Source organism: Stenotrophomonas sp. SMYL41, from assembly GCF_036319965.1.
Taxonomy (GTDB): Bacteria; Pseudomonadota; Gammaproteobacteria; order Xanthomonadales; family Xanthomonadaceae; genus Stenotrophomonas; species Stenotrophomonas maltophilia_R.
In genome coordinates, this window is sequence record NZ_JAWIRX010000027.1 from 1 (window position 1) to 51,104 (window position 51,104).

Annotated in this window: 45 protein-coding genes and 1 tRNA gene; 30 read left to right on the forward strand and 16 right to left on the reverse strand. The window is 67.2% G+C overall.

The window, feature by feature from the left end; genetic code table 11:
- Positions 1-725: 725 nt before the first annotated feature.
- Positions 726-2,336, forward strand: a complete 1,611-nt coding sequence (locus V3B30_RS21535; protein ID WP_100473707.1) for a hypothetical protein — start codon at positions 726-728, stop codon at positions 2,334-2,336.
- 54 nt (positions 2,337-2,390) lie between these two features.
- Here the strand turns inward: V3B30_RS21535 and V3B30_RS21540 are convergent, their stop codons facing one another.
- Entirely contained in the window at positions 2,391-3,101 is a 711-nt protein-coding gene (locus V3B30_RS21540; protein WP_262082905.1) for a glutathione S-transferase, read from the reverse strand.
- Positions 3,102-3,269: 168 nt separating this feature from the next.
- Between V3B30_RS21540 and V3B30_RS21545 the strand changes: the two genes are divergently transcribed.
- The gene (locus V3B30_RS21545) at positions 3,270-4,091 is read left to right on the forward strand and encodes a DUF3014 domain-containing protein (RefSeq protein ID WP_262082904.1); all 822 of its coding nucleotides are present in this window, start codon (positions 3,270-3,272) and stop codon (positions 4,089-4,091) included.
- 181 nt (positions 4,092-4,272) lie between these two features.
- Positions 4,273-6,858 carry an ATP-dependent chaperone ClpB gene (gene clpB, locus V3B30_RS21550; RefSeq protein WP_262082903.1) on the forward strand — a complete coding sequence of 862 codons (2,586 nt, stop codon included), beginning with the start codon at positions 4,273-4,275 and terminating at the stop codon, positions 6,856-6,858.
- A gap of 72 nt (positions 6,859-6,930) precedes the next feature.
- On the opposite strand, the gene V3B30_RS21555 is transcribed toward clpB, so the two are convergent.
- The 3 genes from V3B30_RS21555 to V3B30_RS21565 all read right to left on the reverse strand — a co-directional run bounded on the left by V3B30_RS21555 (position 6,931) and on the right by V3B30_RS21565 (position 9,901).
- Positions 6,931-7,731 (reverse strand): MipA/OmpV family protein, encoded by an 801-nt coding sequence (locus tag V3B30_RS21555; RefSeq protein WP_262082902.1) that lies wholly within the window; start codon positions 7,729-7,731, stop codon positions 6,931-6,933.
- 140 nt (positions 7,732-7,871) lie between these two features.
- Positions 7,872-9,167 carry an ATP-binding protein gene (locus V3B30_RS21560; RefSeq protein WP_262082901.1) on the reverse strand — a complete coding sequence of 432 codons (1,296 nt, stop codon included), beginning with the start codon at positions 9,165-9,167 and terminating at the stop codon, positions 7,872-7,874.
- Positions 9,164-9,901 (reverse strand): response regulator transcription factor, encoded by a 738-nt coding sequence (locus V3B30_RS21565; protein WP_262082900.1) that lies wholly within the window; start codon positions 9,899-9,901, stop codon positions 9,164-9,166. The genes V3B30_RS21560 and V3B30_RS21565 overlap by 4 nt, the downstream gene beginning before the upstream one ends.
- A 180-nt stretch (positions 9,902-10,081) precedes the next feature.
- Between V3B30_RS21565 and V3B30_RS21570 the strand changes: the two genes are divergently transcribed.
- Positions 10,082-11,368 (forward strand): aminotransferase class V-fold PLP-dependent enzyme, encoded by a 1,287-nt coding sequence (locus V3B30_RS21570; RefSeq protein ID WP_262082899.1) that lies wholly within the window; start codon positions 10,082-10,084, stop codon positions 11,366-11,368.
- Positions 11,369-11,753: 385 nt separating this feature from the next.
- Here V3B30_RS21570 and ybaL read toward each other — a convergent pair whose 3' ends face one another.
- Together ybaL and V3B30_RS21580 are read right to left on the reverse strand one after the other, a co-directional pair.
- Entirely contained in the window at positions 11,754-13,451 is a 1,698-nt protein-coding gene (ybaL, locus tag V3B30_RS21575; protein ID WP_262082898.1) for a YbaL family putative K(+) efflux transporter, read from the reverse strand.
- 152 nt (positions 13,452-13,603) lie between these two features.
- Positions 13,604-15,991, reverse strand: coding sequence for a TonB-dependent receptor (locus tag V3B30_RS21580; RefSeq protein WP_262082897.1), 2,388 nt, complete (start codon positions 15,989-15,991; stop codon positions 13,604-13,606).
- 335 nt (positions 15,992-16,326) lie between these two features.
- Here V3B30_RS21580 and V3B30_RS21585 point away from each other — a divergent pair, with 335 nt between their 5' ends.
- Complete coding sequence (locus V3B30_RS21585; protein ID WP_043400521.1) at positions 16,327-18,192, forward strand: ABC-F family ATP-binding cassette domain-containing protein; 1,866 nt, start codon at positions 16,327-16,329, stop codon at positions 18,190-18,192.
- Positions 18,193-18,265: 73 nt separating this feature from the next.
- Here V3B30_RS21585 and ampR read toward each other — a convergent pair whose 3' ends face one another.
- A complete protein-coding gene (gene ampR, locus V3B30_RS21590; protein ID WP_100473694.1) occupies positions 18,266-19,129 on the reverse strand; it encodes a LysR family transcriptional regulator AmpR in 864 nt (287 codons plus the stop codon).
- 177 nt (positions 19,130-19,306) lie between these two features.
- Between ampR and blaL2 the strand changes: the two genes are divergently transcribed.
- From blaL2 to V3B30_RS21605, 3 genes are all read left to right on the forward strand, one after another.
- The gene (gene blaL2 / locus V3B30_RS21595) at positions 19,307-20,221 is read left to right on the forward strand and encodes a L2 family extended-spectrum class A beta-lactamase (protein ID WP_262082896.1); all 915 of its coding nucleotides are present in this window, start codon (positions 19,307-19,309) and stop codon (positions 20,219-20,221) included.
- A gap of 86 nt (positions 20,222-20,307) precedes the next feature.
- Positions 20,308-21,522 (forward strand): cation:proton antiporter, encoded by a 1,215-nt coding sequence (locus V3B30_RS21600; RefSeq protein WP_262082895.1) that lies wholly within the window; start codon positions 20,308-20,310, stop codon positions 21,520-21,522.
- Positions 21,523-21,575: 53 nt separating this feature from the next.
- Positions 21,576-22,217: a hypothetical protein gene (locus tag V3B30_RS21605; RefSeq protein WP_262082894.1), complete on the forward strand. Its 642-nt coding sequence runs from the start codon at positions 21,576-21,578 to the stop codon at positions 22,215-22,217.
- Between the two features lie 18 nt (positions 22,218-22,235).
- Here the strand turns inward: V3B30_RS21605 and V3B30_RS21610 are convergent, their stop codons facing one another.
- Positions 22,236-22,985 carry a DUF3011 domain-containing protein gene (locus tag V3B30_RS21610; RefSeq protein WP_262082893.1) on the reverse strand — a complete coding sequence of 250 codons (750 nt, stop codon included), beginning with the start codon at positions 22,983-22,985 and terminating at the stop codon, positions 22,236-22,238.
- A gap of 159 nt (positions 22,986-23,144) precedes the next feature.
- On the opposite strand from V3B30_RS21610, the gene aspS reads away from it, so the two are divergent.
- From aspS to queC, 18 genes are all read left to right on the forward strand, one after another.
- The gene (gene aspS / locus V3B30_RS21615; RefSeq protein WP_100473689.1) at positions 23,145-24,896 is read left to right on the forward strand and encodes an aspartate--tRNA ligase; all 1,752 of its coding nucleotides are present in this window, start codon (positions 23,145-23,147) and stop codon (positions 24,894-24,896) included.
- Positions 24,897-24,912: 16 nt separating this feature from the next.
- A complete protein-coding gene (locus tag V3B30_RS21620; RefSeq protein WP_262082892.1) occupies positions 24,913-25,236 on the forward strand; it encodes a DNA primase in 324 nt (107 codons plus the stop codon).
- Positions 25,237-25,267: 31 nt separating this feature from the next.
- Positions 25,268-25,789, forward strand: a complete 522-nt coding sequence (locus V3B30_RS21625) for a GNAT family N-acetyltransferase (protein WP_262082891.1) — start codon at positions 25,268-25,270, stop codon at positions 25,787-25,789.
- Positions 25,790-25,864: 75 nt separating this feature from the next.
- A complete protein-coding gene (locus V3B30_RS21630) occupies positions 25,865-26,497 on the forward strand; it encodes an alpha/beta fold hydrolase (RefSeq protein WP_100473686.1) in 633 nt (210 codons plus the stop codon).
- A gap of 163 nt (positions 26,498-26,660) precedes the next feature.
- Complete coding sequence (locus tag V3B30_RS21635; RefSeq protein WP_100473685.1) at positions 26,661-27,392, forward strand: YebC/PmpR family DNA-binding transcriptional regulator; 732 nt, start codon at positions 26,661-26,663, stop codon at positions 27,390-27,392.
- A gap of 105 nt (positions 27,393-27,497) precedes the next feature.
- Positions 27,498-28,019 carry a crossover junction endodeoxyribonuclease RuvC gene (ruvC, locus tag V3B30_RS21640; RefSeq protein ID WP_008268142.1) on the forward strand — a complete coding sequence of 174 codons (522 nt, stop codon included), beginning with the start codon at positions 27,498-27,500 and terminating at the stop codon, positions 28,017-28,019.
- Between the two features lie 13 nt (positions 28,020-28,032).
- Positions 28,033-28,626 carry a Holliday junction branch migration protein RuvA gene (gene ruvA, locus V3B30_RS21645; protein ID WP_014648163.1) on the forward strand — a complete coding sequence of 198 codons (594 nt, stop codon included), beginning with the start codon at positions 28,033-28,035 and terminating at the stop codon, positions 28,624-28,626.
- A 117-nt stretch (positions 28,627-28,743) separates the two neighbouring features.
- On the forward strand, positions 28,744-30,594 hold the full coding sequence (locus V3B30_RS21650; RefSeq protein WP_168356094.1) for a potassium transporter Kup: 1,851 nt from the start codon (positions 28,744-28,746) through the stop codon (positions 30,592-30,594).
- Positions 30,595-30,980: 386 nt separating this feature from the next.
- The gene (gene ruvB, locus V3B30_RS21655) at positions 30,981-32,021 is read left to right on the forward strand and encodes a Holliday junction branch migration DNA helicase RuvB (RefSeq protein ID WP_262082890.1); all 1,041 of its coding nucleotides are present in this window, start codon (positions 30,981-30,983) and stop codon (positions 32,019-32,021) included.
- Positions 32,011-32,442 (forward strand): tol-pal system-associated acyl-CoA thioesterase, encoded by a 432-nt coding sequence (gene ybgC / locus V3B30_RS21660; RefSeq protein WP_262082889.1) that lies wholly within the window; start codon positions 32,011-32,013, stop codon positions 32,440-32,442. Before ruvB ends, ybgC begins: the two co-directional genes overlap by 11 nt.
- A gap of 10 nt (positions 32,443-32,452) precedes the next feature.
- Complete coding sequence (tolQ, locus tag V3B30_RS21665; protein ID WP_006438802.1) at positions 32,453-33,232, forward strand: protein TolQ; 780 nt, start codon at positions 32,453-32,455, stop codon at positions 33,230-33,232.
- A gap of 24 nt (positions 33,233-33,256) precedes the next feature.
- Complete coding sequence (gene tolR, locus V3B30_RS21670) at positions 33,257-33,685, forward strand: protein TolR (protein WP_262082888.1); 429 nt, start codon at positions 33,257-33,259, stop codon at positions 33,683-33,685.
- A complete protein-coding gene (tolA, locus tag V3B30_RS21675) occupies positions 33,675-34,730 on the forward strand; it encodes a cell envelope integrity protein TolA (protein WP_262082887.1) in 1,056 nt (351 codons plus the stop codon). Before tolR ends, tolA begins: the two co-directional genes overlap by 11 nt.
- A gap of 284 nt (positions 34,731-35,014) precedes the next feature.
- Positions 35,015-36,334 (forward strand): Tol-Pal system beta propeller repeat protein TolB, encoded by a 1,320-nt coding sequence (gene tolB / locus V3B30_RS21680; protein WP_262082886.1) that lies wholly within the window; start codon positions 35,015-35,017, stop codon positions 36,332-36,334.
- A 64-nt stretch (positions 36,335-36,398) separates the two neighbouring features.
- Entirely contained in the window at positions 36,399-36,917 is a 519-nt protein-coding gene (gene pal, locus V3B30_RS21685; RefSeq protein WP_005410748.1) for a peptidoglycan-associated lipoprotein Pal, read from the forward strand.
- A 3-nt stretch (positions 36,918-36,920) separates the two neighbouring features.
- Complete coding sequence (ybgF, locus tag V3B30_RS21690; protein ID WP_262082885.1) at positions 36,921-37,739, forward strand: tol-pal system protein YbgF; 819 nt, start codon at positions 36,921-36,923, stop codon at positions 37,737-37,739.
- Positions 37,740-37,946: 207 nt separating this feature from the next.
- Positions 37,947-38,648 (forward strand): 7-carboxy-7-deazaguanine synthase QueE, encoded by a 702-nt coding sequence (gene queE / locus V3B30_RS21695; protein WP_100473677.1) that lies wholly within the window; start codon positions 37,947-37,949, stop codon positions 38,646-38,648.
- Between the two features lie 77 nt (positions 38,649-38,725).
- Positions 38,726-39,391, forward strand: a complete 666-nt coding sequence (queC, locus tag V3B30_RS21700; protein WP_100473676.1) for a 7-cyano-7-deazaguanine synthase QueC — start codon at positions 38,726-38,728, stop codon at positions 39,389-39,391.
- Positions 39,392-39,532: 141 nt separating this feature from the next.
- On the opposite strand, the gene V3B30_RS21705 is transcribed toward queC, so the two are convergent.
- On the reverse strand, positions 39,533-40,486 hold the full coding sequence (locus V3B30_RS21705; RefSeq protein ID WP_262082884.1) for a DUF2268 domain-containing protein: 954 nt from the start codon (positions 40,484-40,486) through the stop codon (positions 39,533-39,535).
- A 179-nt stretch (positions 40,487-40,665) separates the two neighbouring features.
- Here V3B30_RS21705 and V3B30_RS21710 point away from each other — a divergent pair.
- The 3 genes from V3B30_RS21710 to V3B30_RS21720 all read left to right on the forward strand — a co-directional run bounded on the left by V3B30_RS21710 (position 40,666) and on the right by V3B30_RS21720 (position 43,015).
- Positions 40,666-40,741: transfer RNA gene (locus tag V3B30_RS21710), tRNA-Lys, on the forward strand.
- 397 nt (positions 40,742-41,138) lie between these two features.
- On the forward strand, positions 41,139-41,990 hold the full coding sequence (locus V3B30_RS21715) for an alpha/beta hydrolase-fold protein (RefSeq protein ID WP_262082883.1): 852 nt from the start codon (positions 41,139-41,141) through the stop codon (positions 41,988-41,990).
- Between the two features lie 86 nt (positions 41,991-42,076).
- Positions 42,077-43,015 carry an alpha/beta hydrolase-fold protein gene (locus V3B30_RS21720; RefSeq protein WP_262082882.1) on the forward strand — a complete coding sequence of 313 codons (939 nt, stop codon included), beginning with the start codon at positions 42,077-42,079 and terminating at the stop codon, positions 43,013-43,015.
- A gap of 76 nt (positions 43,016-43,091) precedes the next feature.
- Here V3B30_RS21720 and V3B30_RS21725 read toward each other — a convergent pair whose 3' ends face one another.
- A complete protein-coding gene (locus V3B30_RS21725; protein ID WP_057496965.1) occupies positions 43,092-43,514 on the reverse strand; it encodes a response regulator in 423 nt (140 codons plus the stop codon).
- A 92-nt stretch (positions 43,515-43,606) separates the two neighbouring features.
- A complete protein-coding gene (locus V3B30_RS21730; protein WP_262082881.1) occupies positions 43,607-44,374 on the reverse strand; it encodes a CPBP family glutamic-type intramembrane protease in 768 nt (255 codons plus the stop codon).
- Positions 44,375-44,524: 150 nt separating this feature from the next.
- Between V3B30_RS21730 and V3B30_RS21735 the strand changes: the two genes are divergently transcribed.
- Positions 44,525-44,845: a zf-TFIIB domain-containing protein gene (locus V3B30_RS21735; protein ID WP_100473670.1), complete on the forward strand. Its 321-nt coding sequence runs from the start codon at positions 44,525-44,527 to the stop codon at positions 44,843-44,845.
- Positions 44,846-44,889: 44 nt separating this feature from the next.
- Here the strand turns inward: V3B30_RS21735 and V3B30_RS21740 are convergent, their stop codons facing one another.
- The 5 genes from V3B30_RS21740 to recQ form a co-directional block, all read right to left on the reverse strand.
- A complete protein-coding gene (locus V3B30_RS21740; RefSeq protein ID WP_262082880.1) occupies positions 44,890-45,402 on the reverse strand; it encodes a GNAT family N-acetyltransferase in 513 nt (170 codons plus the stop codon).
- A gap of 81 nt (positions 45,403-45,483) precedes the next feature.
- Positions 45,484-46,464 (reverse strand): copper resistance protein B, encoded by a 981-nt coding sequence (locus V3B30_RS21745; RefSeq protein WP_262082879.1) that lies wholly within the window; start codon positions 46,462-46,464, stop codon positions 45,484-45,486.
- Positions 46,461-48,272 carry a copper resistance system multicopper oxidase gene (locus tag V3B30_RS21750; protein ID WP_262082878.1) on the reverse strand — a complete coding sequence of 604 codons (1,812 nt, stop codon included), beginning with the start codon at positions 48,270-48,272 and terminating at the stop codon, positions 46,461-46,463. Before V3B30_RS21750 ends, V3B30_RS21745 begins: the two co-directional genes overlap by 4 nt.
- 75 nt (positions 48,273-48,347) lie before the next feature.
- Complete coding sequence (locus tag V3B30_RS21755; protein ID WP_262082877.1) at positions 48,348-48,731, reverse strand: CopL family metal-binding regulatory protein; 384 nt, start codon at positions 48,729-48,731, stop codon at positions 48,348-48,350.
- A 94-nt stretch (positions 48,732-48,825) separates the two neighbouring features.
- A complete protein-coding gene (gene recQ / locus V3B30_RS21760; RefSeq protein WP_262082876.1) occupies positions 48,826-50,631 on the reverse strand; it encodes a DNA helicase RecQ in 1,806 nt (601 codons plus the stop codon).
- Positions 50,632-51,104: the final 473 nt, after the last annotated feature.

The following is a 51,104-nucleotide window of genomic DNA, read 5'->3' on the forward strand; positions in this document are numbered from 1 at the left end:
GACGACGTGAAGCATCTGCTGGTGGACAACTTCCTGAAGAAGTAGTGGGTTGGTCGATGCAGGGCTGCGCCCGGCACCCGCCGAGGCCCGCGCAACGTCAAGGGCAAAAGCAGGGGATTGGTGGAATGGCGGGGGGGGGGGGGGGGGGGGGGGCGGGGGGGGCCCCCCCCCCCCGCCCCCCCCCCCCCCCCCCCCCCCCCCCCCCCCCCCCCCCCCCCCCCCCCCCCCCCCCCCCCACCCCGCCTTCGACAGTCTCCTGCGATCTGTCGGAACGGCACATTGCGCTGGTGGGTGTCGACCTTGGTCGACACGGTAGATCCACGCCATGCGTGGATAACGGAAAAATGATCGAAATGATCTTCTGTAGGGCCGAGCCATGCTCGGCTCAGAGCGAAGCGACCCGCTTTTGCTTTTGAACTTTTGAACTTTTGAACTTTTGATTCTCTTCCGTGGCCGCCGCGCGCAGGAAACTGTCAGAAGCCGGGCGGGGTGGGCTGTGCAGGACCGTTGGCGCCATGGATGGCGCCATCGAGCCCCCATGGACGGGTTTACGGCGTGTCCTGCGCAGCCCCCCCCGCACGGCCTACTCCAATAACCCCGCTGTCCGCGACCACCCCGCCACGAGGGGCCCCGCCGTTGGCTGGAACCCATCATTCCACGACGGAATTGGCGCGCTGGCCCCGCTGGGCCTACCATCGGCGGTCCCCACCCCCACCGCCCCTTCCATGTCCGCTCCCGCTTCCGCCGCATCGCGTCGCTGGTTCGTCGCCGGCGACGTCAATGGCTTCTTCGGCCTGGTCGTCGACAACCTTTCCATCCTTGGCTTCATCGCCATGGCCCTGGTCGGGATCTTCCAGTTCCCCGCCGACGTGGTGTTCGGCCGCATGTTCCCCGGCACCGCATTCGGCGTGCTGGTCGGCAACCTGCTGTACACCCTGATGGCGCGCCGGCTGGCCGCGCGTACCGGCCGCGACGATGTCACCGCCATGCCGCTGGGCCTGGACGCACCCACCAGCATCGGCATGGCGCTGCTGGTGCTCGGCCCGGCCTTCGTGGCCTTCAAGCAGCAGGGCATGGATCCGCATGCCGCGGGCATCGCCACCTGGCAGCTGGGCATGGCCGCGCTGGTGATCATGGGCGTGCTCAAGCTGGTGCTTTCGTTCTTCGGCGAGGCGGTCACCCGCGCGCTGCCGCGTGCTGCGCTGCTGGGTTCCATCGCCGGCATCGCCTTGGTGCTGATGGGGCTGCTGCCATTGCTGGAGACGCTGCGCTCGCCGCTGGTCGGCTTCACCACGCTGGGCCTGCTGCTGTATGTGCTGATCGCCAAGGGCAAGCTGCCGGTGCGTGGCCCCGGCGTGCTGCTGGCCTTCGTGTTCGGCACCGTGCTGTATTACGGCCTTGGCCTGGCCGGGCTTGGCGCACCGGGCTTCCACGTGCCGGAGTGGGTGCCGCCGCAGGTGGTGCTGCCGCTGCCGACGCTGGGCTTCCTCGATGGCCTGCCCACCGCGATGACCTACCTGCCGTTGCTGCTGCCGTTCGGCCTGCTGATGGTGGTCGGCGGCATCAACGTGTCCGAGAGCGCACGCGCGGCCGGTGATGACTACCGCACCCGCGACATCCTGCTGGTGGAAGCGGTGGCCACGCTGGTGGCCGGTGTCTGCGGTGGCGTGGCGCAGACCACGCCGTACATCGGCCAGCCGGCGTACAAGCACATGGGCGCGCGCAGCGGCTACACCCTGCTGACCGGCCTGTTCGTCGGCATCGGCGGCATGCTGGGCATCATCTCAGGGCTGGTGCAGTGGCTGCCGCTGGCGGTGCTGGCACCGATCATCGTGTACGTGGCCATCGACATCACCACCCAGGCGTTCCAGGCTACGCCGCGCCACCACGCCGGCGCGATGGTGTTCGGTTTCCTGCCGTCGGTGGCGTACCTGCTGGCGATCAAGGCCCCGGGCTGGATCGCGCCGGACCAGCTGCCGCAGTTGCTGACCAAACTGGATGGCCACGGACTGCCTGAGCTGGCGGTGATCTTCACCCTCGGCAACGGCTTCATCATCACCTCGATGCTGTGGATCTCGGCGGTAGCGGCGATGGTCGATGGCCGCCTGCGGCGTGCCTGCGGCTTCCTGCTGGTGGCCGCCGGTCTGACCCTGTTCGGCCTGATCCACTCGGTGGATCCGCGCGGTGGCATCTACCTGCCGTGGGACCTGGATGGGCTGGCACGCATCATCAGCTGGCAGTTCGCCGGCGCCTACGTGGCATTGGCGCTGCTGCTGGGCCTGCTGTCGCTGCAGAAGCAGGCGGTGGAGCCGCTGGGTGATCGCACCGACCATTGACCGGTGACGCCGGGCATCGCCCGGCTCTGCAGGGGGAAGCTGCAGGCGGCGGAATTACCGTTCGGCGTCCAGCTCCGGGTAGTGGCGGAAGATGCCATTGGTGTTGAATGCCAAGCGCCGTTCCGAGCCCAGATAGGTAGCGATGTTCGGCCGCTTCGCCACCCGCTCCTGCAGCGCACGCAGCAGGGGCAGGGTGGGGGCCAGCGCCTGCATGCGGCGCGGGAACATGTAGTCCAGCCCGCTCAGCAGCTGGAACAGCGACAGGTCCACATAGGAGTGCTCGCGCAGCGCATGTCGGCCACCATTGGCGGCCAGCACCTGTTCGAAATAGCCCAGGAACTTGGGCAGCCGCTCGCTGCGCAGGGACGCGGCCCGCGCCTTGGCTTCGGTCTTCTGCTCTTCGTAGTACTTCGATGCAGCGATCGGGTGGTGGGTGTCGTGCACCTCGGCCACCAGGTCGGCAATGGTCAGCTGCAGTTGCAGCGCCTGCACCCGCCGTGAGGCCGCCTGCGGCACCAGGTCCAGCGTCGGGCCGAGGAAATCCAGGATGGCCGCGACCTGCGCGATGACCTGGCGGCCCGCCTTCAGGAACGGCGGCGCGAAGGGTTGCGGACCCTCGCTGCTGCCATCGAGAAACGCCTGCATCACCGCATCGCCGTGCACCCGCGCCATGTCGATGTAGTCGGCGCCGGCATCTTCCAGCGCCAGCCGCACGAATTCACCGCGGCCCTGGATGCCGGTCCAGTAATACAGCGCGTACTGCATGGCAGTGTCTCCACGGGACAGGACTCACAGCCTCGCGCGGGCAGTGCAAAGCAGGCGTGAGCATGGACTGCGCGTGCCTGAACCCGAACGGCAGCGGAACAGGCGGGGAACCCGTTGGAATGGGTGGGGTCACACCTTCTCCATGCGTGTGAAACGAGGTGCTGCATCATGCAGAGTGGAAAGGCGGTATGGCCCTGGATATTGGGCGTGGTGGTGATTGGCGGCGCGGGAGGCTGGTTGTTCCGCGATCAGCTCAAGAGCCTGGCAGACGGTGTTTCGGTGCCGGTGCAATCAACCCCCGCCAGTACCAGTGCACCGCCACAACCGACGGCAGCCGTAGAGCCCGCGCCAGCACCCCCAACGATCCGGCATCCGCTGGATACCGAGGCCGCTGCCGACCCGGCGCTGCCGAAACTGGCGGACAGCGATGCCGCGGCATGGGGTGCGCTGGGCCAGCTGTTCCAAGGGGAGGGGCCGCTGACCCTGCTGCTGCGCGACCATCTGATCCAGCGCCTGGTCACCCAGGTCGACAACCTGGACAAACCCAGCGTGCCGCCGACCGCGCTGGCCGCGCGCCCGCTGCCGGGCAACCTGCAGGTCGAGCCGGGGGAAGGCGGTGAACGCATCGCCGCCAGCAACGCGGCGCGCTATGCGCCCTATGTGCACGCATTCACTGCGCTGGACCCGGCGGCAGCGGCTACCGCTTACAAGCGCTTCTATCCGCTGATCCAGCAGGCCTACGTCGACCTGGGTCGGCCGGACTCGTACTTCAATGATCGCCTGGTGGCGGTGATCGACCATCTGCTGGACACCCCGGAACTGGCCCAGGCACCGCTGGTGCAGCGCGATGACCGCGGCCGCTATCGCTTCGTCGATTCCGCCCTGCAGTCGCGCTCGATCGGCCAGAAGGCCCTGCTGCGCATGGACGCGGCGCAGGCGCAGGCGGTCAAGCAGCAGCTGCGGGCGATCCGCAGCGCGATCACCCGCTGAGCCCGTCCACAGCACGAAACTGATCGGGATCAACGCGCCGACCACACCCGCTCCGGCATGCTGGCCGCAGGCTGACCGGCCTCGGGGTGCAGTCGCAGTCACCCTTGAAACGGGGTGGGGCAGCCGCATCTTTCCAGCGTCGCCGGCGCGGGCCGGCCCAGATGACCGATGAGGTTTCGCAATGCGGATGGACAAGCTCACCTCGCGTTTCCAGCAGGCGCTGGCAGACGCACAGTCGCTGGCCGTGGGCCGCGACAACAGCATCATCGAACCGGTTCACTTGTTCAGCGCCCTGCTGGACCAGCAGGGCGGCAGCACGCGCCCGTTGCTGGCCCAGGCCGGGGTGAACGTGCCGGTGCTGCGCGAGCGCCTGACCGAGGCGCTGGACGCACTGCCCAAGGTGTCCGGCCAGGCCGGCAACGTCTCGATGGGCAATGACCTGGGGCGCCTGCTGAACCAGACCGACAAGCTGGCCCAGCAGCACGGGGATGCCTTCATTGCCAGCGAGTGGTTCGTGCTGGCGTCGCTGGAGGATGGCGGCACGCTGGGCATGGCGCTGCGCGCCGCCGGTGCCGACAAGACCCGCCTGCAGGCCGCGATCGACAAGCTGCGCGGCGGCGAGAACGTGCAGTCGGAGAATGCCGAGGAGCAGCGGCAGGCGCTGGAGAAATACACCATCGACCTGACCGCGCGTGCCGAGAGCGGCAAGCTCGATCCGGTGATCGGCCGTGACGAGGAAATCCGCCGCACCATCCAGGTGCTGCAGCGCCGGACCAAGAACAACCCGGTGCTGATCGGCGAACCCGGCGTGGGCAAGACCGCGATCGTGGAAGGCCTGGCCCAGCGCATCATCAACGACGAAGTGCCCGAGGGCCTGCGCGGCAAGCGGGTGCTGTCGCTGGACATGGGCGCGCTGATCGCCGGTGCCAAGTTCCGTGGCGAATTCGAGGAGCGCCTGAAGGGCGTGCTCAACGACCTGGCCAAGAACGAAGGCCAGATCATCCTGTTCATCGACGAACTGCACACCATGGTCGGCGCCGGCAAGGCCGACGGCGCGATGGATGCCGGCAACATGCTGAAGCCGGCGTTGGCACGCGGTGAGCTGCACTGCATCGGCGCGACCACGCTGGACGAGTACCGCAAGTACATCGAGAAGGATGCCGCGCTGGAGCGCCGCTTCCAGAAGGTGTTCGTGGGTGAGCCGTCGGTGGAGGACACCATCGCCATCCTGCGTGGGCTGAAGGAAAAGTACGCCCTGCATCACGGGGTGGAGATCACCGACCCGGCCATCGTCGCTGCCGCCACGTTGTCCAACCGTTACATCACCGACCGCCAGCTGCCGGACAAGGCCATCGACCTGATGGACGAGGCCGCCTCGCGCCTGCGCATGGAGATCGACTCCAAGCCGGAGGAACTGGACCGCCTGGAACGCCGGGTGATCCAGCTGAAGATCCAGCGCGAGATGCTGAAGAAGGAAAAGGACGAGGCCTCGCGGCAGCGCCTGGCCGATCTGGAGAACGATATCGAGGCGCTGGAGCGCGAGTTCTCCGACCTCAATGAAATCTGGAAGTCGGAGAAGGCCGCGCTGCAGGGTGCAACCAGGATCAAGGAGCAGGTCGAGCAGGCCAAGCTGGAGCTGGAAGCCGCGCAGCGCCGCCAGGATTTCGCCAAGATGAGCGAGATCCAGTACGGCCTGCTGCCGCAGCTGGAAAAGCAGCTGGCCGCCGCCCAGGAAGCCGAGCACAAGGACTTCAAGCTGGTGCAGGACCGGGTCACCGACGAGGAGATTGCCGAGGTCGTGTCGCGCTGGACCGGCATTCCGGTCAACAAGATGCTCGAAGGCGAGCGCGACAAGCTGCTGCGCATGGAAGAGGTGCTGCACAACCGCGTGGTCGGCCAGGAGGAAGCGATCAAGGTTGTCTCCGATGCCGTGCGCCGTTCGCGTGCGGGCCTGTCCGATCCGAATCGCCCGGCCGGTTCGTTCCTGTTCCTCGGCCCGACCGGTGTCGGCAAGACCGAACTGTGCAAGTCGCTGGCCGAGTTCCTGTTCGACAGTGCCGACGCCATGATCCGCATCGACATGAGCGAGTTCATGGAGAAGCACAGCGTCGCCCGCTTGATCGGCGCGCCCCCGGGCTACGTCGGCTACGAGGAAGGCGGTTACCTGACCGAGGCCGTGCGTCGCCGTCCGTACTCGCTGATCCTGCTGGACGAAGTGGAGAAGGCACATCCGGATGTGTTCAACATCCTGCTGCAGGTATTGGACGATGGCCGCCTGACCGATGGCCAGGGTCGCACCGTGGACTTCCGCAACACCGTCATCGTGATGACCTCGAACCTGGGCTCGCACCAGATCCAGGACATGAGCGCCGACGACAGCCCGGAGGCCTACACGCAGATGAAGGCGGCAGTGATGGGCGTGGTGCAGGCGCACTTCCGTCCGGAGTTCATCAACCGCCTGGACGACATCGTGGTGTTCCATCCGCTGGACAAGCAGCAGATCAAGCAGATCGCGCGCATCCAGATGCGTGGCCTGGAGAAGCGGTTGGCCGAGCGCGGGCTGAAGCTGGTGGTGTCCGATGCGGCGTTCGACCTGCTCGGCAACGTGGGCTTCGATCCGGTGTATGGCGCGCGCCCGTTGAAGCGTGCGATCCAGGCGCAGCTGGAAAACCCGTTGGCGCAGAAGATCCTGTCCGGCGCCTTCGTCAACGGCGATACCATCGAAGTCGGAAATGATGGCGGCCACCTGGTGTTCGCCAAGGCGTGAGTCCATCGGGGCGCTGCCTTACCGCAGCGCCCCGTTATCTGTGAGTAACGCCGGGCCGGGCCCGGCGCGCCCTCAGAAGCGGTGCGTGTACCCGCTCATCAGCCCGAACTGGTTGGGCTTCTGCACGATCGGGCTGTTGGCCGCATCGCCGAGCAGGCGCGTGCCTTCGGCCGAGATGTACCAGTTGCCGTTGCGGCCCACGCGGTGGCTCCACTTCAGGCCGACACCGGCGCTGACCAGGCCGGCCTTCGGTTTGTGCTCGGCAAAGCCGCTGCGCGCCGCCTGTTCGGGGCTGACGCCGTACCAGGTCTGCATGTAGCCGCGGTTGCCGTAGTCGGTGGACACGCTGCCGCTGACCACACCGCCAGCCAGGTCGAACAACGGCAGGGTCAGGTTCAGATGGATCTGCTGGGTGGCCAGGCCGTTCTCGGCCTTGTCCTCGTCCTTGCGGGTGAACTGCCAGGAACCGCTCAGCACGGCTTCGCCCAGCGTATAACCCGCCGACACGCCGACCAGCGGACGGGTATCGATATCGCCCATGCCGCGCAGGAAGTCCGAACCGCCGAGCAGGGAGTCCTTGTCCTTGCGGATGCCGCTGGCGCCGACGTAGGCGCGCACGCGGGTGTGCTCGCCGAGGGCGGTGCCCCAGCCGATGCCACTGGTGCCCAGAAACCAGCCCCCCGGCGAGGTGACATCGAAGGACAGCGACGGCGTCGCACGATACTCCTCGCTGCCGCTGTAGCGCGGCGTCACGCCACCACCGGCGGCGAGCTCGAAGGTCCAGTGGTCATCCTTGGCGTGGGCGATCGGGGCGGCAAACAGCGGCAGCAGGGCCAGGCAGAGCAGGGTGGGGGAACGGCGAAGCTGGGACATGGAAACTCTCGACAATGGGAGGAAAGCAGCGCGCGCATCCGGCGAGTGCTGCAGGGTCGCCAGCGTGGCGATACGCCGGCGACCGATCCGTCCGCAGTTGTGCGGGAGTTGTAATCAACTGTAATCGCGGCCCAGGGCGTTCAGCTGGTAGCCAGCGGCCAATGCATTTCCAGGCGTGCGCCGCCCAGCGTGGCGCGGCTGATGCGCAACTCGCCGCTGTGGCGGACTGCAATGCGGCTGACGATGGCCAGGCCCAGGCCGAAGCCGCCGGTATCGCGGCTGCGACTGTCATCCAGGCGGGTGAACGGGCGCATCACTTTTTCGCGGTCGGGCTCGGCGATGCCCGGTCCGTCGTCGTCCACGCGCAGGCAGGCGCGGCCGCCCACACCTACCAGTGAGACTTCAACCTGGGAGCGCGCATGACGAAGTGCGTTGCCGACCAGATTGCTCAGCGCCAGCTGCAGCAGGCGTGGCTCGGCATCTACCCGTGGCAGCGCGCTGGGCTGTACGCGCAATGCCAGGCCGGCACGCTCGGCATCGCGGCGGGCATCGGCCAGGCAGGCCTGCAGCCAGTCATTGGCTTCAATCCGCTGCATCGGTTCGCCCTCGCTGGGATGCTCCAACCGTTCGTAGGCCAGCAGTTCGCTGACCAGTCGGTTGAGCTCGGCCAGGTCACCATGCAGGCCCTGAGCCAGCCGCGTGCGACGTTCGCGATCATCGCTGTCCTGCATCAGGTCCAGGCCGAAGGCCACGCGTGCGATGGGCGTGCGCAGTTCGTGCGAAATGGCATGAGTGAGGTCGCGCTGGCGCTGTACCAGCTCGGCCACGCGCGCGGCCATGCGGTTGGAGTGGTCGACGATGACCCGGATCTGCGAGCGTGGCGAGACCTGCGCGCGTGCCTGCAGATCGCCGGCGCCGATGCGGTCGGCATGCACGCGCAGGGCGTCCAGATCGCGCCAGAGCAGGCGCACCCACGCGTACAGGCACAACCCGAACAGGGCCAGCATCACCGAGTAGGCGATCAGGGTGAGATACAGCGTCATTGACGGCTCGCCTGGCAGGTGCAGGCGCAGCCAGGGACCGTCCGGATGCCGTGGATCAAGAGGCGCCAGTACGATCTCGAACTTCTGCCGGGAAATGAGTCCGTTGCGCTGCAGCTGTTCCTGTTCGCCGGCTTCGAGGGCCGGCGCTGACGGCAACAGTGCCAGCGCAATGCCGTAGTGGGGTTGCCACTGCGCCAGCTGATCCTGCTGGGCGGCGGGGCCCTTTCCATCCAGCCCCTGCCGCAACGCATACAGCTGGCCACGCACCTGCTCTGCAAACACACGCTGCTGGAACGGCAGGTAGATGCGATCGAAGATCACATTGATGAGCAGCAGAGTGATCAGGAAGCTCGCGCCGACCACCAGCCACAGGCGCAGGAAAAGCCGCTTCACGCCGACCAGGCCGAGGGATTGAACTGGTAGCCGCGTCCCCACACGGTCTTGATCCGCCGCGGTTCGCGCGCGTCGTCGCCGAGCTTTCGGCGCAGCTTGCCGATGCAGACGTCGACGCTGCGGTCCAGGCCGTCGAAGCCGATGCCGCGCACCGCCTGCAGGATCTGGTCACGCGACAGGATCTGCCCGGGCTGGCTGGCCAGCAGCCACAGGATCTCGAACTCGGTGGTGCCCACATCCACCGCCGCACCGTGCAGGTGCACTTCACGCTGCATGCGATCGATCAGCAGTTGCCCATGCATCAGCCGGCTGGGCGTGCCGGTGTTGCTGCTGCCATGGCGGCGGCGCAGCAGGGCGCGCAGGCGGGCCAGCAGCAGGCGCGGCTCGATCGGCTTGTGCACATAGTCATCGGCACCCGATTCCAGGCCCAGCACCTGCTCGATGTCGTCCTCGCAGGCGGTCAGCATCAGGATCGGCACGTCGGAGAAGCTGCGGATCTGCCGGCAGACATCGATGCCACCGAGGCCGGGCAGCATCAGATCCAGCACCACCAGCTCCGGCGCATGCTGGCGGCAGGCCGCACCGGCCAGGTCACCACGGGCCACGTGCTGCACGGCGAAGCCGTGCTCGTGCAGGTAGTCGCTGACCAGTTCGGCCAGGCGACGGTCGTCCTCCACCAGCAGTACCAGCGTGGGCGAACTGCTGGCAGGGGGTGTCCAGGAAGATGGCTGCATGCGTGGGGCCTCCGTGCCCGGGCAGGAGCGCCCGGCGGCGAAGCCTAGCAACGGCCCATGACGGCTGCCTGAATCGCGGCCAACCTGATAACCGCGGGTACGGACGTCATCGCCAGCGGCGTTCAGCGGCTGGCCCGGGCTGGCCTATGGTGGCGGTTTCCCCGGATGGAGCCTGGTGCAATGAGCGACCCGCAGTGGCAACTGGAAACCCTGGCCGTGCACGGCGGCTACCGTCCCGACCCGACCACCCGCGCGGTGGCGGTGCCGATCTACCAGACCGTGGCCTATGCGTTCGATGACACCCAGCACGGCGCCGACCTGTTCGACCTGAAGGTGCCGGGCAACATCTACACGCGCATCATGAACCCCACCACCGATGTGCTGGAGCAGCGCCTGGCCGCGCTGGAAGGGGGTATCGGCGCGCTGGCGCTGGCCTCGGGGCAGGCCGCGATCACCTACGCCATCCAGACCATCGCCGAAGCCGGTGACAACATCGTCGCCTCCAGTGCGCTGTACGGCGGCAGCCTCAACCTGCTGGCGCACACGCTGCCGCAGTATGGCATCCAGGCGCGTTTTGCCGACCCGGCCGATCCATCCGCGTTCGCAGGGTTGATCGATGAGCGCACCAAGGCGGTGTTCGTCGAATCGATCGGCAACCCGCGCGGCAACGTCACCGACATTGCCGCCATTGCCGAGGTCGCGCATGCCGCCGGCGTGCCACTGATCGTCGACAACACGGTGGCCACGCCATTCCTGCTGCGCCCGTTCGAGCATGGTGCCGATATCGTGGTGCATTCGCTGACCAAGTACCTCGGCGGCCACGGCAACAGCCTGGGCGGCGCGATCATCGATTCGGGCCGCTTCGACTGGGCCGCACAGCCCGCGCGCTTCGCCCGCCTCAACCAGCCTGACCCGAGCTACCACGGGGTGGTCTATACCGAAGCGCTGGGGCCGGCGGCCTATATCGGCCGCGCGCGGGTGGTGCCGCTGCGCAACACCGGCGCGGCGCTGTCACCGTTCAATGCCTTCCTGATCCTGCAGGGCATCGAGACCCTGGCGCTGCGCATGGAACGCATCAACGCCAACGCACTGGCCATCGCGCAGTTCCTGAAGTCGCATGCAAAGGTGGCCTGGGTGCGTTATGCCGGACTGGTCGACGACCCCGAACATGCCGCCGCGCAGCGCTATCTGGGCGGCCACGGCTCGGGCGTGTTGACCTTCGGCCTGCCGGGCGGCCGCGAGGCCGGCGCGCGTTTCCTCGATGCACTGAAGCTGTTCACCCGCCTGGTCAATCTGGGCGATGCGAAGTCACTGGCCACCCATCCGGCCTCGACCACCCATCGCCAGCTGGATGCAGCGGAGCTGGCCAAGGCCGGCGTCAGCGAAGACACCGTGCGGCTGTCGATCGGCATCGAGCATATCGGGGACCTGCGTGCCGACCTGGAGCAGGCCCTGGCCGGCGCCTGATAGCCGCACGCTTGGTGTATATCGCCACAGGCGATCACCACTGGCGCCGCGATGCGCTACGGTGGAACTGCCTCTCCAAGGCAGTGGCAACGTGGCGATCCAGATCCCCGGTCGATGCGGGTCGACCGGGGATTTTTTTTGTTTCCGGGTCAGATCCGTTTTCCTGCGGAAAACGGATCTGACCCCATGCACCGCCGTGTCGACCAAGGTCGACGTGGCGGGAGTGTCCGCGGCATGGATGCCGCGGCCAAGCCCCCATGGAAGGGTTTACGGCGTCTCCCGCCACCGGACCCACCCCGCCATCCCACGGAATGCCAGCTTTTGCTTTTGCCGTTGCAGTTGCTTCGGCAGGTGCAGGGCTGCAAGCCCTGCCGCACGCACCCCCTCACACCACCGGAATACTGTGCTGTCCCAGCCCGCGATACGGCGGCGTGGACATCACCATCTCCGCCAGCGAGTACGCCAGCTCACGCTCGGCCATCACCGTCCCATCCGCACCGTGCTCCAGCAGATGCTTCACCTCCGCATCGCTGTGCGCACGCGCCAGCAGGGTCAGCTCCGGGTTGATCGCCCGCAGCTTGGCCAGCGCCTCACCGGCCTCCAGCGGCTGTGGAATCGCCAGCACCGCAATCTTCGCGCGTTCCGGATGGGCTTCGGCCAGCACCCGGTCGGCGGCGGCACTGCCGCGGATCGCCGCCAGGCCCTTGGCGTGTGCCTGTTCGACATGTTCCTTGTTGTCATCGATCACCAGTACCGGCACACCGCGATCACGCAGCACCTGCGCCAACTCGCTGCCCACCCGGCCGTAGCCGATCACGATCGCGTGCCCGTTCAGATCACGCGATGGGCCGATCGCCTCTTCCGGTTCGGCCGGCTGCGGCTGCTGTTCCTGCTTGGCCTGCCAACGGTCGAGCAGGCCGAACACCAGCGGGTTGAGCATGATCGACACCAGCGCACCGGCCAGTACCAGCGACTGGCCTTCCTTCGGCAGGATCTGCAGGGCCACGCCGAGGCCGGCGATGATGAAGGCGAACTCGCCGATCTGTGCCAGGCTGGCCGAGATGGTCAGCGCCGTGCTGGTCGGGTGCCCGAACGCGCGCACGATGAAGAACGCGGCGGCCGACTTGCCGAACATGATGATCAGCACGGTGGCCAGCACCTGCCACGGGTGCTGGATGAGGATGTTCGGATCGAACAGCATGCCGACCGAGACGAAGAACAGCACCGCGAACGCATCGCGCAGCGGCAGCGAATCATGCGCGGCCTTGTGGCTGAGCTCCGATTCGTTGAGCAGCATGCCGGCGAAGAACGCGCCCAGTGCGAACGAGACGCCGAACAGCATCGCCGAGCCGAACGCCACGCCCAGCGCGATCGCCAGCACCGACAGGGTGAACAGTTCGCGCGAACCGGTACCGGCGATGCGTTCGAGGATCCATGGAATGACCCGGCGCCCGACCACCAGCATCACCGCCACGAACAGGCCCAGCTGCACGAAGGTCCAGCCGATATCGGCCAGCACGCTGCCCAGCGAGTGCGATTCCTTGGCCGCGTCGGGGCCGAACACGCCGGCCATCACCGGCATCATCACCAGTGCGAGCACGCAGGCCAGGTCTTCCACGATCAGCCAGCCGACCGCGATCTTGCCGCGCATGGTCTCCAGCAGGCGGCGTTCCTCCATCGCCCGCAGCAGTACCACGGTACTGGCGGTGGCCAGCGAAAAACCGAAGATGACGCCATGCAGGGCGGGCCAGCCCATCAGCGAGGCCACGCCCCAGCCGAGCAGGGTGGCCACGGTGATCTGGCCAATGGCACCGGGGATGGCGATGGCCTTGACCGCCATCAGGTCCTTCAGCGAGAAGTGCAGGCCGACGCCGAACATCAGCAGCATCACGCCCAGCTCCGCCAGCTGGTTGGCCAGCGCCTGGTCGGCGACGAAGCCGGGAGTGAACGGACCTACGCAGATGCCAGCAACCAGGTAACCGACCAGGGGAGACAAGCGGAGCTTGTTGGCCAGCGCGCCGAAGATGAAGGCGAGCCCCAGGCCAACGGCAACGATGTTGATCAGGTCGGTGTCATGGTGCATCGGCACTCGCAGGCAATCGGGGGTATCCCGATTTTCACCGATGAGGCCAGATACGGCAAACCTTAAATGCGAAGGGGGTCAGATCCCTTTTCCCGCAGGAAAAGGGATCTGACCCCACCGGGGAGTTGCCGGCCAGCGGCCGGCACTAGCGCTTACCAGGCGTACTTGATCCGCCCGTACACATACGCGCCGTTGAAGCCGAACGGCGAGTAGTTGCTGTACGGCAGCATGCCGAAGGTGGAGTTCTGCAGGTCTTCGGTGCGGTCCGGGTACTTGTCCAGCAGGTTGTCGGCGCCCACGGTCAGGGTCCAGTTGCTGCTCGGCTTGTAGCTGGCCGAGGCATCCACCACCCAGGCGTCGCCGTAGGTCTGGTCGCGCAGTGCGGTGGCCGAGTTGCGCACGGTGAACTTGCCGTAGCGGGTTGCGGCCAGGCCCAGTTCCCAGTGGTCCGAACGCCAGGTGCCGCTCAGGATCGCCTTGTCGCGCGGGTAGCTGTCCTCGATGCGGCCGATCTCATCGCGGCCGATCAGCGACTGGGTCAGGCCCAGCGTGCCGAACACCGCCGGGGTGCCGCCGACGCGGCGCACTTCAGTGTCGTTGTAGCTGTACGCAGCGGTCAGTTCCAGGCTGCTGGCACTGAACGGCACTGTGTAGCTGGACACGAAGTCCACGCCGCGGGTGCGCGTATCCAGGCCGTTGGTGAAGTAGGAGAACGCGGTCACCTGCGGCAGGCCCAGGGTTCCCAGCAATGCGCTGGTGGCGGCGTTGGTGGTGATGCTGGACGACAGCGCGATGCGGTCATCGATGTCGATCTGGTAGGCATCGACGGTGATGTACAGGCGGTCGACCGGCTGCAGCACCAGGCCCAGGCTGTAGGAGGTGGAGGTCTCGGCCTTCAGCGGCGAGGCGCCCAGCGCCTGCGCAGCCGGGCTGGTGGTCGGGAAGGTGCCACGCTCGACGAACACGCCATTGAGGAACTGGCTGGTGACCGCCTGGTAGCCCTGCTGAGCCAGCGACGGTGCACGGAAGCCGCTGGACGCGGTGGCCCGCAGCGCGACCTTGTCGGTGAAGGCATAACGCGCCGACAGCTTGCCGGAGAAGCGGTCGCCGAAGTCCGAGTAGTCTTCGTAGCGGCCGGTGATGCCGGCCGAGAACTTCTCGGTCAGGTCGGCTTCCAGCCCGGCGTAGACCGCGTAGTTGTGGCGGTCGGCATGCACTTCGTTGGTCGGGGTGAAGCCCGCGAACCCCTGCGCGCCGCTGCCGGTGTAAGAGTTCAGCTCGCCCGGGTTCTGGTCCCACTTTTCCTTGCGGTATTCACCACCGAAGGACAGCGTGACCGGGTAGGCCAGGCCCCAGTCCAGCGACTTGGTCAGGTCGGCATTGAAGATGTCCTGCTGGTACTTCAGCGTGCCGTCGTAGAACGAGCGCGGGCTGGTTGCACCCAGGCTGTAGTTGATGCTGTTGCGGGTGTGGAAGTCCAGGGTGTTCTCGCCGTGGTTCAGGCTCAGGTCCCAGGTCCAGCCGTTGTCGGTGTTGCCCTTGACGCCGGCCACCAGCGAGCGGTCCTTGGAGTACTGGTTGATCTCCGGCACGAAGCCGTCCGGGTAGGTCTGCGCCAGCAGCGCGCTCTGCCCGCTGTGGTTGCGCGAGCGGTAGAACGCGAACGAGGTGATGTCGCGGTTGCTGAGCAGCGCGCTGGCATAGCCGGTCACGTGGTCGCTGAAATCGAAACTGGCGTTGGCCGAAGCCGCAGTCGCATCCACGCGCGGGTCGCCGACGATGAAGGTCTTCTGGCCGATGCTCGGGAAGTTGCCGGTGTTCGGGGTGGTGCCGCGGTACGGGCCGGCGCGGTTGCTTTCGTCCTGCTGGCTGATCTGGCCGGCCACGTGCACGCGGCCACGGCCATCGCCGAACTCGACGCCGGTATCGCCGGAGAGCTGGTACTTGTTGCCGTCACCGGCCGAGTACTGGCCGTAGTCCACGGCCAGGCTGCCACCCCGGCCGCTGCCCTTGAGCACGATGTTGATGACGCCAGCGATGGCGTCCGAACCATACTGTGCCGAGGCACCGTCACGCAGCACTTCCACGCGCTCGATGGCAGCGATCGGGATCGCGTTGATGTCCACCGCCGATGAGCCACGGCCGATGCTGCCGTTGACGTTGATCATTGCCGAAGTGTGGCGGCGCTTGCCGTTGACCAGCACCAGCACCTGGTCCGGCGACAGGCCACGCAGCTGCGCCGGGCGCACGCCGCTGGTGCCGTCGGTCAGCGCCGGGCGCGGGAAGTTCAGCGAGGGCAGCGCGCGCGACAGCGCGGTGGCCAGCTCGCTGGTGCCGGTGGACTGCAGGGCTTCGGGGGTGATGATGTCGATCGGCGACTGCGATTCGGCAACCGTGCGGTCGGCCACGCGGGTGCCGGTAACGATCACCGTGTCCAGGGTGTTGGCGGCGGTGCCGGCCTGCTGGGCAGCGGCAACGAACGGAGAGCCACCGAGTGCGACAGCGACGGCGGCGGCGATCAGGCTGGTCTTGCGGGTCATCGGGATGGGGCTCCGGTTGGCGGGGGCGGCACCGGAATCGACATCACGGGGGTGAGGCGGACGGCGGTTGTTGCGGTGCGCAAAGCAGGAATTAACGGGATATTCAGTGGCTGTCAAATGCCGGTCATCGGGAAAAACGTTGCAGCAGCAACCATTTAGCCCGGATCGGCATGCGCGGGGAGGGGACCCGGGAGGCGCGCGGCGAGGACGTGGGAGAGAGGAACGCCGGCCGCCGCGCATCCCGGGGCGCGTCAAGTATTCGTTAACGCTAGAATTGCGTCGCAGGAACAGTGCTCACCAGCACATTCCATTCGGTTATATGGACGCCTTCCCCCATGATTTCGCTTCGTAATTTCGCCTTGCGCCGCGGCGAGCGGCTGCTGTTGTCCAACGTCGACCTGACCCTGCATGCCGGTTACCGGGTGGGTGTGGTCGGCCGCAACGGTGCTGGCAAGTCCAGCCTGTTCGCGGCGGTGAAGGGCGAGCTGGAGGCGGACAAGGGCGATGTCGACCTGCCCGGCAAGGTGCGCATCGCCAGCGTTGCCCAGGAAACCCCGTCACTGCCCGACCCGGCGCTGAGCTTCGTGCTCGGCGGTGACATCGAGGTGGCCGCGGTGCTGGCCGCCGAGGCCGAGGCGACCGCCCGCGAAGACTGGGAAGCGGTGGCCGAGGCGCACACGAAGATGGCCGAGCTCAATGCCTACGACGCCGAAGCGCGCGCCGGCAAGCTGCTGCATGGCCTCGGTTTCCCGGCCGAGACCCACCATCGCGCGGTGTCCTCGTTCTCCGGCGGCTGGCGCGTGCGCCTGAACCTGGCGCGCGCGCTGATGATGCCCAGCGACCTGCTGCTGCTGGACGAACCGACCAACCACCTGGATCTGGACGCGGTGTACTGGCTGGAACAGTGGCTGCTGAAGTATCCGGGCACCCTGCTGCTGATCTCGCATGACCGCGAGTTCCTCGACAACGTGGCCACCCACACCCTGCACCTGCACGGTGGCGGCGCCAAGCTCTACCCGGGCGGCTACACCGACTTCGAGCGCCAGCGCGCCGAACAGCTGCGCCAGCAGCAGATCGCGCACGAGAAGGAGCAGGCCGAGCGCGCCCACCTGCAGAGCTTCATCGACCGCTTCAAGGCGCAGGCCAGCAAGGCGGCGCAGGCGCAGAGCCGCATGAAGCGCCTGGCCAAGCTGGCCGGTACCGAAGCGGTGCGTGCCGAGCGCGAGTTCCGCATCGAGTTCGCGCCGCCGGCCAAGCTGCCGTTCTCGCTGATCCGCCTGAACCACGTCGAGGCCGGCTACGGCAAGGACGCGGTGATCCTGCACAACGTCGGCTTCGGCCTGGAAGCGGGCCAGCGCATCGGCCTGCTCGGCCCGAACGGTGCCGGCAAGACCACCCTGGTGAAGACCCTGGTGGGCGAGCTGGCGCCGATCGTCGGCGAGCGCATGGCGCATCCGGACCTGAAGATCGGCTACTTCGCCCAGCATACGGTGGAGTCGCTGCACGAAGGCCAGTCGCCGATGGAGCACTTCCGCGAGATCGCCCCGGACGCACCGAACCAGTCGTTCCGCGATTTCCTCGGCAAGTGGAACTTCCCGGGCGACCGTGCATTCGAGCCGGTCGATGGGTTCTCCGGTGGCGAGCGCGCGCGCCTGGCGCTGGCGCTGATCGCCTGGCAGCAGCCGAACGTGCTGCTGCTGGACGAACCGACCAACCACCTTGACCTGGAAATGCGCGAAGCGCTGGCCGAAGCACTGGCCACCTTCGAAGGCGCGATCGTGATGGTCTCGCATGACCGCCACCTGATCGGCCTGGTCTGTGATACCTACTGGCGCGTGGCCGATGGCGTGGTCGAGCCGTTCGATGGCGACCTGGATGCGTATGCCGCGTGGCTGCGCACCCGTCCGCAGGCGCAGGGCACCAAGGCGCGCATGGAGCAGGTGGAAGAGCCGGTGGTGGTCAAGACCGCCCCGGTGGCGCAGGTGGTGCAGAAGAAGCCGGTGAATCCGCACAAGCTGGCCGCCGCCGAGGCCAAGGTGGCCGAGCTGGAAGGCGCGCTGGCCGAGCTGGACCGCCAGTTGGCCGATCCGGCCAACTACGCCGATGCCACCCGCATGGCGGTGATTGGTCGTGACCGCGAAACCGCCGCCGCGCAGCTGGAAAAGGCCGAAGCGGCGTGGATGGAGCTGCTCGAGTCCTGACTCCGCGAAAAAGGGGACGGAGGGGATTAAGTCGTATGTGCACATACGACTTAATCCCCTCCGTCCCCTTTTTTCAACCCTGCGCCTGCAGCCACTCGCGGAAGCGCTTGGCCGGCTCGCGCTCGGCGCGCGAGCGCAGCCGCGTCAGCCAGTAGCGACCCAGCTCCAGCGTGGTGCCGAAGGGCTGCAGCAAGCGGCCTTCGGCCAATTCCTGCTCGAACATGCGCAGTGGCAGCAGTGCCACGCCGGCACCGCCGATCGCGGCCATCGCCAGCGTCAACGACGAATCGAACACTGGCCCGCGGGCTTCCACGCCACTGACCCCGGCCGCCTGCAGCCAACGCGGCCATTCGTCGCTTCGGTAAGAGCGCAGCAACGGTAGCGTACCCAGGTCGCGCGGCTGCTTCAGCCGCCGCGCCAATGCCGGGGCGCACAGCGGTGCGAAGGGTGCATCGAGGATTGCCGTGCAGGCCTGCCCCTGCCAGTCGCCATCACCGAAGCGGATCGCCAGGTCCAATCCTTCACCGGCCAGATCGATGCGGTTGTTGTGGGTCTGCAGGCGCAGCTCGATGTCCGGGTGCGCGGCCTCGAACGCAGCCAGCCGTGGCAACAGCCAACCGGTGGCGAAGGTGCCGACCACGCCCAGCGTCAGTACTTCGCGGGCCGGGCCGCCGGTGTAGCGCGCGATGCTGGCCGAGATGCGCTCGAACGATTCGTTGAGTACCGGATACAGCGCCGCGCCCTCGTCGGTCAGCGCCACCCCGCGCGGCAGGCGATGGAACAGGCGGATGCCGAGCCGGTCCTCCAGGCCGCGGATCTGGTGGCTCAGCGCCGCCTGGCTGACACACAGCTCCAGTGCGGCGCGGGTGAAGTTCTGATGGCGCGCAGCCGCCTCGAAGGCGCGCAGCGCGTTCAGCGGCAGGGTCGGGTGCAGCATCGGGAAGCCGTGAGCCAGGGTGATGGCAGATCCTACCCGTTCAATGAGGAATTTCGTAAATCTCAATGAGTTGATTGCGACAGGCATGAATTGAATTCATGGCTTCCGCTGATAATTCGCGCTGGTCGGCTCCGGGGAGGGCTTCAATAATCGGGCGGTCCCCAGGAGAACCCCCGTATGCTAGCCCGTCGCCGATTCCTGCAGTTCAGTGGTGCTGCCGTTGCTTCCTCGCTGCTTGCCCCTGCGCTGGCGCGGGCGGTTGCCCCTTCGTCCGGCACACCCACCGCGCACGCCGCCATTGCTGGCGCCGCCGATTTCGCCGCGCTGGAAAAAGCCAGCGGTGGCCGCCTGGGCGTCACCGTGCTGAACACCGGTAATGGCCGTCGCATCGGCGGGCATCGGCAGGACGAGCGCTTCCCGATGTGCAGCACGTTCAAGTCGATGCTGGTTGCCCATGTGCTGAGCCTTGCCGATGCAGGCCGCGTTTCGCTCGACACCCGTGTGCCCATCGCCGGGAAGGATCTGCAGTCCTACGCCCCGGTGGCGCGCCGCCATGTGGGCAAGGACCTGACGGTGCGCGACCTGTGCCGGGGCACGCTGACCACCAGCGACAACACGGCGGCCAACCTGCTGCTGGAGGTGGTGGGCGGGCCGTCGGCGCTGACGGCATTCCTGCGCGGGCAGGGCGACAGCGTTACCCGCAATGACCGCAACGAGCCGGACGTGAATCTGTTCGCGCAGGGAGACCCGCGCGATACCACCAGCCCGGCCGCGATGGCCACCAGCCTGTCCCGCTTCGCGGTGGGCAATGGCCTGCAGCCGGCATCGCGCCAGCAGTTCGCCGATTGGCTCATCGACAACCAGACCGGCGATGCCTGCCTGCGCGCCGGGCTGGGAAAGCGCTGGCGGGTGGGGGACAAGACCGGCAGCAACGGTGATGACACGCGCAACGACATCGCCGTGCTGTGGCCGCATGCGGGAGGCGCAGCGTGGGTGGTCACCGCCTATCTGCAGGGCGCGTCGGTCGATGACGACCAGCGCGCAGCGGTGCTTGCACGGGTGGGGGCGCTGGCCGATGCGATGATCGGATGAGGTAACCGGGGTCATTCGAAAATGGCTTGCCGGATCGGTCGGGCACGCGCATCCTGCGCGCGTTCGAACCCCACGGAAGACCCCCGATGAGCCATGAGTTGATCTACCTGCTGCTGATCTTCGCGCTGCTGGTGATCCCGCGCGCGCTGCAGCGCTTCAGCCTGCCCGCGCCGCTGACCTGCCTGCTGTTCGGCATCATCGGCATGCTGTGGCTGGGCGACCAGGCGCACGACGCGGTGATCGGCCTGCTGGCCACGCTGGGCATTTCCTCGCTGTTCCTGTTTGCCGGCCTGGAAGTGGATCTGCAGGCGCTGCGCCGTGGCATGTGGCCGCTGCTGGCGCACCTGGTGATCCGTACCGGCACGCTGTTCGGCGTGGGCTGGCTGGCCTGGCGATATGCGGGATTGCCGTGGCAGGCCGCTGGCCTGCTGGCGCTGGCCCTGCTGACGCCCTCCACCGGCTTCATCATGGACTCGCTGTCGCGGTTGGGCCTGAGCGAGGACGAGCGGTTCTGGGTGACCAGCAAGGCCATTGCCGGAGAACTGCTGGCGCTGGCCGCTTTGTTCATCGTGCTGCAGGCTGGCGATCCGGGCCACATGGCGCTGTCCAGCCTGGCGCTGCTGGCGATGATGATCGGCCTGCCGCTGCTGTTCATCGCGCTGGGCCGCTGGGTGGCACCGCATGCGCCGGGCTCGGAGTTCTCGCTGCTGGTGATGGTCGGCATGGTGGCCGCCTATATCACCTACCTGCTGGGCGTGTACTACCTGGTGGGTGCCTTCATCGCCGGCCTGGTCGCGCGCCTGCTGCACCAGCGCATGCCGCTGCTGGCCTCGCACGAGAACCTGCACGCGCTGCGCCTGTTCGCCTCGTTCTTCGTGCCGTTCTATTTCTTCAACGCCGGCACCAAGGTGCCCAGCGAAGCACTGAGCTTCGAGGCGCTGGGGTTGGGCATCGTGATCACCCTGGTCGTGCTGCCGCTGCGCATCGGCGTGGTCTGGCTGCAGCGCCGGGTGATGTTTGGCGAGAGCTTCCGCAGCAGCCTGCGGGTCTCGCTGGCGTTGGCTCCGACCCTGATCTTCACCCTGGTGCTGGCGGCGATCATGCGCGAGCGTTTCCAGATTCCGGCGGTGCTGTTCGGCGCGCTGCTGCTCTATGCCGCACTGACTACGCTGTTGCCGTCGCTGGTGTTCCGTACACCGTTCGACGTCGATCCGGTGGAACAGGAGCCTGCGGGCGAGGGCGAGACCGCACCGGTAGCGGCTACCGAAACGCTGTCGGAGGCACAGACAGCTGAACGTTGATCGGGGAGCGCACGTGGTTTGCGCCCGTCGGCCATGACCGTTAGGGTTGGGGCATGAAACTGCCTGCCGTTGCTACCGCTTCCGCCCTCCTGTTCAGCCTCGCTGCATGCTCGCAGCGTTCCGATACGGTCGCCCATGATCTGGCGACCGCACCGGCCGATGCCTTCATGGCCGCCATCGCCGCGCATTGCGGCCAGGCCTATGAGGGCCGGGTGGTGGAGGATACGCCGGCACCGACCGGCAAAGACCCGTTCGCCGGCCAGCGCCTGGTCATGCATGTGCGCGGCTGTGCCGATCCCGCCCATGAATTGCGGATTCCTTTCCATGTGGGGGATGACCACTCGCGCACGTGGGTGCTGACCCGCACCGAAAACGGCCTGCGCCTGAAGCACGATCATCGCCATCAGGATGGCAGCGCCGATGCGATCACCCTCTACGGCGGCGACAGCACGCCGCCGGGCACCGCCGGGCGCCAGCAGTTCCCGGCTGACTCCGATTCGGTGGCGATGTTCCGTCGCGCCGACATGTTGGCTTCCACGCACAACACCTGGGCGATGGAGATCGACCCCGACCAGACCTTCGTCTACGAACTGACGCGCCCGGAAGGCCGCCGTTTCCGCGTGAAGTTCGACCTGAGCAAGCCGGTCGACCAACCGCCGCCCCCGTGGGGGGACGAAACGCCGTCCGCGCAATAGTTATCCGCGCCCTTTCCCTCACCGCGTGCCGAAGCGCGCCCGGCAGCCGTTGCTCACCCACACCTGGCCGCGTGCATAGCCCCAGCTGCGGCCCTCCTGGCAGGCGCTGCCGGACAGCTGCTGCTGCAGCACTGGCCGACCCTGGCGCTCATCCCAGTCGCAGGTCTGCGAGCGGTTGTTGTTGCTGCTGCAGGTGATCGAGTAGTTGCTGTTGCCGCCGCCCCAACCGCCACCGCCGCCGCCGCCGCCCCAGCCGCGGGCCTCGGCGAACTCGGCGCGGCAACCGCCACTGACCCAGATCGCGCCATTGCGCACGCCCCATGTGCGCCCTTCGTTGCAGGGGCTGCCGGACAGCTGGCGGACCAGGCGGGCATTGCGCCAGCCGACCGGGCAGCTGCGCTCACGGTTGTTCTGGCTCTCGCAACGGATGGTCTCGCCGGGGCGCCCGTTGTTGCCACCCCAGCCCCCCCCGTTGCCGCCACCCCAGCCGCCACGGGCCTCGACGAATTCGGCGCGGCAGCCGTTGGTGACCCAGATGCTGCCATTGCGGCTGCCCCAGGTGCGGCCCTCGTCGCAGGCGCTTCCGGACAGCTGGCGGACCAGCTGCGCATTGCGCCACCCGGTAGTGCAGACCCGTTCGCGGTTGTTCTGGCTCTCGCAGCGGATCACCCCGTCCTGCGCGGCGGCCGGGGCGGAGGGCAGGGCGAGCGTGGCGATGGTGCCCAGGCTCAGGGTCACGGCCAGGCTGGCCAGGGACAGCGGTTTCATGGCGGCATCCCATACGGTGGCAGGTGCCTGACTATAGGGAAGGGGGCGATCAAGCCGGTGTGACTGGCCGGATTTGCCCCGGCCGGGGCCTCGGCCGCAGAATACGAGGCTTTCCGGCCCCCATCCGGTGCCGGCGTTCTCCAGCGGAGCTTTCCCCCCATGCGTACCCACTTCTGCGGCCTGGTCGACGAGACCCTGATTGGCCAGACTGTCACCCTCGCCGGCTGGACCGACGTGGCCCGTAACCAGGGCGGCGTCTGCTTCATCGATCTCCGCGATCATGAAGGCATCGTGCAGGTGACCGTGGAGGTCGACAACGCCGAAGTGTTCGCCGTGGCCGCGTCGCTGGGTTACGAGGACGTGCTGCAGGTGGAAGGCGTCGTGCGCGCCCGCCACGCGGTCAACGACAAGATGCGCACGGGCAAGGTGGAAGTGATCGCCACCGCCATCACCGTGCTGAACAAGGCCGCGCCGCTGCCGTTCCACGCCCACGAGAACCCGGGCGAGGAAACCCGCCTGAAGTACCGCTACCTGGACCTGCGCCGCCCGGAAATGCAGCGCATGCAGCGCACCCGCATCAAGCTGGTGCAGGCTCTGCGCCGCCACCTGGACGAGAAGGGCTTCCAGGACATCGAAACCCCGATCCTGACCAAGGCCACTCCGGAAGGCGCGCGCGACTTCCTGGTGCCGGCGCGCATGCATCCGGGCGAGTTCTATGCCCTGCCGCAGAGCCCGCAGCTGTTCAAGCAGATCCTGATGGTGGCCGGCTTCGATCGCTACTACCAGATCGCGCGCTGCTTCCGCGACGAAGCCCTGCGTGCCGACCGCCAGCTGGAATTCACCCAGCTGGACATGGAGTTCGCCTTCGTCCGCGAACGCGATGTGCAGGACTTCGTCGAAGACATGATCCGCGCCATCTTCAAGGAAGTGGTCGATGTCCAGCTGGATGCCAGCTTCCCGCGCATGACCTGGGCCGAGGCGATGCGTCGCTACGGTTCGGACAAGCCCGACCTGCGCATCGCGCTGGAACTGGTCGACGTGGCTGAGCTGGTCAAGGACAGTGAGTTCGCGGTGTTCACCGGCCCGGCCAACGATGCCGAAGGCCGCGTCGCCGCGCTGCGCATCCCGGGCGGTGCGTCGCTGAGCCGCAAGCAGATCGACGAGTACGCCGCGCATGCCGCCAAGTACGGTGCCAAGGGCCTGGCCTACATCAAGATCGCCGACAACGGCGAAGTCAGCTCGCCGATCCAGAAGTTCTTCAGCGAGGAATCCTTCGCTGCGCTGGTGGCTCATGTCGGTGCCGGCAACGGCGACATCGTGTTCTTCGGCGCCGGTGGCTACAACAAGGTCTCCGACTTCATGGGCGCCCTGCGCCTGAAGGCCGGCAAGGACTTCGGGCTGGTCGCCGACGGCTGGGCCCCGCTGTGGGTCACCGACTTCCCGATGTTCGAGTGGGACGAGGAAGAACAGCGCTTCGTCGCCCTGCATCATCCCTTCACTGCACCAGCTGTGGACGACATCGCCGACCTGCGCGCCAACGCCCGTACCGCCGTCTCGCGCGGCTACGACATGGTGCTCAACGGCAATGAAATCGGCGGTGGTTCCATCCGTATCCATCGTCCGGACATGCAGAGCGCGGTATTCGAGCTGCTCGGCATCGGTGCCGAAGAGGCCCGCGCCAAGTTCGGCTTCCTGCTCGACGCGCTGAACTACGGCGCGCCGCCGCACGGCGGCATCGCCTTCGGCATCGACCGCATCGCCGCGCTGATGGCCGGCACCGAGTCGATCCGCGACGTCATCCCGTTCCCGAAGACCACCGGTGCGCAGGATCTGATGACCGACGCGCCGTCGCCGATCGTCGACGCGCAGCTGGCCGAAGTGCACATCCAGGTTCGCCCCAAGACCAACTGATCAGGAGATCCAGGCAATGACCGAGTTTGCGTTTTCGCTGGAGTGGGAAAAGCTGGGCAATGAAAGCTCCGAGGCCAACCTGGTCACCGAGCGTGCACGCGTGTTCGGGGGGTGGCTGGTCCGCGTCGGTACCAACCCGGCGGCGATGGCCCTGACCTTCGTCGCCGACGGTGAAGGCCGTTGGGACGGTGAAGACTTCGGCGTCGAGGATTACGAGGACGACGAAGAGGAAGAGTACGACGAGGACGAGGAAGGCGAGGAAGAAGAGGACGAGGACGAAGAGGAATACGAGGAAGAGGACGAGGACGAGGAAGAAGCGGAATCGCCTGAAAAGGCTTGACCCGCGCTTCGCCCTGACGTCAACTTCCTGCATGTATTCGATCCGCCGCGCCACCGTGGACGACGCGCCGACCCTGTCGGCGCTGGCTGCCCGCACGTTCACCGAAACCTTCGGCCATCTGTACCCGCCGCAGGACCTGCAGGCCTTCCTCGAGGAGGCCTACACGGTCGAGCGCCAGCGCGTGATCCTGGCCCACCCCGATTACGCGGTGTGGCTGTTGGAGCTGGACGGGGAGGCGGTCGGCCATGCCGCCGCCGGCCCCTGTGGCCTGCCGCACCCGGACGTGAAGCCCGGTGACGGCGAACTCAAGCGCCTGTACCTGATCAAGACGCAGCAGAGCTGCGGCTGGGGCAGCCGCCTGCTGGAAACCGCGCTGGCCTGGCTGGAGCACGAAGGCCCGCGCACGTTGTGGCTGGGCGTGTGGTCGGAGAACTTCGGCGCACAGCGCTTCTACGCCCGCTACGGATTCGAGAAGGCCGGCGAGTGCCTGTTCCCGGTGGGCGGCACAAACGATCTCGAATTCATCCTGCGCCGCGCACCGCGCTCGGCCTGACGTTCACCGCCGCTTGCTGCGCGCGCGTGTTCAATCACCTCACGTTCCTGCCCCGCTGACCGCCAGGCTGTTTGCATGACTCCCCCCGTATTGCTGCTGCATGGCATCTGGAATGCCCGTGCCTGGGTCGGGCCGCTGGCCTGGCGCCTGCGCGCGCGCGGTTTCCAGGTGCATGCGTTCGGCTATTCCTCGGTGTTCGGTGGCCCCGACGTGGCCGTGCCGCAGCTGCTGGAGCGGCTGGCCGATGCCGGACCGTTGTCGCTGGTCGGCCACAGCCTGGGCGGCTTGCTGGCGCTGGAAGCGCTGCGTCGCAATCCGCAGTTGCCGGTGCAGCGCGTGGTCTGCCTGGGTTCGCCGCTGCGCGGCAGCGGCACCGCGCGCTCGTTGTCCGAGCACGGCTGGGGCCTGGCGCTGGGCCGCAGCAGCGACCTGCTCCTCGATGGCCTGCCGGACTGGGAGGGCAGGGCCGAGGTCGGCCTGATCGCGGGTTCGGTGCCGCACGGGCTGGGCAGCCTGCTGGGGGCGATCGACGATGCCTCCGACGGTACCGTGGCGCTGGCCGAGACCCGCCTGCCGGGCCTGGCCGACCATTGCGTGGTCCGCACCAGCCACAGTGGCCTGGTGGTGTCGCCCGATGCCGCGCGGCAGACCGCGCATTTCCTGCGCCACGGCCAGTTCGACCACAGCCGCGACGCCGCCGCCGCATGATTGAGTGGGTGCGAACCGGCCTGCCTCGGTGGGTGCGAACCGTTGGTTCGCACGCTCTCCGCCGGGCATGACCCGGCGGCATCCCTCCGCCCTAGACACGGTTGCAGCGCCCGATCAGGTAGAATCCGCGCCTTGATCCTGAAGCAGCCAGACGGTAGCACCCATGGGTAGAGGCCCCTCCATCGAAGCCCGCAAGAACGCGTCCGACGCGAAGCGCGGCAAGATTTTCACCAAGATCATCCGCGAGATCGGCGTTGCCGCGCGCGGCGGTGGAGGCGACCCCAACAACAACCCGCGCCTGCGCGTGGCCATGGACAAGGGCCTGGCCGTCAACATGTCCAAGGACGTGATCGAGCGCGCCATCAAGAAGGCCACCGGTGAACTGGAAGGCGTCGACTACGAGGAAATCCGCTACGAGGGCTACGCCCCGGGTGGCGTGGCCGTGATCGTCGACTGCCTGACCGACAACCGCGTGCGCACCGTGGCCGATGTCCGCCATGCGTTCAGCAAGTGCGGCGGCAACATGGGCACCGAGGGCTCGGTGGCCTTCATGTTCAAGCGCCTGGGCGTGCTCAGCTTCGCCCCGGGGGCCGACGAGGAAGCCATCACCGAAGCGGCCATCGAGGCCGGCGCCGATGACATCGTGGTCTACCCGGACGACGGCTCGATCGACGTGGTCACCAGCCCTGACGCGTTCAACGCGGTGAAGGATGCGATGGCCGCCGTCGGCCATGTCGCCGACCATGCCGAGATCACCTTCCGCGCGGACAACGACATCAAGGTCGAGGGCGAGGTCGCCCTGCAGGTCAAGAAGCTGCTGGACATGCTCGAAGACCTGGACGACGTGCAGGACGTGTATTCCAACGCCGAACTTGGCGCCGACGCCTACGCCTGAGCCGTCTTCGACGGCCTGGGCGCGGGCCGTTGAACGGTCACCGCGGACAGCCATGAGCCCATACGCCTGCCAGTGCCTCCCGTTCCGCCCTGCCAGGGGCGCAGCGTGACCCGCATCCTCGGCATCGACCCTGGTTCGCAGCGGACCGGGGTCGGCATCATCGATGTCGATGCCGCCGGGCGCGTCAGCCACGTGCATCACCAGCCGCTGGTGCTGCTGGGCGCCGATGACTTCCCGCAGCGCATGAAGCTGCTGGTGCTGGGCCTGGCCGACCTGTGCCGGGAGTACCAGCCCAATGAAGTGGCCATCGAAAAGGTGTTCATGGCCCGCAATCCCGATTCGGCGCTGAAGCTGGGCCAGGCCCGCGGCGCGGCGATCTCGGCCGTGGTGCTGCGCGACCTGCCGGTGCACGAATACGCCGCCAGCGAGATCAAGCTCGCGGTGGTCGGGCGCGGTGGCGCCGAAAAGCAACAGGTTCAACACATGGTCGGGCTCATGCTCAACCTGAAAACCAAGCTGCAGGCCGACGCGGCCGACGCGTTGGCGGTGGCGATCACCCATGCCCACGTAAGGGCAACGGCCAACCGCCTGGGGCTCAGTGCCCGCCAGGCGTGGGGCCGCAAATGAGGAGCTGCACGCAATGATCGGTCGATTGCGCGGCATCGTCGCCTACAAGGCGCCGCCGTGGCTGGTGGTGGACGTGAACGGTGTGGGCTATGAACTGGAGGCGCCGATGAGCACCTTCTACGACCTGCCCGAACTCGGCCGCGAGGTCACCCTGTATACCCACTATTCGCAGAAGGAAGACAGCGTCTCGCTGTATGGTTTCCTGCGCGAGGGCGAGCGGCGCCTGTTCCGCGACGTGCAGAAGGTCAGCGGCATCGGCGCGAAGATCGCGCTGGCCGTGCTGTCCGGGGTCAGCGTCGAAGAATTCGCGCGCATGGTCCAGGCCGGCGACATCACCGCGCTGACCCGCATCCCGGGCATCGGCAAGAAGACCGCCGAACGCATGGTGCTGGAGCTGCGTGACCGCGCCGCCCAGTTCGGTGCCGGCGGCGCGCTGCCCACCGGCAGTGGTCCGGCGCCGGCCGATCCGCTGTCCGATGCCACCGTGGCCCTGCAGCAGCTGGGCTACAAGCCGGCCGAAGCGGCACGCATGGCCCGCGATGCCTTCAATGAAGGTGACGAAGTGGCCACCGTGATCCGCAAGGCGCTGCAGTCGGCGCTGCGCTGACCTGCTTCCCATCCCTAAACGAACCGCCTGAGCTTCGCCAGGAGTCCCATGTCCAGCAGTCAAACCCCGCACGCAGCTGCCCCCGGCGGCCACGGTCACGCTCCTCCAGCCGGAGGCATGGCGCTGATCATCGGTGCGATCGGCGTGGTCTTCGGCGATATCGGTACCAGCCCGCTGTACACCCTGAAGGAGGCGTTCTCGCCGCACTACGGGCTCAACAGCGACCACGACACCGTGCTGGGGGTGCTGTCGCTGGCATTCTGGGCGCTGAACATCGTGGTTACGCTGAAGTACGTGACCATCATCATGCGCGCCGACAATGACGGCGAGGGCGGCATCATGGCGCTGATGGCGCTGACCCAGCGTACGTTGCGCAACGGGTCGCGCTCGGCTTACGTGGTGGGCATCCTCGGTATCTTCGGTGCCTCGCTGTTCTTCGGTGACGGCGTGATCACCCCGGCGATCTCCGTGCTTGGCGCGGTCGAAGGCCTGGAGGTGGCCGCGCCGGGCCTGCATGCCTTCATCGTGCCGATCACCGTGGTGGTGCTGCTGATGGTATTTGCCGCGCAGCGCTTCGGCACCGAAAAGATCGGCAAGGCGTTCGGCCCGATCACCTCGGTATGGTTCATTTCGCTGGCCGCGATCGGCATCTACAACATCGTCGACGCGCCGGAAGTGCTGAAGGCCTTCAACCCGTGGTGGGCGATCCGCTTCTTCATGGAGCACAGCTGGCACGGCATCTTCATCCTTGGCGCGGTGGTGCTGGCGGTGACCGGCGGCGAGGCGCTGTATGCCGACATGGGCCACTTTGGTGCCAAACCCATCCGCCATGCCTGGTACTTCTTCGTGCTGCCGTGCCTGGTGCTGAACTACCTGGGCCAGGGCGCACTCGTGCTCAACCACCCCGAGGCGCTGAAGAACCCGTTCTTCGAGGCGGTGCCGCCGTGGGCGCTGTACCCGATGATCATCCTGGCCACGATGGCGGCGGTGATCGCATCGCAGTCGGTCATCACTGGCGCGTTCTCGGTCTCGCGCCAGGCCATGCAGCTGGGCTATATCCCGCGCATGCGCATCAAGCACACCTCGCATGACACCATCGGCCAGATCTACATCCCGGGCATCAACTGGGGCATCGCGGTGATGGTGATCGGCCTGGTGCTGGCCTTCCGCAGCTCGTCGAACCTGGCCGTGGCCTACGGCATCTCGGTGTCGGCCACCATGCTGATCGACACCCTGCTGCTGGCCCTGGTGGCGCGCTCGCTGTGGCCCAAGGCCCGCAACTGGATCCTGCCGCTGTGCGTGGTGTTCTTCATCATCGACCTCGGCTTCGTCATCGCCAACGGCGCCAAGCTGCTGCAGGGCGCCTGGTTCCCGGTGGTGCTGGGCATCTTCCTGTTCACCATGATGCGCACCTGGCGCCGTGGCCGCGAACTGCTGCGTGATGAGATCCGCAAGGACGGCATCCGCCTGGACACCTTCCTGCCGGGCCTGATGCTGGCGCCGCCGGTACGCGTGCCGGGCACCGCGGTCTTCCTCACCGCCGACCCGACCGTGGCCCCGCACGCGCTGATGCACAACCTCAAGCACAACAAGGTGCTGCACGAGCGCAACGTGTTCCTGCACGTGGAAACCCTGCCGATCCCATATGCGATGGAAGGGCAGCGGCTGAAGATCGAATCGGTGGGCGACGAGTTCTATCGCGTCTACGTGCGCTTCGGCTTCATGGAGACCCCGGACGTGCCACTGGCGCTGATGCGTTCGTGCGACCACGGCGGCATCTACTTCGACCCGATGGACACCACCTTCTTCGCCAGCCGCGAGACCATCGTCGCCACCGCCAACCGTGGCATGCCGATCTGGCGTGACAAGCTGTTCGCGCTGATGCACAGGAATGCCGCTCCGGCGACCGGGTTCTTCCGGATCCCGGGCAACAGATTGGTGGAACTGGGCGCGCAGGTGGAGATCTAATCTCCACCTGCGCCACGCCCCACGATCTGCTGCGCAAACCGCGGGCCCGCGCGCCAGAAGCTGAGCCCACTCTGCGCTCCAGTTCCATCCACGCGTGGCGTGGATCTACTGTGCCGACCAGCGGTCGGCACCCACGAGAGCAGAATGCCGTTCCGACAGAACGCGGAAAACTGTCGAAGGCGGGGTGGGTCCGGTTGCGGGGCATCCGCGCCATGGATGGCGCGGCTGAGCCCCCCATGGACGGGTTTACGGCGTCCCCGCAACCGGATCCACCCCGCCATTCCCCAGGAAGCCCGCTTCCGCTGTTGCTCTGGATGTTGCCGTTGCCTCTGCGGGTGCCGGGCGCGGCCCGGCCGAAACTCACGCTTTTGCCGCATAATCAGCACATGACCGACGACCGCATCATCGGCGCCGGCGCCACCCGCGAGGATGACGCCGCCGACGCCAGCATCCGCCCCAAGCGCCTGGCCGATTACCTCGGCCAGGTGCCGGTGCGTGAGCAGATGGAAATCTACATCCAGGCGGCCAAGGGACGCGGCGACGCGCTCGACCACGTGCTGATCTTCGGGCCGCCGGGCCTGGGCAAGACCACCCTCAGCCACGTCATCGCCAATGAACTGGGCGTGGCCCTGCGGGTCACCTCCGGCCCGGTGATCGAGAAAGCCGGCGACCTCGCCGCGCTGCTGACCAACCTGCAGCCGCACGACGTGCTGTTCGTGGACGAGATCCACCGCCTGTCGCCGGTGGTCGAGGAAGTGCTGTACCCGGCGATGGAAGACTTCCAGATCGACATCATGATCGGCGAAGGCCCCGCGGCCCGCTCGATCAAGATCGACCTGCCGCCGTTCACCCTGATCGGCGCCACCACCCGCGCCGGCCTGCTGACCGCGCCGCTGCGCGACCGCTTCGGCATCGTCCAGCGCCTGGAGTTCTACAGCGTCGAAGAGCTGACCCGGATCGTGCGCCGCTCGGCCACCATCCTCGGCATCGACTGCACTGCCGATGGTGCCGGCGAGATCGCGCGCCGCGCGCGCGGTACCCCGCGTATCGCCAACCGCCTGCTGCGCCGCGTGCGCGACTACGCACAGGTCAAGGCCGGCGGCCATATCGACGAAGCCGTGGCACAGGCGGCGATGAAAATGCTGAAGGTCGACCCGGAGGGCTTCGACGAGCTTGACCGGCGCCTGCTCAAGACCCTGGTGGACTACTTCGATGGTGGCCCGGTCGGCATCGAATCGCTGGCCGCAGCGCTGTCAGAAGAACGTGGCACGCTGGAAGACGTGGTCGAGCCGTACCTGATCCAGCAGGGCTTCCTGGTGCGTACCGCGCGTGGCCGCATGGCCACCCACAAGGCCTACCGGCACATGGGCCTGAAGCCGAAAAACCCGCCGCAGGACCTGTTCGCGGAGGTTCCCGATGTCGGTTGAGCCGCAATTCAGTTGGCCGACACGCATTTACTGGGAAGATACCGACGCAGGTGGCGTGGTCTACCACGCCCGCTACGTGGCCTTCATGGAACGAGCCCGGACCGAATGGATGCGTGCGCTGGGCTACGGCCAGGAGCGCATGCGCGCCGAGCATGGGATGGTCTTCGCGGTGCGCTCGATGCAGATGGATTTCATCAGGCCGGCACGGCTGGATGACACCCTGCAGGTGAGCGCCCGGCTGGTCCAGCTGAAGAAGGCCAGCATGGTCTTCGACCAGCAGATCCTGCGCGACGGCGAACTGCTGCTGTCGGCCCAGGTCCGAATTGCCGCATTGGAAGCGGCCAGTTTCCGCCCGCGTGGCATGGACGAGGCCGTCCTTGCCGTGCTGCAACCCCACCTCCACCCCGAATCCGAACACTGAGGAACAACGGATGATCGCAACGCTCCTGGCCCTGCAGGCCACGGTCACCGAGGCACTGCCGGCCGACGTCAGCAACGCCGCGACACAGACCCTTGCCCAGGCCACCACCGGCGGCGGCATCAACTACCTCGAACTGATGGCCAAGGCCAGCCTGCCGGTGAAGATCATCGTGCTGCTGCTGCTGGTCGGCTCGTTCGTCAGCTGGGTGATCATTTTCCGCAAGGCCCGCGTGTTCAAGCAGGCCACCCGCGAAGCCGACGAGTTCGAGAACCGCTTCTGGTCCGGCGCCGACCTGGGCAAGCTGTACAGCTCGGCCACCGACCGCAGCCGCAATGTCGGCGGCCTGGAAGCCATTTTTGAAGCCGGTTTCCGCGAGTACACCCGCCTGCGTGACAAGCGCCGCCTGGATGGCCGTGCGCAGCTGGAAGGCGCGCAGCGCGCCATGCGCACCACCTACACCCGCGAAGTGGACCAGCTCGAGCGCAACCTGGAGCTGCTGGCCAACATCGGCTCGACCGCCCCGTACGTGGGCCTGGTCGGTACCGTGTTCGGCATCATGGTGACCATGCACGACATGATCAGCAGTGGCGCGCAGGCCGGCATCGCCGCCGTCGCGCCGGGCATCTCCGAAGCGCTGTTCGCCACCGCCATCGGCCTGTTCGTGGCGATCCCGGCGGTGTGGGCCTACAACCGCTTCACCACCCGCGTAGAGCGCATGTCGGTGCGGTTCGAGACCTTCGCCGAAGAGTTCAGCTCCATCCTGCAGCGCCAGAGCGCTGGCGACGAGTAAGCGCCTGACCCGGGAGTCCAAGCCATGTCCGCTGCCATCGGTCGCCGCAAGCGCCGCAAGCTGAAATCGGAAATCAACGTCGTCCCCTATATCGACGTCATGCTGGTGCTGCTGATCATCTTCATGGTCACCGCACCGCTGCTCACCCTGAGCTTCGACGTGGACCTGCCGCAGTCCAACGCCAAGGCGCTGGAGAGCAAACAGGACCCGGTGATCGTCTCGGTGCGCCAGGACGGCCAGCTCAGCCTGAAGCTGCCCGACGCCAAGGAACCGACCGCCGTGTCGGCCGAGGAACTGGAAGGCCGCCTGGCCGGCATCGCCGCCCAGGACAAGGGCGTGCGCGTGATCGTCGCCGCCGACCGCTCCGTGGCCTATGAACAGGTCATCGCCGCGATGGATGTGATCAAGCGCGCCAAGGTAGACAAGGTAGGCCTGGCCACCGATGCACGCTGACGCCCTGCCACCTCCGCATCAGCGCGAACCCGGCTGGGGCCTGCCCCTGGCGCTGGCGTTGCTGGTGCACCTGCTGGTCGCGCTGGTGTTCATCGTGGCCTGGTTCTGGTCGCCTGAGCGCAACACCGATGCTGCCGCCGGCGACCCGTCGGTCGAGGCCAGCCTGGCGCTGTCGGCGTCCGAGGCCTCCGCCGCACGCCAGGCCCTGCGCCAGTCGGAGAAGCTGGAGGACCTGCCGCCGCCGGTCGCCGAGCCGATCCCGGTGCCGGAAGACACCATTCCGCCGCCGCAGCCGATTCCCGAACCGCGCCCGCAGGATGCCCCTACGCCCCAGCAGCAACAGGCGCAGGAGCGTGTCGCGCAGCCGGACACCAAGGACCAGGAAGCGGTGAGCGCGCTGGCCATCTCGCAGGAGAAGGCCAAGCAGGAACAGGAAGCCAAGCGCCGCCAGGAGCAGATCGACCTGACCGAACGCAAGCGCCAGGAAGAAGCGGAGCAGAAGCTGCGCCTGGCCAAGCAGCAGGAAGCGGACGAGAAGAAGAAGCAGGCCGAGCAGGAGCGCGTGGCCGCTGACAAGGCCGAGGCCGAGAAGCAGAAGAAGATCGCCGAGATCCGCGCCCGCCGCGAGCAGGCCGAGAAGGAGGCCAAGCTGGCCGAGCAGAAGCTGCGCCAGGTCGCCGCCGCGCGCAATGCCGCCGGTAGTGCCGCCGCCGGTGCCAGCGGTGCGTCCCAGCCGGCTGCCGGTGGCGGTGGCAACAGCGACGATCTTTCGGCCAAATACGCGGCCGCGATCCAGGCCAAGGTCCTGTCGCAGTGGGTGCGCCCGGACACGGTGCCGCTGGGCCAGCGTTGCCAGATCACCATCACCCAGATTCCAGGGGGCACGGTGATGCAGGCCAAGGTCAGCCCGAACTGCCCGTACGACGAAGCCGGCAGGCGATCGATCGAGGCCGCCGTGCTCAACGCGCAACCGTTGCCCTACCGCGGGTTCGAGTCGGTGTTCGCGCGTACGCTCAACTTCACCTTTACCGCCCAGGATCGCTGAGGCGGGCGGGGCAGGGTGGCCTCGGGCCACCTGCGCCCACGGATGTCGCGCTTGCCTCTGGCAGGCCTGGTTTCGGCCGGGCAGGCTGTAGGCGGCTGTCGAACACCGCCCCATAGGGCGGCGTGACCGGGGCAGGCAGGTGCGATGTTAGCCACGACGTTAACGGTGCGTGAGAGGACGGGCTGGAACTGACCCGGAATTCACGTACCCTTGGTTCATGATTGCGAAGCGGTTCACTCCCGCTTTGTTATCCCTCGTTCCGGTTTCCCCCTATTGAGCGCTCCATGAAAAAGATGCCTCGCTGGCTTGCCGTGTTTGCGGCCCTGTTGCTGCCCTTCGCTGCCGTTGCGCAGCAGAGGGGACTGGATATCGACATCATCGGCGGCAATGCCTCCGCCCTGCCGATCACCATCGTGCCGATGCCCTACCAGGGTTCGTCGGCCGCTCCGCAGACCGACGTCGCCGGCGTGGTCCGCGCCGACCTGGAGCGTTCGGGCCAGTTCCGCACGCTGCCGGAAGCGCAGATCGTCGAGAAGCCCGTGCGTGGCGGTGAGATCCAGTTCGCCACCTGGCGCGCGCTGAAGCAGAACTACATCGTGGTCGGCCGCGTGCTCGACGCCGGTGCCGGCGCCTATCGCGTCGAGTACGAACTGTTCGACGTGCCCAAGGGCGAGCGCCTGCTGGGCCTGGCGATGACCGCCCGTGGCAATGCCATGCGCGATGTCGCCCACCAGATGGCCGATGCCATCTACGAGAAGATCACCGGCATCCGCGGCGCCTTCTGGACCCGCATCGCCTACGTCACGGCCAGCGGCAAGGGCGACGCCATGCGCTATGCGCTGATGGTGGCCGACTCCGATGGCTACAACCCGCAGACGATCGTGCGTTCGGCCGAGCCGCTGCTGTCGCCTTCTTGGAGCCCGGATGGCAGCAAGCTGGCCTACGTCAGCTTCGAGCGTGGCAATTCGGCGATCTACATCCAGAACATCGGCACCGGCGCGCGCGAGCTGGTCACCAGCTTCCGTGGCATCAACAGTGCCCCGGCGTTCTCGCCGGACGGCCGCAAGCTGGCCCTGACCCTGTCGCGTTCGGGGAACCCGGAAATCTACGTGATGGACCTGGGCAGCAAGCAGCTGACCCAGCTGACCAACCACTTCGCCATCGATACCGAGCCGACCTGGGCGCCGGACGGCAGCGCGGTGTACTTCACTTCCGACCGCGGCGGCCGTCCGCAGGTCTACAAGGTGGGTGCGGGCGGCGGCAGTGCCGAGCGCGTGACCTTCCAGGGCAACTACAATGCCAAGCCCTCGGTGTCGTACGATGGCAAGAAGATCGCCGTCGCCCAGGGCTCCGGCAACAGCTACAAGATCGCGATGATGGACAGCTCGCTGGGTTCGCCCCGCTGGAGCACGCTGTCCCCGGGTTCGCTGGATGAATCTCCGAGCTTTGCGCCCAACGCAAGCATGGTGTTGTACGCCGCCCGCGAGGGTGGCCGTGGCGTGCTGTACGCCGTTTCCGCCGATGCGCGCGTGCGCCAGCGGTTGGTTCTGGCTGACGGAGATGTGCGCGAACCGGCATGGTCCCCATACCGTACCCAGCGCTAAAAGAGTGTTAATATTTTCGCTGTCTTGAACCCCTCATCGGCCTAGGAGCCACAAAGGTATCGCCATGAACAAGTCCACCCGCGTTCTGCTTGTTTCCCTGCTGTCTGTGGCCGTCCTGGCCGGTTGCTCGAAGAAGGTGAAGGAAGAGCCGGCAGCCCCGGTCGACACCGGCACCTCGACCACCACCCCGACCGGTCCGTCGACCTCCGGCCTGTATGGCCCGGGCGACCTGGACACCGACGCTTGCCTGCGCCAGCGCGTTGTCTACTTCGACCTGGACAAGGAAGACGTGAAGCCGGAATTCCAGGCCATCATGGCGTGCCACGCCAAGTACCTGCGTGACCGTCCGTCCTCGCGCATCACCCTGCAGGGCCACACCGACGAGCGCGGTTCGCGCGCGTACAACCAGGCCCTGGGTGAGCGTCGTGGCAACGGCGTCAACTCGGCCCTGCAGGCCAACGGTGGCTCGGCTTCGCAGCTGACCGTCGTGTCCTACGGTGAAGAGCGTCCGGTCTGCACCGAGTCGAACGAGTCCTGCTGGTCGCAGAACCGTCGCGTCGAAATCGTCTACACCGCGCAGTAATCCATGCGTATTGGCATCAAACTGATGCTGGTCGTTGCGGCAGCCCTCGTGGCTGCCGCACCGGCGCATGCACAGCGACAGAGCCTGGCCGACCGTGTCGGCGCGCTCGAGCAGCAGATGTACAACAACAGTGCCAACCAGGACCTGTTGAACCAGATCAATCAGCTGCGGCAGCAGGTCACCAGCCTGCAGGCCTCGATCGAGCAGTTGCAGCACGACAACGCCCAGCTCAAGCAGTCCGCCCAGGACCAGTACCTGGATCTGGACAGCCGCCTGAACCGGTTGGAAGGGGGCAATGCCGCCCCGGCCCTGCCGCCCGTTCCGGCGAGCGCGCCGAAGGCCGCACCGGCTCCGGCAAAACCCGCAGCGGCGGCCACTTCCGAGCGGCCGCCTTCCGTCCATGGTGATGCCGGCAGCCTTGCCGCTACCGGTGACGAGCGCACCTCCTACAACGTCGCCTTCGATTCGCTGAAGGCCGGCAAGTACGATGATTCGGCCCAGCTGTTCCTGAGCTTCCTGCAGCTGTACCCGAACGGCGTGTACGCGCCGAACGCGCTGTACTGGCTGGGCGAGAGCTACTACGCCACGCGCAATTTCCCGATGGCCGAGGCCCAGTTCCGTGAACTGCTCTCGCGCTATCCGACCCACGACAAGGCCGCTGGCGGCCTGCTCAAGGTTGGCCTCTCGCAGTATGGCGAGGGCAAGGTCGACCAGGCCCAGCAGACGCTGGAGACCGTCGTGGCGCAGTACCCGGGCTCGGACGCCGCGCGTACCGCGCAGGACCGCCTGCAGTCCATCCGTCTCGGCAAGCAGATCCGCTGATCCGCTGACCCGGCGTACAATATGTGTCCCGTAGAGCCGAGCCCACGCTCGGCTGCTTTCGTTTCCGGATCGGCACCCCGCCTGGATCCGGCAACACCGGGCCATGCCCGGACCGGTTGTTTTCTGTAGCGCCGAGCCATGCTCGGCTGCTTTCGTTACCGGCCACGGTAGCCCACCCGCCACGTGTCCCACCAAGAAGTACCCGCCATGACCGCCGTTACCCCGTCCAGCGCCGCCGCCACGCCCAGTGAGATCGTGCAGTCGCCCCTGCCACGGCTGAAGATCACCGAGATCTTCACCTCGCTGCAGGGCGAAGCCGATACCGCCGGTTGGCCGACCGTGTTCGTGCGCCTGACCGGCTGCCCGCTGCGCTGCCAGTACTGCGACACCGCCTATGCCTTCCACGGCGGCACCTGGTGGGATATCGACGACATCGTGGCCGAGGTGCTGGCCCAGGGCGTACGCCACGTCTGCGTGACCGGTGGTGAGCCGCTGGCACAGAAGCGCTGCCTGGTGCTGTTGCAGAAGCTGTGCGACGCCGGCATGGACGTCTCGCTGGAAACCTCTGGCGCGCTGGATGTCAGCGCGGTGGACCCGCGTGTGTCGCGCGTGGTCGACATCAAGACGCCAGGCTCGGCCGAAGCCGCCCGCAACCGCCTGGAAAACCTGCCGCTGCTGACCGCCCGCGACCAGATCAAGTTCGTCATCTGCAACCGTGAGGATTACGACTGGGCCAAGGCCATGGTCGTCGAGCACGACCTGGTGAAGCGTTGCACCGTGTTCTTCTCGCCCAGCAAGGGCGAGATCACCGCGCGCGAGCTGGCCGACTGGATCGTCGAGGACCGGCTGCCGGTGCGCTTCCAGATGCAGTTGCATAAAATCCTGTGGAACGACGAGCCGGGCCGATGAGCCCGCGCAGTGTTCCCTGATGTAGCTCCGGCGCGGGACAGCGTGCTGGCTTTCCCCTCCCAACCGGACGTTTTCCCATGAAGAAGGCAGTCGTGCTTCTCTCCGGCGGCATGGATTCAGCCGCCGTCATCGCCATGGCCCAGGAACAGGGCTTCGCCGTGCATGCCCTGAGCGTGCGCTACGGCCAGCGCCATACCTCCGAACTGGATGCCGCCGCCCGCGTGGCGAAGGCCCAGGGCGTGGTCGCGCACAAGACCGTGGATGTGGACCTGCGCAGCATCGGCGGCTCGGCGCTGACCGACGACATCGACGTACCCGAGGCCGGCGGCGACGGCATTCCGGTCACCTACGTGCCGGCGCGCAACACCATCATGCTTTCGCTGGCGCTGGGCTGGGCCGAAGTACTCGGCGCCAACGACATTTTCTGCGGCGTCAATGCCGTGGACTACTCCGGCTACCCGGACTGCCGCCCCGAGTTCGTGGCCGCGTTCCAGGCGCTGGCCAACCTGGCCACCAAGTCGGGCGTGGAAGGCGCAGGCATCAAGGTACACGCACCGCTGCAGTTCCTCAGCAAGGGCCAGATCGTCAGCGAAGGCGTGCGCCTGGGCGTCGACTTCGGCCTGACCGTGTCCTGCTACAACGCCGACGCCAATGGCGCCGCCTGCGGCCACTGCGATGCCTGCCGCCTGCGTGCGCAAGGCTTCGCCGAAGCCGGCGTGGCCGACCCGACGCTGTATGCGTGAGGTGATGGGGGGCGATGCCCCCAATGGTGGGTGCCAACCTTGGTTGGCACGGTGCGCCGGGCATGGCCCGGCACGGCCGGGGAGGTCTGATCTGGTGGGTGCCAACCGTGGTTGGCGCCGTCCCCCGGGCACAGCCCAGCGCTACCGCTGCAGTAACCACCCCGACGCTTCAATAAACGCCCGCACCGCCTGTGCATCGGCATAATCCAGCTCGATCATCCGCGCGATCCCCGCCTTCTCATCCTTTTGCCGCCGCATGTATTCCTGCGCGATGCGATACCCGGCGTAGTACCCCAGATCACTCACCCCGAACGGATTCCGGGCGCTGTTGTACAGCCAGTTGTCCAGATCCTCGCCGTCCATTTCAGCGACGAAGCGCGCGCGGATTTCAGACTCGTGCGCGGGGCCATAGGCATACAGCGGCAACGCCGGCCGGCGCCCGCTCAGCCGCTCGGCCACATACTCGGCCACACCCTCGCGCACCGCGTACTGGGCGAGGCTGCCGGTGGTCTCGCGTTGCTGGGTATGCACGTACTCGTGCAGGTTGTTCTGAGCGTTGTTCGTACCCGGCCGGCTGTCGTAGAAGATCCGCAGGCGGTCGCGCATCTTCTCCGGCAGCTCGCTCACGTCCACGCGTTCATCGCCCAGCGCCATCTCCGCGCCGATCAGTACCTTGTCGCCCAGTGTGGTGCCACCGGTGCGCAGCACACCCACTGCATAGGTGATGGTGGCTGGACGCAGCGCAGGATAAAGCTGGCGGAAGGCGGCCAGGTCGCGCTCCAGCGTGGCGCTGGCCTGCTGCGCGTTGGCGGTCAATGGGCGTACCGACGTCCAGAAGCGCGGCCACGTGTTCATGGCCTCGGCGTACTCGCGGGCGGTGTAGTTGCGCACCTGCATCAGCGCATGCAGGCCGGGGCTGCCCGGTTCGATGTAGCGCTGCTGGACCAGCGCCACCCGGCGTTCGGCATCGGGTTCGGCGCGTACAGCATCGTAGGTGGCCCAGAAGCGGGCGATATCGTCGGTGACGACGTGGGGTGGCGCGGCCACGGCGGTGCAGGGCAGCAGGGCGGCGAGCAGGCTGAAGATCAGACGCATCCATGGCTCCAGGGAAGGACTACCGATGGGATGCGCCGGTGGACAGAAAGGTTTAAGCCCGCTGCCGAGATCGGGGTAGTGCCGGCCGCCGGCCGGCATCCTCGCCACGTCGGGGTTCCACGCGACCCGCCAAAATAGGGTAGAATGCCCACCCCGCCGAAAGGCTGGGGCAGTGCAATGGGCCGTTAGCTCAGTCGGTAGAGCAGAAGACTTTTAATCTTTTGGTCGAAGGTTCGAATCCTTCACGGCCCACCATTGCATCCAATGACCCAGGTCATTCAGAAAGGCATCGCAATGCGGTGCCTTTTTTGTTGCCCTGGTTCAGGGCTCGTAATTCGTCCGCATTCCCTTGGCTTTTGCGGCAGCCGCATTCGCCGAACGCGCTACCTCCGCTTCAGCCGCCTCGAAAGCGGCCTGGCGCTTCGCGCTGATCCGGCGTTCCAGGCAGCAAGGGTGGTGGTGATCAATACACTCACCCTGGGAGCATTCTCGTGGATATGAGCGTGGCGGTGACCAGTCCGTGAGCCCAGGTGCCCGTTGCATGACCATCACCAACTCCATGGTGCTCCAGTTCCTCTGGGTCGGCCGAGGGCCGCCAACGACAGCGCCTCCAGCGGTCTATGCTCAGCGCTTTCCCAGAATGGACCGCCCCATGCGTCTGATCGTGCTGTCGCTGCTGTTGTCCGGTCTATCCGCCATGCCGTTGATGGCCGCCGAACCGGCGCCGTCCGCACGAGTCGCTGCGGCCACGCCGCTGGTGATCGGCGAAACCTTCACCATCGAATCGAAAGCGCTGGGCGAGACCCGTCGCATCAATGTCTACCGCCCGCAGCCGTGGGGCCTGGATCCGAAGGCGCCGCTGCCGGTGCTCTACATGCCTGATGGCGGCATCGGCGAGGACTTCCTGCATGTGGCGGGGCTGGTGCAGGTGCTGAGCGGCAACGGCAGTATGCGCCCGTTCCTGCTGGTCGGCATAGAAAACACCGAGCGCCGCCGCGACATGACCGGCCCCAGCAACGACCCGCAGGACCAGAAGATCGCGCCGCGCATCGGTGGTTCGGCGGCCTACCGTATCTTCCTGCGCGATGAACTGATGCCGCAGGTGCGCCAGCGTTACCCGAGCACCGACGAGCGCGCGCTGATCGGCGAGTCGCTGGCCGGCCTGTTCGTGGTCGAGACGCTGCTGCAGGAGCCGACGCTGTTCAACAGCTACATCGCGCTGGACCCCAGCCTGTGGTGGAACCGGGGCACGATGCTGGCCGCTGCCGCCAGGCAGCTGCCGGCCGTGACGCGTGCGCAACCGCGCGTGTTCCTGGCCAGCAGCGGGCAGCCACAGCTGGCTGCTTCTGCCGCGCAGTTGGCGGCCGTGCTGCAACAGGCGTCACCGTCGCCGCTGGTGAAGTACCTGCCGCTGCCGGAGGAAACCCACGCCACGATCTATCACCCGGCCGCATTGCAGGCGCTGCGCACGCTGTTCCCAGCGCCGCCGCCGGCCTCGCCGTAGCCCGAAGGATTGGCGTGCAGCCGCATGCCATGTGAGGATGCGGCAGCGGCGCCATCCGGTGCGCCGCCCGCAACGGGAGCGTGTGGATGCAGCGTGTGCGTGGATGGAGTGTGGCGGCCTGCCTGGCCGTGAGTGGCTGTGCGATGTCGGTGGCGCCGCCGGCAGCGCAGAGTGAAGCGAAGGACGGCGCGGCCACGGCCGCTGCGGGCGTGGTACTGCCGGATACCGAAGCGCTGCGCGTGCACGATCCGATCGGCCGCGATTACCCGGTCTGGGTGGCACTGCCGGCCGACTACGCCGCACATCCGGAGAAGCACTATCCGGTGCTGTACGTGACCGACGCGCTGTACAGCTTCCCGCTGGTGCGCAGCGTACGCAACCTGGTAGGGCAGCAGGGCGTCAACATCGAGGACTTCATCCTGGTCGGCCTGCCGCCGCAGGAAGGCCTGACCTCCAAGCAGAGCCGCTCGCGGGACTACACGCCCAGCGACCCGGCGCGTACCGATCCGCGTGACTACAGCGATGACGTGAGCTACGGCGGCGCGGCGCACTACCGCGATTTCCTCGCCGAGCAGGTGCTGCCGATGATCGACGCGCGCTACCGCACCGATCCGGCGCGGCGTGCCTATGCGGGTCATTCCTATGGCGGACTGTTCGGCGCCTATGTGCTGACCACGCGCCCGGACATGTTCCGCACCTACATCCTGTCCAGTCCTTCGCTGTGGTTTGACGGTCATCGGGTGCCGCGCATGCAGGCAGAGGCCAAGGCGCCGACGCAGCCGACCACGGTGGTGCTGTCGGTGGGCAGCTTTGAAACGGTCAGGCCCGAACCGCGCTATTTCACCCGCAACGACATGTTGCGCCACAACGCCGAGTTCGCCGAGCAGCTGCGCAACAGCGGGCGATCGTTGAAGGTGGAGAACATGGTGATCGATGACGAAGATCACTTCACGGTCTACCCGGACATGATCACCCGCGCGCTGCTGAAGGTGTTCCCGGGTACCGGGCCGTACAGCAGCGGTTGAGGGTGAGCGCCATCCACGCGTGGCGTGGATCTACTGCAAGAACCTGGTAGATCCACGCCATGCGTGGATGAACGCCTCAGGCCGCCTGTGCATCCGGCCCGGTCAACACGCCCACATCGGCATGCCGGAAGCACAGCCGGATGGCATCGAGCAGCTCGCTCATGTTGTACGGCTTGGGCAGGAAATGGATGCCGTCGCGCAGCTGCGGCAACACCTGGTGCTGGTCCATGCCCGAGGTCACCAGGATCGGCAGGTGCGGGTACAGCCCGCGCACCTGGTTGGCGGCTTCAATACCGCTGATCGCGCCCAGATTGACATCGGTGAACAGCAGGTCGAAACGCTCACCGGCCGCCAGCAGGCCCAGTGCCGCTTCGGCCGAGCTCACGCCCACCACGTGGCAGGCCTGGCTTTCCAGCGCAAGACGGCTCAGCTCGCGGGTTTCCTCGGCGTCCTCGATCAGCAGGACGCGGGGTTCAACGTGGCGCTTGGACAGCAACATGACGCTACAGCTCCGGAAAGCAGCAATGAAAAGGCGCGCAAGTATGCGCAAGCCGGGGGTGATCCCGGCGTGCACGCCAGGCTAAGTGGGCGTTACAGCGGCTGCGGGCGCCGGCGGCGCACGTGCCAGCCCAGTACCGCCACCGCCAGCAGCGCGGTGCCGATGCGCAGGCTGGTGGCCTGCCAACCGAGCGCGACGGCGTCATCGAGGCTGAATACATTCCACGCCAGGTTCATCGACACGTGCAGCACCATGCCGCACCACAGCGAGTCACCGTCCAGGTGGTCGAGCCAGGCGAAGATGAAACCGCCCAGTGAAATCACCGCACCGACGAACAGCGCGGTGCCGCCGCCGTCGAAGCCGCCGAACCCCAGCCAGTGCACCCAACCGAACAGCAGTGCCTGCGGCAGCGCAAGCAGCGGCCACGGGCCACGCACGATCTTCACCAGCAGCACGAAGCCGAGGCCGCGGAACAGCACTTCCTCGGCCAGTGGGAACAGCACGGCGAGCATCGTTGCATCCTGGGCGGTCAGTGCGGTGTTGGGCGTGCCCAGCATCGCCAGGCCCAGCCAGCAGGGCAGGCTGGCCAGCAGCACCCACATCGGGCCGCGCCAGCCGTTCCCGCGCAGCCCCAGGCTGGCCATCAGGCCGACCCCACGGGGGCGCAGCAGTGCGGCCAGCAGCAGCGCCAGCAGTATGGCCAGTGCGTTGTCGAGCAGGCTGCCGCCGTAGGGCATAGGCAAGGCGGGAATCGGCGCGCCTGCGGCCGCAGCGACATCGCGCAGATTCAGGCCCAGGCCGACGCCGAGCAGCACCAGCAGCAGGCGCGCGGCGTTGGGCAGGCGGGACAGGACGGTCATGCACGCACTCCCTGCGGAACCAGCGTGCAGTGTGGAAGGCGGCCGGGAACGCTGGCACGCGCCGGAAGTCCCTGTGCCATCGGTCATGTGTTGCCGGACAGTCATCCGTGGGCAGTTAAAGTCGTTGCCTGACCTTCAGGAGCCCTGCCCATGCTGTGCCCCGTGTGCAAGACCCAGACCCTGCAGATGGCCGAGCGCCATGGCATCGAGATCGATTACTGCCCCGGCTGCCGTGGCGTGTGGCTGGACCGTGGCGAACTGGACAAGATCATCGAACGCGCCGGTGCCGGTGCTGCGGTGCCGCCGCCCGCACCGGTACAGGCACAGACGGCCGCTGCGCCGCCGCCGGTGATGCATCGCGATACCCGCCACCTTGGCCAGCGCTACGAGGACAACCGTGGCCAGCAGTACGGCCATGGGTACAAGAAAAAGAAGAAGGACAGCTTCCTGTCGGAGCTGTTTGATTTCTAGGCGCATCGATTTGTAGCGTCGAGCTTGCTCGACGCTACGGGCGGTCAGGGCCGGCGCAGGATGAATTCGCGGTCGTGGGTGTCGCCGACGATGAAGTCGTACTCACCCACCTTGCTGCAACCGTAGCGCGCGTAGAAGCGCTGCGCGCCGAAGTTTTCTTCCCATACGCCTACCCACAGGGTACGGCGCTGCGGGTGGTCAAGCCAGGCCATGAACGCCTGCATCAGGCGCGCGCCGTGGCCGCCGTTCTGGTAGTTGGCCAGGATGTAGAAGCGCTTCAGTTCGATGTCGCCTTCGCGCGCCTCGGCATGCGGCAGTGTGTTGGCACCGGCGGCCAGATAGCCGACCACCGAGTTACCGTCGATCAACAGCCAGACCGCGCTGCGCGGGTCGGACAGTTCGATGCGCTGTGGCCCGCTGCTGTAGTGCGCCTGCAGGAAATCGTGCAGTTCCTGCGGCGGATACGAGTCACCCCAGGTTTCGTTGTAGGTAGCGATGTCGGTGGCCGACAGGGCGTCGACGTCGGCGAGGGTGGCGCGGCGGATCTGCAACGACATGGCGGTGCCTGCAATGGAGCGTGGCGCAGTGTAGCCGGCCCCGGCGGGTGCCGGGGCTGGCGGTTGCTCACACTCCGCTGCTCAGAACCACATGCGCACGCCGGCCACCCAGCGCGTGTCGCGGGCGTGGTCACCGGCATAGTCGGCGGTATCGCCGAAACTGCGCTCGTGGGCGATGCCGATGTACGGCGCGAAGCGGCGGCTGAACTCATAACGCAGGCGCAGTCCGGCTTCGACCTTGTTCAGGCCGCGGCCGATGCCGTACTCCGGCTCATCCTTGGCCGCCACCGTCACTTCCAGCAGCGGCTGCAGGATGAGCCGGTTGCTCAGCAGCACGTCGTACTCGACTTCGGCCTTGGCCAGCACCTGGCCGCCGGAGCCCAGGTACAGCGTGGCCGAGCTTTCAAACTTGTACGGCGCCAGGCCCTGGACGCCGATGGCAGCCCAGGTGCGCGAGTCGGCCGGCCGGAAGTCCTGGCGCACGCCGACCAGCACGTCCCACCACGGCGACACGCTGCGGCCATACAGCGCTTCAACCGCCGATGATTCGGTGCGGCCACGGCTGCGTTCGCCATCGGTGCGCAGCCACAGGCGGTTGATGTTGCCGCCGATCCAGCCGGTCGCTTCCCAGGCTTGGCCGTTGCTGTCCTTGCCGTCCCAGTGTTCGAGGCGGTCGATCAGCAGCAGGCTGTTGATCTCCGGCGCATGTTCCATCGCACCATGCGCGATCGGCGGGAAGGCGGCGGCGCGGTCGGCGTCGGTCGGGACCGGGATCGGCTCGCGCGGTTCGGTGGGGGCGGGCGCGCCGTGACCCATCGCTGCGTGGTCCATATTTGAATGATCCATCGTGGAATGGTCCATCGCCGCCGGTTGCATCGCGCCATGGTGCATCGTCGAGTGATCCATCTTCGAATGATCGACCGGTTCGGTCGCGGGCATCGCGGTCTTCGCCGGAGGGGCCATCGTGCCCCTGTCATGCCCGGCATGCGATTGCGCGAACACCGGCAGTGCGGCGGCCAGGCCCAGCGCGAGCAGGCTGGAGGTAAGCAGTGGGCGGCTCATTCTTCGATCCTCACTTCGCGCATCATGCCCGCTTCCATGTGGTACAGCAGATGGCAGTGGTAGGCCCAGCGGCCGAGTGCGTCGGCGCGCACGCGGTAGCTGCGGCGGGTGCCGGGCGGCATGTCGATGGTGTGCTTGCGGACCTGGAATTCGCCTTGCGCGTTCTCCAGGTCGCTCCACACGCCGTGCAGGTGGATCGGGTGCTGCATCATGGTGTCGTTGACCAGCACGATGCGCATGCGCTCACCGTAGTTCAGCCGCAGCGGTTCGGCGCTGGCGAACGGAATGCCGTCGAACGACCAGGAGAATTTCTCCATGTGGCCGGTCAGGTGCAGCTCGATCTCGCGGCTCGGCTCGCGACCATCGGGATCTTCGAACAGGCTGCGCATCGCGCCGTAGGTCAGCACCTGGCGGCCGTTGTCGCGCAGGCCGATGCCGGGGTCGTCCAGCTTGGGTTCGGTGGCCGAACTCTGCATGTCCACCAGCGGGTTGTTGCGCTCGCTGGCCGGATGTTTCGGTGCCTTGCTGGCGGCATCGCCACTGCCGTGCGCACCGTGGCCCATGCTGGCGCCGCAGCCGCCTTCCATGCCCTTCATCGCGGCCATGTCGTGGCCACCATGGCCGGCACTGCCCATGTCATGCCCCATATCGGACATCGTCAGCAGCGGGCGCGGGTCACGCGCCGGAATCGGCGCCTGCAGCCCGTGGCGCACCGCCAGCGTGCCGGCAGCAAAGCCGGTGCGGCCCATGTCCTGGCAGAAGATGGTGAACGCATCCTGGCCAGTGGGCTCTACCAGCACATCGTAGGTTTCGGCCGGGGCGATACGGAACTCGTCGATGCTGACTGGATGGATGTACTGGCCATCGGCGGCGACCACGGTCATCTTCAGGCCGGGGATGCGCACGTCGAAGTAGGTCATCGAGGCGCCGTTGATGAAGCGCAGCAGCACCTTCTCCCCACTGCGGAACAGCCCGGTCCAGTTGCCGGCCGGGGCCGTGCCGTTCATCAGGTAGGTGTAGGTATGCGCATTGATGTCGGAAATGTCGGTCGGCGTCATCCGCATCCGCCCCCACATGCCGCGGTCGGACAGCGCGGCCGACCAGCCATCGCGTTTCACATCACGCAGGAAGTCGGGCAGGGTGCGCTTGTAGTAGTTGTCGTGCTCGGCGAGCTTCTTCATGCGCCGGAACAATGCGCCGGGATCCATGTCGGTCCAGTCGGACAGCATGATCACGTGCTCGCGGTCGTGGTGGTACGGCGCCGGCTCGGCCGGGTCGATGATCAGCGCGCCGTACAGGCCGGCCTGCTCCTGGAACATCGAGTGGCTGTGGTACCAGTAGGTGCCCGACTGCTTGAGGTCGAAGTGGTAGTGGTAGGTCTCGCCGGGGCCGATGCCGTTGAAGCTCAGGCCAGGCACGCCGTCCATGTTGGCCGGCAGCAGGATGCCGTGCCAGTGGATCGAAGTCGGGTGCCGCTGCAGCGTGTTGCGCACGAACAGATCCACGGTCTGGCCTTCACGCCAGCGCAGGATCGGCGCGGGCAGCGAGCCGTTGACGGTGATCGCCGGGCGGGTGCGGCCAGTGAAGTTGGCCAGCGACTCGCCGATGGCCAGTTCGATGCGGGTGTCGCTGAGCACGGCGGGGGCGCCGGCCAGGCGCGGGGTGGCCTTGGCGGCGGCGAGCGCGCGCTGCGGCACGCCGACAGCGGCGATGCCGGCAACCACGCCGCCGGCGGCCAGGCCCTGCACGAACAGGCGGCGCGACGGCATGGGCACAACGCCCGGACCGGGGGGAATACGGGTATTCATGGTGGTGACTCCAGACACGTAAAGACGCCGGCAGGCGGCCGGCTACGGTGCGCGGGGCGCACGGTGCGTGTGGAATCAGCCGATGGGAGGGCGCGAGATCGGCGGCAGCGGCGGCGCCGGGCGGCCAGTGGCCGGCATCGGCTGCGGGGCAAGCGACAGTGCGGGGCCGGCCATGAACGGCAGCGGCTGCACTACCAGCAACGGATGCTGGGCGCAGCTGCGCACGCAGTCCTTGATCTGGCAGTGGGCGTCGTGGGCCGGGGCCTTGGCCTGCGGGGCCGGGTCGGCCTGCATGCCTGCGTGGTGGTGGCAGTCGGCAGTGCCGCCATCAACCGCAGTGGCCACGGCGTGGGCCATCCGGCTCATTTCCTCGTGGCCACTGGCCATGGCCGCGTTCAGCCCGTTGAGCAACAGGCTGAGCATGAGCACGACGCGGAGCAGGGTCGAGGCCAGGGACATGGCGCTAATCTAGCCGCAAGCGGGCGCGGATGCACTTCCGGCTGAATGGCCGGTTCAAGGTTGGAGCAGCACCAATGTAGAGCCCAGCCCGCCGCTAACCCTCTTCGCGCACGATCTCGACCAGGCGCGGGCCGTAGCGGCTCAGCTTGGTACCACCGATGCCGCCGACCCGGGCCAGCGCATCCAGGCTGGTCGGGCGCTGCTCGGCGATGTTGCGCAGGGTGCTGTCGTGGAAGATCACGAAGGCCGGTACGTTCTGTTCGCGGGCCAGTTCGGCACGCAGGCCGCGCAGGGCGTTGAACAGCGCCAGGTCCTGCGGCAGCACGGACAGCCCGGTACGCTGCGCACTGCGCTCACGGCCACTGGAGCTGCTGGCGGGATCGCGGCGCATGCTGATCTGGCGACGGCCGGTCAGCACGTCGCGGCTGGCATCGGTCAGGCGCAGGCCACCGTGGCCATCGCTGTCCACTTCCAGCAGGCTGGCGGCGACCAGCTGGCGGAACACGCTGCGCCAGGTGCGCGCATCGAGGTCGCGGCCGATCGCATAGGTGCTGAGCTTGTCATGGCCCTGCTGCTTCACCTTCTCGTTCTCGCTGCCACGCAGGATGTCAATCAGGTGGCCGACGCCGAAGCGCTGGCCGCTGCGGTAGACACAGCTCAGCGCTTTCTGCGCAGGAATGGTGGCGTCCCACGAGGCAGGCGGGGTCAGGCAGTTGTCGCAGTTGCCGCAGGGCTGGGGATAGGTCTCACCGAAGCCGGCCAGCAGCACCTGGCGGCGGCACTGCATGGATTCGCAGTAGCCCAGCAGGTGGTCGAGCTTGGCCCGCTCCAGCTGCTTGCGTTCTTCGCCGGCCTCGGACTGCTCGATCATCTGCTTGAGCAGCACCACATCGCCCAGGCCGTAGCACAGCCAGGCCTCGGCGGCTTCGCCATCGCGCCCGGCGCGGCCGGTTTCCTGGTAGTAGCCTTCCATCGACTTGGGCAGGTCGGTATGCGCGACGAAGCGCACGTCCGGCTTGTCGATGCCCATGCCGAAGGCGATGGTGGCGCACATCACGATGCCGTCCTCGCGCAGGAAGCGGCGCTGGTTGCTGGCGCGCACGTCCGCTGGCAGGCCGGCGTGGTAGGGCAGGGCATTGAAGCCCTGGCCGCAGAGGAATTCGGCGGTCTCTTCGACCTTGCGCCGCGACATGCAGTAGACGATGCCCGCCTCGCCACGGTGGCCACGCAGGAAGTCGGTCAGCTGCTTGCGGGCGTTGTCCTTCTGCACCACGGTGTAGCGGATGTTGGGGCGATCGAAGGAGCTGACGAAGTGGCGTGCGTCCTGCAGATCGAGGCGCTCGGCGATCTCGCGCTGGGTCGGCGGGTCGGCCGTGGCGGTGAGCGCGATGCGCGGGATCTGCGGCCAGCGTTCGTGCAGCACGGTCAGCTGGCGGTACTCGGGGCGGAAATCGTGGCCCCACTGCGACACGCAGTGCGCTTCGTCGATGGCGAACAGGGCGATCTGGCTGCGCGACAGCAGCGACAGGAAGCGACCGGTCAGCAGGCGCTCGGGGGCGACATAGAGCATGTCCAGCTCACCCGCGAGCAGCTCGCGTTCGACGCGGCTGGCGGTCTCGGCATCCAGGGTCGAGTTCAGGTATTCGGCACGCACGCCGAGCTGGCGCAGGGCTTCAACCTGGTCCTGCATCAGCGCGATCAGCGGCGAGATGACGATGCCGCAACCGTCACGCAACAGGGCCGGGACCTGGTAGCACAGTGACTTGCCACCGCCGGTGGGCATCAGCACCAGGGCATCGTGACCGGCAGCCACATGCTCCACGATGTCCTGCTGGGGACCACGGAAATCGTCGTAACCAAAGACGCGTTGGAGCAGGTCGTGCGCGGGACGGGAAGCCATCCGGCTAGTTTACCCCGGCGGGGGTGTCTCGGCAGGGCTGCGCCCTGCACCTGCCGAAGCCTTCAAGCCAGAGCAACGTCAAAGGCAACAGCCGGCTCTGGGGTGTCTGCTGGTTGGGCGGGGCGGTGTGGGCTTGCAGGACACGCCGTAAACCCATCCATGGGGGCTCGATGGCGCCATCCATGGCGCCAACGGTCCTGCAAGCCCACACCGCCCCTCCCCCGACAGATTTCCGGTGACGGTGGGCCCATCCACGCCATGCGTGGATGAAATCTTTCAGATATCGACAAACAAAATGGGGTCAGATCCGCTTTCCGCAGGAAAACGGATCTGACCCCAAGCTTTGCTGGCAGCTCGCGGAAATCTGTCGAAGGCGGGGTGGGTCCGGTTGCGGGGGCGTGAGCGCCATGGATGGCGCGACCGAGCCTACATGGACGTATTTACGGCGTCCCCCGCAACCGGCCCCACTCCGC

Excerpts from the sequence above, each read along its gene's own strand:
- V3B30_RS21535 (WP_100473707.1), top strand. The coding sequence starts at position 726 with ATGTCCGCTCCCGCTTCCGCCGCATCGCGTCGCTGGTTCGTCGCCGGC.
- V3B30_RS21540 (WP_262082905.1), bottom strand. The coding sequence starts at position 3,101 with ATGCAGTACGCGCTGTATTACTGGACCGGCATCCAGGGCCGCGGTGAA.
- V3B30_RS21545 (WP_262082904.1), top strand. The coding sequence starts at position 3,270 with ATGCAGAGTGGAAAGGCGGTATGGCCCTGGATATTGGGCGTGGTGGTG.
- clpB (WP_262082903.1), top strand. The coding sequence starts at position 4,273 with ATGCGGATGGACAAGCTCACCTCGCGTTTCCAGCAGGCGCTGGCAGAC.
- V3B30_RS21555 (WP_262082902.1), bottom strand. The coding sequence starts at position 7,731 with ATGTCCCAGCTTCGCCGTTCCCCCACCCTGCTCTGCCTGGCCCTGCTG.
- V3B30_RS21565 (WP_262082900.1), bottom strand. The coding sequence starts at position 9,901 with ATGCAGCCATCTTCCTGGACACCCCCTGCCAGCAGTTCGCCCACGCTG.
- V3B30_RS21570 (WP_262082899.1), top strand. The coding sequence starts at position 10,082 with ATGAGCGACCCGCAGTGGCAACTGGAAACCCTGGCCGTGCACGGCGGC.
- ybaL (WP_262082898.1), bottom strand. The coding sequence starts at position 13,451 with ATGCACCATGACACCGACCTGATCAACATCGTTGCCGTTGGCCTGGGG.
- V3B30_RS21580 (WP_262082897.1), bottom strand. The coding sequence starts at position 15,991 with ATGACCCGCAAGACCAGCCTGATCGCCGCCGCCGTCGCTGTCGCACTC.
- V3B30_RS21585 (WP_043400521.1), top strand. The coding sequence starts at position 16,327 with ATGATTTCGCTTCGTAATTTCGCCTTGCGCCGCGGCGAGCGGCTGCTG.
- ampR (WP_100473694.1), bottom strand. The coding sequence starts at position 19,129 with ATGCTGCACCCGACCCTGCCGCTGAACGCGCTGCGCGCCTTCGAGGCG.
- blaL2 (WP_262082896.1), top strand. The coding sequence starts at position 19,307 with ATGCTAGCCCGTCGCCGATTCCTGCAGTTCAGTGGTGCTGCCGTTGCT.
- V3B30_RS21600 (WP_262082895.1), top strand. The coding sequence starts at position 20,308 with ATGAGCCATGAGTTGATCTACCTGCTGCTGATCTTCGCGCTGCTGGTG.
- V3B30_RS21605 (WP_262082894.1), top strand. The coding sequence starts at position 21,576 with ATGAAACTGCCTGCCGTTGCTACCGCTTCCGCCCTCCTGTTCAGCCTC.
- V3B30_RS21610 (WP_262082893.1), bottom strand. The coding sequence starts at position 22,985 with ATGAAACCGCTGTCCCTGGCCAGCCTGGCCGTGACCCTGAGCCTGGGC.
- aspS (WP_100473689.1), top strand. The coding sequence starts at position 23,145 with ATGCGTACCCACTTCTGCGGCCTGGTCGACGAGACCCTGATTGGCCAG.
- V3B30_RS21620 (WP_262082892.1), top strand. The coding sequence starts at position 24,913 with ATGACCGAGTTTGCGTTTTCGCTGGAGTGGGAAAAGCTGGGCAATGAA.
- V3B30_RS21625 (WP_262082891.1), top strand. The coding sequence starts at position 25,268 with ATGTATTCGATCCGCCGCGCCACCGTGGACGACGCGCCGACCCTGTCG.
- V3B30_RS21630 (WP_100473686.1), top strand. The coding sequence starts at position 25,865 with ATGACTCCCCCCGTATTGCTGCTGCATGGCATCTGGAATGCCCGTGCC.
- V3B30_RS21635 (WP_100473685.1), top strand. The coding sequence starts at position 26,661 with ATGGGTAGAGGCCCCTCCATCGAAGCCCGCAAGAACGCGTCCGACGCG.
- ruvA (WP_014648163.1), top strand. The coding sequence starts at position 28,033 with ATGATCGGTCGATTGCGCGGCATCGTCGCCTACAAGGCGCCGCCGTGG.
- V3B30_RS21650 (WP_168356094.1), top strand. The coding sequence starts at position 28,744 with ATGGCGCTGATCATCGGTGCGATCGGCGTGGTCTTCGGCGATATCGGT.
- ruvB (WP_262082890.1), top strand. The coding sequence starts at position 30,981 with ATGACCGACGACCGCATCATCGGCGCCGGCGCCACCCGCGAGGATGAC.
- ybgC (WP_262082889.1), top strand. The coding sequence starts at position 32,011 with ATGTCGGTTGAGCCGCAATTCAGTTGGCCGACACGCATTTACTGGGAA.
- tolQ (WP_006438802.1), top strand. The coding sequence starts at position 32,453 with ATGATCGCAACGCTCCTGGCCCTGCAGGCCACGGTCACCGAGGCACTG.
- tolR (WP_262082888.1), top strand. The coding sequence starts at position 33,257 with ATGTCCGCTGCCATCGGTCGCCGCAAGCGCCGCAAGCTGAAATCGGAA.
- tolA (WP_262082887.1), top strand. The coding sequence starts at position 33,675 with ATGCACGCTGACGCCCTGCCACCTCCGCATCAGCGCGAACCCGGCTGG.
- tolB (WP_262082886.1), top strand. The coding sequence starts at position 35,015 with ATGAAAAAGATGCCTCGCTGGCTTGCCGTGTTTGCGGCCCTGTTGCTG.
- pal (WP_005410748.1), top strand. The coding sequence starts at position 36,399 with ATGAACAAGTCCACCCGCGTTCTGCTTGTTTCCCTGCTGTCTGTGGCC.
- ybgF (WP_262082885.1), top strand. The coding sequence starts at position 36,921 with ATGCGTATTGGCATCAAACTGATGCTGGTCGTTGCGGCAGCCCTCGTG.
- queE (WP_100473677.1), top strand. The coding sequence starts at position 37,947 with ATGACCGCCGTTACCCCGTCCAGCGCCGCCGCCACGCCCAGTGAGATC.
- queC (WP_100473676.1), top strand. The coding sequence starts at position 38,726 with ATGAAGAAGGCAGTCGTGCTTCTCTCCGGCGGCATGGATTCAGCCGCC.
- V3B30_RS21705 (WP_262082884.1), bottom strand. The coding sequence starts at position 40,486 with ATGCGTCTGATCTTCAGCCTGCTCGCCGCCCTGCTGCCCTGCACCGCC.
- V3B30_RS21715 (WP_262082883.1), top strand. The coding sequence starts at position 41,139 with ATGCGTCTGATCGTGCTGTCGCTGCTGTTGTCCGGTCTATCCGCCATG.
- V3B30_RS21720 (WP_262082882.1), top strand. The coding sequence starts at position 42,077 with ATGCAGCGTGTGCGTGGATGGAGTGTGGCGGCCTGCCTGGCCGTGAGT.
- V3B30_RS21725 (WP_057496965.1), bottom strand. The coding sequence starts at position 43,514 with ATGTTGCTGTCCAAGCGCCACGTTGAACCCCGCGTCCTGCTGATCGAG.
- V3B30_RS21730 (WP_262082881.1), bottom strand. The coding sequence starts at position 44,374 with ATGACCGTCCTGTCCCGCCTGCCCAACGCCGCGCGCCTGCTGCTGGTG.
- V3B30_RS21735 (WP_100473670.1), top strand. The coding sequence starts at position 44,525 with ATGCTGTGCCCCGTGTGCAAGACCCAGACCCTGCAGATGGCCGAGCGC.
- V3B30_RS21740 (WP_262082880.1), bottom strand. The coding sequence starts at position 45,402 with ATGTCGTTGCAGATCCGCCGCGCCACCCTCGCCGACGTCGACGCCCTG.
- V3B30_RS21745 (WP_262082879.1), bottom strand. The coding sequence starts at position 46,464 with ATGAGCCGCCCACTGCTTACCTCCAGCCTGCTCGCGCTGGGCCTGGCC.
- V3B30_RS21750 (WP_262082878.1), bottom strand. The coding sequence starts at position 48,272 with ATGAATACCCGTATTCCCCCCGGTCCGGGCGTTGTGCCCATGCCGTCG.
- V3B30_RS21755 (WP_262082877.1), bottom strand. The coding sequence starts at position 48,731 with ATGTCCCTGGCCTCGACCCTGCTCCGCGTCGTGCTCATGCTCAGCCTG.
- recQ (WP_262082876.1), bottom strand. The coding sequence starts at position 50,631 with ATGGCTTCCCGTCCCGCGCACGACCTGCTCCAACGCGTCTTTGGTTAC.